The following is a 57671-nucleotide window of genomic DNA, read 5'->3' as shown; positions in this document are numbered from 1 at the left end:
GGTCAAAACCTGTCTCAATAACCTTTTCAAAGTCCTCCTTTTTAAGGAGGATTTAGGAGGATCTAATGCGTAAGTCCTATTGTAGAAATTCCTTATATCTAGTTAGAGAATCTTTGAGGTCGCTGCGAACTATCGAAGTGTACATCACAGCCAAAGGACGCTTTCGCTGTTGTCCCATCTCTGTAGTGAATTTAAGAGATGCTGGGGTCGTTTGCAGTCCTGACTCTCCGTTAGCTATAGCTGCATACACCCTTACCCCCATTTGAAATGCAACTACTTGAGAGGGGGTTCCATAACTCTTTTGCTTAGTACGGAATGTTTGTATATAAAAACTGGGCGTAGTACTGTTAGTGCTATTATACACAGGACAAGCCTCAGATGAAGCAGGACTAGTAGTAGTAAAACTAGTGCAGGGATAAGTAGAAGAAAGAAAAGTTGTAGGCGCTCCCACTGCTTCTACATTACCTGTTGCTTCAGATGAAGTAGAAGGTAGAGAGGGTAATACACTATCGGCGTAACCTCCCTTTTCGGCCAATATACGTACTTTATCAACTTGGCGTTGAGCCAATTGCATTGCTTGTTGAGCTTTTTGATTTTGAACGCGAGTAGCTACCACTAAAAAAATCGGAGGAGTAATTGCTACAACAACGATGGTAACTACAATCATCGCAATCAAGGATTCTATAATGGTAAATCCTGCTTCCGGGTGTCGTTTGACAACTGGTTTTTGTAACTCAAGATAAGTTTTGAGTCCTGTTGACAGATGTGAGCATATCTTCATTGGTAGCATATTATTCTCCTTCAACTGGAAACGTTAAGAACAAGAAGCGGTAGGATCAATGTAGGGCCCGCTTGCACTCTTCTTTGCACAGCGCAATTTCTGAATATATGGGTCGTTTACAGCTAGCTCCCGATAAACTTCACTACGGTTAGTACTAGGGACGGCAAAGCGTCGAGATACCGGGCCTCCTGTTTGAAATTGCAAAGCGACATCATAACCCCAGAGACGGCTGCTAGGTGGGCGGAAATACCATGCATATTCATTAGCCGCAGTAGGTGTATTACCTGGTTCCCAAGCTTCTTGGTCAAAGTTACCTGTAGCTTGATTGCTGAATCTTAATTGTATAAAAGCTCCTGACATGAAAAATTTTATGTCTCCTGGCTGCCAATTTTCAAACATTCGCGGGAACACATGGAAGCCTCCATAGGACTGCCCACCTCGTGATGGAATGATACCTTGAACGATAATTGAATTGACTCTGGTGTTATTAGCTAAAGCAACAGATTTTCTATTACCACCTATACCTCCATTAGGATCTTGATCTTGAAATCTGAGGTAGCTATCGGGATAGCTGCCGTCACCAGTAGCAATGAGTTCGTATGATTGCTGCTTATTAGATGGACAAGGTATGGTGTTATCAATACAGTACCTGGGCTTACCATTTGGGTCAATGTCAATTGGGGAAGTAGTATCGTAAGGATTAGTCCTAATCCAATTATTAGTTCCTGATGACTTATTAGCAGCAAGAACACTTGAATTCATTGGCAAGTTGGGACGGTTTTGGTTGAGGTAGGAAGTGTATGTAGCAGCACGATCGCAACCGTACTGATCTAAGTCTGAGGATGGCTGTGTAATTCCAGCATTGATAATTCCATCTTGTATACTACCGGCACAGAATTGATTGGACAAAATATTAACATCATCGCCCAGAACTTCTGTAGGTCGCCAAGTATCTGATGCTGGTGTGGCAAACCTTTCGTCTTTCCTAGTTCTGAGATAAAAATTAGACCAGTCTAACTTCAGCTTGCCCAGGTTGTCGTCAGCTGTGCTATCGGCAGGGTCGTTTTTGAACTCTTCTAATAATTTGCTGGCAGTATTAGTGCCATCGGCACTGTGGAGGTTGAAATCGCCTTGGATATAAACAGAGTTGTTGGAAACAAAGGACATACCAGCTGTGTTTGTCCCCCTATCTAACCTAGAACCATTTTTCAACCGGAACCCATAAGGACGACGATCTGGATCTGGGTAGTAGTCTACAGATTTGGTAGAAATGCCATTAGCAGTTGTGATAGTTGGATCGCTAAGACTACCAGGGATGGCATTCATAGCTGTTCCTGCGGGTCTAGCAATACCATCTTCCCTCACTGCATCTTCTCGGAAGGCGTAAAATATACCATTGGGAGGCGGTGCGTTAGGATCGCTGGCAGTATTATCATTAATCGGTAGCCATGTATCACCAACTGGAGCATTTGTAGTTCGCAGCAGGTTGAGGTCAACATCTAATACCCGCACGCTCATCATCTCCCGTCCGTTAAACAGGGCAGCATCTTTAAAGGCGACTTGGTAGTATACAGGTGTAGCATTTGCGGAATCAACATACTTAACTAGGTTATTTGAGCCTGTTGTGTTGTTATTGGGTAAGTGAGAACCACTAACACTACTGACACTTCGGGGAGTAACCCAAGTTGATGCTGCTGTCTTTGGAGTAGTTGCAATGGCTGATATATCATCTACGTCACTTTGTTCCTGGTAGCGGTTAGTGCCAGCTACTGCTGGATTAACTGCGGTGATATATGTGTTGTTACTGCGGTTTAAAACGTGCGATTCCTCGTTATGGCTCTCGCCTTCTGCTGGGAAGAGGTAGTACAAAATTGGGTACTTACGGTCATTAGGACACAGTTTAAAAAGAGCTTGTGAATTTTTTGCTGTCCCAGAAGGACCGCTACCGCTAGTATTAGGCGCATGAAACGTAGGATTGGTGCAATTGACATTAGAAGGACTGCGATCTAGTCTCATCTGTTCCTTGGCGGCAATTAGCCGTGCCAATCTCACAAATTCAACATATTTGGCTTTTTCTGCGGCACTAGCAGTTGCATCATTCTGTTTCGCTATTGATAAGGCTTCTAACGCTGCGATCGCCTTGTCAGGTTGATTGGCTGGAATACCATTTATGCTATCACCAGGCTGTCCCTTTAGAACGTCATCTAAATCATCCAACAGCTTAGTAGTTGAATCCGTAGTGTCCCAGTTTTGAACGTAATCATATTGGGTAGGAAAGTTCATATTGTAGGCTAACATCCCCAACATACAACTTGCCGTATTTATATAAGATTTATCTGCAATGCTTCTTGAACCACTGGAAACCGCGAGCGCCCGACGCAGATTAGAAAAATCCCCAAAAGTTGACGTCATTTGTGGATACGGGTGAACAACTGTTTGCCCACTAACTGCCTGCGATGATGCAGAATCCTGCCTGGGTGGGAAAGCGCCGTAAGGATCTCCGCCCAAATATGCCAGATTTTGTAGCGCTTTCTGTAGGGCAGGAGTATCAGCAGGAAAACTAAACTCCCAACCATTAGTACCTTTACCCGTGAAAAAGTCGGTAATTATTTTAGTTTGAGTAGTACCTGCTTCATCTTTAAAGTTTACTTGTTCAAAAGTTGAGCTTCGTTTCAGGGTTTCTGCTGTTCCTGGGTGAACCGTAGTTGCTAGACAAGCTAAAGGAGTCAATCCACTGCCACTTTTGTAGTGATAAACAGCAGTAGCTTGCACCGCAGCTAAATTATCTCTTTGAGTGCGGCGCTGGAGAAACTCATGTTCCCTACCCATACCAGTGGGTGTAACTGGGTTTGTAGGAAGTGGCGCTTCAGTCAATTCCAGCCTTTGTCCAACAATAACTCGTAAGCCCCCTGTGACTGCTCGTCGCTCCCAATAGCCATCTAAGCCCAAAGCCTCTGGATTTTTTGGGTCTGGGGGGGTATTTCTGGTGAGAGAATCGTAATTGGTACCAGCATTAGTGGAAGTAATCAGATCACCGACTTTATTACCTGATGGTATTTTGACTAGACTGCTGGCAATGGGCTTCCCGTCATAAGTAGGGTTTGGCCCATAAAGGTTATCAGCCCGATAAGTATCATCTAGATAAGGCGGATTTGTTTCTTCATTAAAAATTCTTTTACTTGTAAAGAAATTTCTTGTTTTCCAAGCAGTATCTCTATAAGTTGTGTTTGTTATGTCAGAACCCCTAGCTTTAAATTTATCTTCTGTCAATAAAGCCACTGGATCAAGGGCTATATCAACAGGTGTTTTGCCGCTTCCAGGAGTGACTGAATCTTTTGTGTCGTCGAATCCTTGATTTTGGGTTGGAGGATTTCCATTACCGTTAAATAAATCAAATGTTGATGAACCCCCGAATTGTTGGCCGTTGTTACCTTCAGCTTTGCTTAATCTACCTGCAACTATTTGACCTTGAAAGGTAGTAGCACCTGAAGTATCAGTATAACTACTGACTGTAACTTTAGAATCACTAGCTGAAGTATTGACACAAGAAGAGGGAGAACTAATTAAGTAGGATTGAAAAGGATTGCTATATGATCCAAAGAACATATTTCCATCACTGTGTATAGCTCCGTTCCAACGGAAGGTAGGATCTTGAGCTACTTCAAAGTCATAGCGGAAATAAGCTCCCCATTTATTACCTTTATCTACTTGTCTATCTTGTTGTAACTCTAGTGTAGTTACAGTTCTATTTGCTTGGTCAGCATTTGCTACAACAAAAGCGTTAACTTGAAAAGTCTTAGCTAAAGTTGCAGCGTTAATAGGTTCCCAATCTTTTTCATTGGCTGCCAATTGAACTGCACCACCGCATTTGTCTGCTGTAGATTTATTGGTATTGACAGGGCCATTGCGAACAACAAAGTAAGGTGCTTTTGCAGTATCAGCATTTGTTACCTCAGCATAAGTAGTAGTAGCATCTGCGCTTGTTGCTTGCTTCTTAAAAATAATTGAATAGGCAATAGTTTGATTGTTTTGTGTAAAATACCAGCCAATGCCAGGGTTGCTGTTAGAGTCCTGAAAATTGGCGAGGCGTGTCTCACCTGGAAGTGTATAAACGTCAGTGCCACTGGCGGGTGCTTGCAGAATACTCTGTATAGTGCTATCTGACGCTACCCCAGCAGGTAAACGAGTATCTTGTCTAAAAAGATACTCTAGCTTTGCCTTAGCTCGGTCTACTGCTGGTGTGGCTGCATTATAAATAACTTGTTGTTGGCGTTCGCTAATAACCTGACTGGTACGACTGAAAGTCCGAAAGATTATAGCTGTGACTACCAAAGTTACGATCAACAACAGCATGACAGTTGTTGGCAGCACAAACCCACCTTGGTGTCGCCGGAAATTCACACGTAAAACACGCACTAACCAGCGAATAGCTGATGTTTTTAAAGTTTTTTGTAATTTAATAACTTGCCGTAGAAAGCGGGTAAATGCTCTGATGTATTTGCGTTTATTCATAGCTGCATTATTAAAACCAAAGAGTTTAGCCAAAGACCCAATACATCTCGGTTAATAGAGTTAAACTCTTTTAGATCCCCCCAACCCCTCTTATTAACAAGGGATGGGAGGATCTAGTTTTAACTGAAAAGTTTTGGACAAAGACCTGTGCTTTTAGGATGAAATTTTCTTTCAGTAATAGCATTGGGCTTTACGCAATCTATACTGATGAACTAAGGTTACCCACTTACTCGGCAAAAACTATCAGCGTCAATTACAAAAACTAAACCATATCTATCTTGAAACCTATAGTTTTTCCCTGATGAAAAGGATTTGCCCTCATCCCCCAACCTATCCCCCATATCTGGGATTCGGGGAGCCAGAATTTCAAAGTCCTTCTCCCATGTCTCTTAGAGGGATTTAGGGTGAGGGCGAAAACTACGGTTTTCAACTTATACCAATTTTTTATGAAGCTGCATAGAACTCGATCCCCCCTAGCCCCCCTTAAAAAATGGGGAAAAAGAATCAAAGTCCCCCAATTTATCGGGGGATTTAGGGGGATCTAGATATGTGCAACTTCACATTAAATTGGTATTAGATGAGGTTTAAATGAGATTTTTACAAATTTTTAGGGCGCATTCATAATACGTCCTCAATTTCTCAAAAGGATATTTACATGAAGGCGCTTAGTGCGGAGGTAGGACTGGAAAACGAAATGTAAAGGCTTTAAAGATAATGATAATCAAAAAAACCAGGGTTTTTGCCCGATAAAGAAAACCCAGTTCTTAATTTTGGATAAAGTCGAGCGAAGGCAAGCGTTAGTTGTTGCAATTATATGGGTAATATAAATTTGAGGCTTAAGGCTTCATCTTTACTTGTTCCTCAAGCAGCCTGCTTTATAAAGGATTTCACTATCCAAAGCAGAAACTCACAAATAGGAAAAACTTCAGCCAACACGCCGACGCTTTGTTGTTAAAATGCTGTTGCTGTCAACCACATTTGCACGAGATTGCTGAACATGACCACATCCACTGATTTTACTGTAGCTATTTGTACCTACAATGGCGAAAAGCGTTTGCCTGAAGTTTTGGAACTGTTGCGAACCCAAGTTAACATCCAATATCTTCGCTGGGAAGTTGTTGTCATCGATAACAACAGCACAGACAACACCAGCAAGATTGTCCAAGAATATCAAGCAAATTGGTCAACTACTAATCCGCTCATTTATTGCTTTGAACCGCAACAAGGTGCAGCCTTCGCCCGAAAAAGAGCTATTCATGAAAGTCATGCTGAACTGATTGGCTTTCTTGATGACGACAACTTGCCAGCATTAGATTGGGTTACAGCAGCCTATGCTTTTGCACAAGAGTACCCAAAAGCTGGTGCTTATGCTAGTCAAATTCACCCGAATTTTGAGGTAAAACCGCCAGAAAATTTTCATCGAATCGCTCCATTTTTGGCAATTACAGAACGTGGCTCACAGCCTCTTTTGTATGAACCTCGCAAAAAATTACTACCCCCCTCAGCTGGACTTGTTGTACGTAAACAAGCTTGGCTGGAGAGCGTTCCTGTAGCTTGTGTCCTAACAGGGAGAATAACAGGCAATATGTTGACCAGTGAAGATTTGGAAGTATTATCATATATCCAAAAAGCAGGCTGGGAAATCTGGTATAACCCTACGATGCAGGTGAATCATAAAATACCTAGTTGGCGCTTACAAAGGGACTACTTAATTCCATTTTTTCGTGGAATTGGACTCAGCCGCCATGTCACCCGCATGATCAGTGTTAAGCCTTGGCTTATCCCGTTGGCAATAATTGCTTATATGACCAATGACATACGTAAAATTATTTTTCACCTGCTTAAATATCGCACCCAAGTTAAGACTGACCTAGTAGCGGCTTGTGAGATGCAACTAATATTAAGTAGTCTGTTCAGTCCTATTTACTTATGGAAAACCCGGTATTTAAACCAGAATTAAAAATGCCTTTAATCGACTTTACAGTAGTAATTCCAACCTATAATGGCGAGGTTCGTTTACCCTTACTTATAGAGAAACTGCTTCATCAGACAGGAGTAGAAAACCTCAATTGGGAAATTATTGTTGTTGATAATAATAGTACAGATGCGACAGCGAGGGTGATACACGAGTACCAACAAAGCTGGTGTCATCTGTTCCAATTGAAATATATTTTTGAAGCCCAACAAGGGGTAGCATTTGCAAGAGCAAAAGGCGTTTTGGAAGCAAGAGGGGAAATTGTAGGTTTTTTAGATGATGACAATTTGCCTGAACATAATTGGCTCATGGAAGCTTATAAATTTGCACAAGAGCATCCTCAAGCAGGAGCTTGGGCTAGCCAAATTCATGGTAATTTTGAAGTAGAACCGCCAGAATCTGTCAAACCAATTTTATTTTATCTTGCAATTACTGAAAGAGGTGAAAACCCTCATATATACGAACCTTACAAGAAAGGCTTTCCTCCTGCGGCTGGCTTGGTTGTACGCAGAAGTGTCTGGAGAGATAATGTTCCCATTCGCCTTTTTTTAGTCGGTAGAGTCGGTTCATCTATGTTAGGGAGTGAAGATGCTGAATCTTTACTATATATTCATCAAGCTGGTTGGGAAATTTGGTACAACCCAACAATGGTAATAGCTCACATTATCCCATCTTGGAGATTGGAACCAAACTACTTAATTTCTCTAATGTATGGGGTTGGTCTAGCTCGCTATTACTTGCGTATGAAGCTACTTAAAACTTGGCAAAGACCCTTTGCTTTTTTAATGTATTTTATCAACGATATACGCAAAGTAATATCGCATTTTATTTTATATCGAAAAGTTTTGAAAAGCGATATTGTTGCTGCTTGTGAAATGAAAAGACTAATTGCTACTATTATCAGTCCTTTCTATTTGTGTAAAATAGCTTTTCAAAAAAGTGAACATCCTTAAAATAATTATCCTTTTTAACTATTTTGTAAAATAATTAGTAATTTTAATTAAACTAACTTTTGTTTGATTAATCTCTTTATTTACCGACTTTTTATGCATATTATTGTTTTAGAAAATGAAGTAACTTCTCTGCGTGGTGGACAAGAATTGAGCCTATTTGATGTTTGCCTGGGTCTATATAAACGTGGACACACTATCACTTTAGTGTATGTAACAGAAGGCAACTTATTTAAGGAGTATCAGTTTTTTTGTAGGGAGTTAATAAAAGTTAATGGTTTTAGGATTGAAAGGAAAAAAATAATTGATTCATTATACAACTTTTTTATAGATACTAGAAAAATAAAAACCACTAAAGATAGCATAGTATACAGCAACCAATATCATAATAGTTTTTTTGCTTATACATTAGCAGTATGTAAGAATATACCCTTTGTTTGTCATCTTCGTCTACCGCCACCGCAAATCCAAAAACTTGGTTTCCAGTGGAGTATTGGGATGCAGGGTGCAAAACACTTAATTGCTGTTTCCAATCAAACTAAAATAGATTGGATAAAGCAAGGTTTTAAAGAAGATAAAATTGACGTTGTATACAACGGAATTAATATTGAAAAATTTCAACCATCAGCCCATGTATCCATTACTAAAAAGGAATGGGGTATTTCTGATGATGTAGAAGTTATCTCTTACATTGGAAGATTGGATAAGGAGAAGGGACTCGAAACGCTGATTAGAGGTTTTTCTTTATTTCTCAAAAACCACAAAAGTGCCAAGTTATTGATTGCTGGCAAACCATTATGTTATCCAGAGGAATATAAAAAGTCTCTAGAACATCTAACATTTGAACTGGGCATAGCAGAATCTGTTAAATTTCTGAGTCATCTAACTAATCCTATTCCTCTCTATCAAATAAGTGATGTGACAGTTTTAACCAGTTTACATTCTGAACCATTTGGCAGAACAATTATTGAATCAATGGCGTGTGGAATTCCTGTGGTAGCTAGTCGTACTGGTGGAATACCTGAAATCTTGACAGGAAAGTTTCAACCTATGCTCTGTGAACCAGGAAATGTAGAAAATTTAGCAGATACTTTGAATTTTGTGTTGAAATGGAAAAATTTAGATCCTCAATTAAGTGCGAAATGTCGGGAACATATAATACATAGTTTTAATGTAGACAAAATGGTTAATGGAATTGAAAAAATTCTCTTAAATTATCGAAAATAAAGGTTAATTAATATGCAAATAAGTGAACCTCAAGTTTCAGTCATTATCCCTACTTGTAATCGTAAACATTATTTAGAAAGAGCCATAAATAGTGTTTTGAATCAAACGTATACTGATTACGAGTTGATTGTAGTTGATGATGCCTCAACTGATGGAACTGCAACTTTTATTGCAGAAAAATATCCTGGTGTTTGCTGCGTTAGTTTAGCAAATAATTCTGGGGCTGGTGGGGCAAGGAATGAAGGAATTCGGCTTGCAAGAGGCAGCTTTATAGCTTTCTTGGATTCTGATGACGAATGGTTACCTAAGTATTTAGAAACCCAAATTAAATATATTGAGAGTAGTCCTGATAATGTAATAGTTTTCTGTGGGTGTATCCACCAAATGCAAGATGGGAAAATTCAAAAGTTTAGTTGTCAGCCTTGGCTACCATATCCCAATTTAACTTATCATCTATTGTCTGAAAATTTTATACTGACGGCATCAATTGTAGTGGTAAGTAAAAAAGCTTTAGATAAGACAGGTTATTTTAATGAAAATCTTAGAATTGGCGAGGATAAAGAGCTATTTTTACGATTATTTTGCTTAGGCAATGCCGTTCATGTTCCTTACTTTTTAGTAACTAAATATTCTCATTCTAATAATCTTACAGGAAATTATAAACTATGGGTGAAAGAGACATTTCATTTATTGGATATATTTTTTGCTCATGATTTGAGTCTGCCTTATAAGCATTTTGAAATCGAGACTAGAAGTCACAATGCTATGAGATTAGCAAGAATATTATGGCGTGAAAAGAAGAAATTTTTATTTGCAATACAAATGTTGCTGAAGGCTTTTATCATTTCCCCAAGGTATATAATTCAGCACTTGCGAAAAAAATTGGTTAAGACTACTGTATAGTTTTCTCTGCTGTATATTATCGACTTATGCAATTTTTATCGAAACAGAATTCAGGTGTCACGAGCTTTACGGTTTGTTTAATTCTCCCTTCACCGTTGTGACAATTCAGCGGTATCTGAAAAACCTCTCTCTAAATCTCTCTCCTAAAAGGAGAGAGACTTTGAATTTTCCCCCTTCCCGACACGGGAAGGGGGTTAGGGGGTTAGGTTTTCGTGGACTTTTCCACATAACCTGAATTGTCAGCTTCACCGTTGTGGAGAAGGGGAAAAGGGAAAGGTTACGCGCTGAAGTATTTTGCTAGTGGGTGGTAAGCAATAATCGCAGTGGTAGACTGTTCTGGATAAAGTTGTTCACTTTCATCCATATACAAGTTAATTCTGTCAGTCTGCAATAACTCCAGTTGCTTGTATTGGTCTTGGATATTCGGACAAGCGGGATAACCAAAACTATACCGTGAGCCACGATAGCGTTGTGCTAATATATCCCGAATATTGTCGGGTTCTTCAGCTGTAAAACCTAACTCTCGGCGGATTCTGGCGTGTGTCCATTCAGCCACAGCCTCTGCCACCTGTACTGCCATGCCGTGGAAATACAGATAATCGGTGTATTGATTGGCAGCAAACAGCTTTTGGGCAAACTCTGTGGCAATCTCCCCTACAGTCACCGCCTGCATTGGGAAGACATCAATAATTCCCGATTCCTTCGGTGCAAAGAAATCTGCTATGCACAGCCGCCTTAATGACTTCTGTCTAGGAAACTCAAAAGTTGTAACCTGCTGTGATTGGTTCCATACATGTAGAGAATTCCCCTCAGATTGACAAGGGAAATACCCGTAAATCACCTGGGGATGTAACAGATTTTCTTCAAGAATTCGCTGTTTCCAAGTTTCTAAAACTGGGTAAACTTTCTCAGCCAAGAAAGCCTGATATTCTTCCTTAGATTGTTCCTTTGGTTTACGGAATTGCCATTGTCCAGCAACTAAAGCTTGTAAATCTAAGTGCCAGAATATTTCCTCGATGGGAATATCACTAGGCTGCAATAACTGCGTTCCCCAAAAAGGCGGTGTGGGACGTTCAATATCTATCGCCACAGCATCAGAACGTCTCGTATCTACTACTTTGGGTTCAGCAGATGTTTCTTCAGCAGTTGTAACTTTTGGTTCTTTGTTACCATTTGTCGAAACTTCAGCCGTTTCAACTTCGTTCAAAAATCCTTGCAAATCTTCCCAGTTATTAGTTGCCTTTGCTGGCATTAATTTATCCATGAAGTGCAAGTCAGAAAAGGCATCTTTGCCATATACAACCTTACCTTTGTAAGTTTTTTGGCAATCTTCATACACAAATTTGGGAGTCAGCGCCGCACCACCTAAAATTACGGGGACACTAATTCCTTTTTCGTTGAATACCTCCAAGTTCTCTTTCATAAAGGCGGTGGATTTCACCAGCAAACCACTCATGGCAATACAATCAGCTTTGTGCTGTTCATAAGCGTTGATGATGTTTTCCACCGGCTGCTTAATTCCCAGGTTAATCACTTTGTAGCCGTTGTTGGATAAGATGATATCCACCAAGTTTTTACCAATGTCGTGGACATCGCCTTTGACTGTGGCAATGATAAAGGTTCCCTTGGCATTGTTACCTGATTCTGATTTTTCCATGAAGGGTTCTAGAAATGCCACCGCCGCTTTCATGGTTTCTGCTGATTGCAATACGAAGGGTAGCTGCATTTGCCCAGAACCGAATAATTCTCCGACAACTTTCATGCCATCTAGCAGAAAGGTGTTGATAATTTCCAAGGGAGGATGTTCTTCTAAGGCTTTTTTCAGATGTTCTTCTAAGCCAATGCGTTCGCCGTCGATGATGTGACGTTTTAGACGTTCTGGGATGGGGAGACTTTCATCTAAGGAGCGATCGCGCTTAGTTGTCACCCCAGCAAAGGCTGTGGTAAGCTCTCCCAATGGATCGTAAACGCAGACGTTACCATCAAATTTCCGCTCATCATAAATCAACTGCCGACAAATTTCTTGATGGCGTGGATCAATCTTCGATAACGGTAAAATTTTGTTAGCGCTGACAATGGCTGCATCCATTCCCGCCGTTGTCGCCTCGTGCAAAAACACTGAGTTCAACACCATCCGCGAGGCTGGATTCAAACCAAAGGAAATATTGGAAACACCCAAAATTACATGACATCCAGGCAATCCTTCACGAATGCGCCGGATGGATTCAATGGTGGCTTTACCATTTTCTCGGTCTTCTTCAATCCCGGTGGAAATGGGTAACGCTAGGGTATCAAAGAATATTTCTGTGGGTGGTATACCATATTCTACAGCTTGACGGTATGCACGCTGTGCGATCGCAAACTTTTTGTCTGCTGTCCGCGCCATTCCATCTTCATCTATAGTACCAATGACTACACCAGCACCGTATTTTTTCGCTAACTCCAGCACCTTCAAAAAGCGCGGTTCCCCATCTTCGTAGTTGGTAGAATTCAGCAAACACTTACCACCAGCAACCTTTAAACCCGCCTCCATCTTTTCCCATTCGGTGGAGTCAAGCATTAAAGGCAGTGTGACATTATTAACAATGCGCGAAACTAATTCGTGCATATCCCGTACACCGTCGCGTCCCACATAATCGACGTTGACATCGAGGATGTGTGCGCCTTCTTTGACTTGCGCCCTCGCCATTGAAACGAGTCCATCCCAATCTTCGGCATTTAGCAAATCGCGGCACTTCTTGGAACCACTGGCGTTGAGACGTTCACCAACAATCAAGAAGGAATTATCTTGATCGTAGGGCTGAGTGGTGTAAATTGATGCTGCTGCTGGTTCTAAGCTAGGATGTCTAACTTTTGGCTTCAAGTCTTTAGCAAGTTCTGCCAATTGTTGAATGTGTTCTGGACGCGTCCCACAGCAACCCCCAATCACTTGGACACCCAAATCTTCAACAAAATGCATCAATGACATCCGTAATTCCAACGGTGTCAGGCGGTAGTGCGCTTGACCGCCAACGTTCTCAGGTAAACCCGCGTTGGGGATACAGGAAACGATGAAAGGTGAATGTTCTGCCAGATACTTGATATGTGGTTTCATCAAGTCTGGGCCTGTGGCGCAATTTAGACCAAGAATGTCAATTGGGTAATGTTCCAGAATTGTCACCACAGCGCTGATTTCGGAACCAACCAACATTGTGCCCATGCTTTCCATTGTCACAGAAACCATCAACGGTCTGCGATCGCCTTTTTTGGCAAACACTTCTTCAATGGCATTCAGCGCCGCCTTAATTTGCAGCACATCTTGGCAAGTTTCCACCAGAAATAAATCGACACCACCATCCCACAGCGCCTCTGCTTGTTCAGCAAAAGTAGCTTTCATGGTGTCAAAGTCAATATGTCCCAAGGTAGGGAGTTTCGTTGTGGGGCCAATGGAACCTGCCACAAAGCGGGGTTTTTCTGGCGTGGAAAATTCCGCAGCCACACGTTTCGCCAATTCTGCGGCTGTCTTGCTGAGGTAGTAGGCTTGGTCTGCTAAGTCATATTCTGCCAGCACGAGGGAGGTACTGCCAAAGGTATCGGTTTCAATGACATCAGCACCAGCAGCGAGAAAGTCGCGGTGAACCTTAGCGACTGCTTCGGGTTTAGTGTGGACTAAGTATTCGTTACAACCTTCATACTGGGGGCCGCCGAAGTCTTCAGCAGTGAGGTTTTGGGTTTGTAAGTTGGTTCCCATCGCCCCGTCGAAAACGAGGACTGGGCTATCTGGACTACGCAGGCGTTCAAGGAAAGGATGAGTCATATTTTCCTAGAATAAATGAGGATATCAAGTGAGTCTTGTGATACTCGACTTACTTTATTATTTTCCAAGATTGTGATATTTTCGGCATCTTTTCATAAAGTCTGTTTTGAAAACATGCTCTAGTAGTCTGTCAAATTCATTTTTCCGGTTAGGGAGACGCGATAAATCGCCGTCTCTACAAGGAATCTATCCGTCAATTATTTCTTGACAGACTACTAGTACGAATGTTGTAGAGTCTAAACTGGTGAAATCTTTTGATTCCTTATGAAAAGAGAATCTCACTACTAGAAGCATGAAAGAATGAAAAACAGAACTAGTGAGGATCATGTATAATTCAGAAGCAACTTTGGAAAAAGCAAAAGTGCGTGTAGGTTTGGTGGGTACTGGGTATGCGGCAAAGTTTCGAGCTAAGGCATTGCTCCATAATGAGGGAATGCGATCGCAGTTAATTGCAGCTGTTGGTCATACCGTAGAAACAACAGAAACCTTTGCCAAAGAGTACCAGATTGAAGCGTTGAGTTCTTGGCAAGAGTTAGTAGAGCGTGAAGATATAGACCTAGTGGTGATTTCCACTATCAATCGAGATCATGGTGCGATCGCTCGTGCAGCACTTACGAACGGCAAACATGTGATTGTAGAGTATCCTCTATCGTTGGATGTAGTCGAAGCAGAAGAACTGATTGCCTTAGCCAAAGCACAAAAAAAACTCCTGCACGTTGAACACCTGGAACTTTTGGGTGGTTTGCATCAAGCTTTGAAGCAAAACTTAGCAAAAATTGGTGAAGTTTTTTATGTTCGCTACAGTACCATAAATCCCCAGAATCCTGCACCCCGCAAATGGACTTATAACCATGAGTTGTTCGGTTTTCCCTTAATTGGAGCGCTGTCTCGCCTACATCGTCTCACCGATTTATTTGGTACAGTATTTACTGTTAACTGTCACCAGCGATATTGGGAAATAGAACCGGAATACTACCAAACCTGTTTCTGCACTAGTGAACTGTGCTTTGATAGTGGACTTTTAGCGCAAGTAGTCTATGGTAAAGGCGAAACTGTTTGGCAATCAGAACGCAAGTTTGAAGTTCACGGGGAAAAGGGTGGTTTAATTTTTGATGGCGACACCGGAATATTCATCCAACCAGGGGAAACAACACCTATAGAGGTTGGCCCTCGCCGGGGTTTGTTCGCCAAAGATACGAGTATGGTTTTAGACCATCTTTTTGATGGCACTCCTTTGTATGTTACACCAGAGGAGAGCTTGTATACCCTGCATGTTGCTGATGCTGCACAAAGAGCTGCACAGACAGGGTTAACTATGTTTATAAAAAATACTTTAGATAAAAGTTAATGAAAACTGAAATAATTGTTATTTTATCCCAACGAGAAATAGAGAAAATGCGTCAAGCTGGGCGTTTAGCTGCTAAACTTCTCCAGCATCTAGAACCGTTCGTCAAGCCTGGGGTTAGCACTCTCGAACTCAATGATGAAGCCGAACGTTGGACGCAAGCTCATGGAGCAAAAAGCGCACCTCTTGGCTATAGAGGCTATCCTAAATCAATTTGCACTAGCGTAAATGAGGTAATTTGTCACGGCATTCCCAACGCCAAGCAAATCCTCAAGGAAGGTGACATCATTAATATTGATGTGACGCCGATTGTTGAAGGTTATCACGGCGACACATCTAAGACATTCTTTGTCGGCACTCCTTCGCCAACAGCGAGGAAGCTGGTAGAGGTGACAGAGGAGTGTTTACGCTTGGGTATTGCTGAAGTTAAACCTGGGGGACGCATTGGCGACATTGGTGCAGCCATTCAAGAGTATGCTGAAGCACAAGGCTTTTCTGTAGTGCGAGATTTCGTTGGACACGGCATCAGTCACATTTTCCACACTGCGCCGGATGTTCCCCACTATGGCACACGCGGTAAGGGTAAGCGCCTCAGACCAGGGATGGTTTTTACTATTGAGCCAATGATTAACGAAGGTACTTACGAAGTCGAGGTTCTGGGCGATAAATGGACTGCGGTAACGCGCGATCGCAAGCTTTCTGCTCAATGCGAGCATACCTTAGCTGTAACTGAAGACGGCGTTGAAATCCTCACCTTACCTGAAGGCGAGAATTACTAGACTGGTAGATTTTTCTACTACTTGATTAACATAATGGTTCAAACTCTTGCTGCGGAAAACGTCACACTTGAGCAACTAATTGCGTAAGTCCTAATAACGTGAAAAGTCAGCTGAACCTAGAAGGACAAATCTCGATGCTCTCAGCCACTATTAATACAAGTAATCTTAGCTCTGAGGCATTCATTGCTGGCTATCTGGATGATGTCCGCTACGAGTTAATCGACGGAGAACTAATTGACTTGGAACCTACTGGACTTCATGAACAGGTAGCTGGGTTAATTAATCGTAAGCTCAACGTAGCAATTGATCTGCTCAACTTGCCTTGGTTTATTCCCATGAAATGCCTGATTAAACCATTAGGTCAAAATTCAGCCTTTAGACCTGATGTTGTGATTCTTGATCAAACGGCTTTGGCGAATGAGCCATTATGGAAAACTGAGCCAGTGATTACACTAGGTAAGTCTGTTAAATTGGTCGTGGAGGTTGTCAGCACCAATTGGCAGAATGACTATGCTAGGAAAGTGGAAGACTACGAAGCTTTAGGTATTGGGGAGTATTGGATCGCAGATTATTTAGGGTTAGGAGGCAAACGCTACATTGGCTTATCCAAACAACCTGTAATCACAATTTATCAGTTAGTCGATGGAACTTATCAAGGACAACAATTTAGGGGAACAGAATGCCTCATATCCCAAACATTTCCAGACCTGAATTTGACGGCAGAACAGATATTTGTCGCGGGTCGCTAGAGTTAGGATTGGGGAAGAGGTAGCGCTCTCTGAGGATAAATATTTGAACTGCTTAATAATTATTTAATGGGGGTTATGTTGGAAAAGTGCAAAAACGATATAACATGACCTTGGCACTGTTTTGATGTCAACAATTATTGATATAGCGCTTCTCACTTAAGTGCAATACAGACCTAACCCCCGTTGATTGAATTTGGACAGTTGTTGATTGAATTCGGGCAACCACCAAGAATTTACATAAAGCGGTTCCCATTCAGATGCAGTACAACGTTACATCACGAGTAGGGGCACGGCATTGCCGTGCCCTTACGGGTGTACCTCACGTAAACGATAACTGCTATAAAGCCATTTAATATATTTGTAATCCTAATTAACATTTATTGCATGATAAGGTAAAACATCATATATGGAGGTAAGACTATGACCCAAGCGTTGCCCAAATTACTAACCTTCAATGAATTTATTGAATGGTATCCCAACGATGAAAAACGCTATGAATTGCACAAAGGAGTAATTGTTGAAATGCCACCCCCAACCGGTTCGCATGAAAAAGTTATTGCATTTTTGTCGCGGAAATTAACCGTGGAGTTTGATCGTCTTAATTTACCCTATGGAATCCCCAAAACTGCATTCATCCAAACTCCTTCTGCCGAATCGGCTTATTCGCCTGATGTGTTCCTGCTAAATCTTGATAATCTTGACAATGAACCGCTTTTTCAGAAACAGTCAACAGTAAGCCAAGCAGCATCGGTTCCAATAGTTATTGAAGTTGTTTCAACCAACTGGCGAGATGATTACTACAATAAACTTAGCGATTATGAAGAAATGGGCATTCCCGAATATTGGATTGCTGATTATGCTGCATTGGGTGCAAGAAAGTTCATCGGTAATCCCAAACAACCTACTATTTTTGTGTGCGAATTAGTTGATGGTGAATATCAAATGACAGCGTTTCAAGGTAACACCGCGATTTCATCACCTACTTTTCCCCAATTAAATTTAACTGCACAGCAGATTTTTAATGCGGCTAACTAATTTTTGATCTTCCCAACTTATTCGGAATACCTTCACAACCACCAGGAATAGTACCTCTAGTTTTTTCACCACCCCAAGCGCAACAGTAGTTACGTGCAGACTCAGACATGCGCTGTACATTGGTGAAATCGGCATTTTCCACTACAGCGCCAGTTTGTTCGCCGGTTTGATAATTTGGTGGTTGAGTACGACTACGGGGTGATGCTTTATCCACTACACCGTAGAATAGGCGAATCCCGTTGATGTCAGCACCACTGAGATTAGCACTATATAAAATAGTGCGGGAGAGGTTGGCTTTTACTAAATCACAACCACTCAGGTTAGCGCGGACAAGATTAGCTTCGCTCAGGTCAGTCCAACGCAAATCAGTACCAGAAAGGTCTGCGGCGGCTAGGGTTACGCCTAAATCGATGACACGCACACCTTCTAGGCGGTCTTCTGCATATCCGCCACTGCCGTCAAGAATGGCTCGACCTAATAGCCGATCGCGTTGTAAGGGTGACAGTAACTTGGAACGTGAGAGAAAGCGGAGAATTTTGGCTTTACCACTGCCATCTACACTACTTAAAATTGCCGCAGTGCGTCCTTCAGCGATCGCTCTCTCTTGAGGCCAATCTTCTAATAATCCTTCTTGATCTAATACTAAATCTGAAACGCCTTGGAAATAGGAATCAATTGTCTGTTGCTGGGTGATGATATTTTGTTGAACTGTTAGCAGGTTTTGCTGAATTGTCAAGTCTTTGGAAATAACATATTGTCGCCACGCCACGTAAACGGCGATGACGGCGATCAGAATTTGCCCCAAAGCACCAAACCAATCTGCTAGAGTTCCAGCAATGTCCCAGTTAATCTGGCGTCCCCAAAGCACTAAGCGATCGCCCACACCTGTAAACCGAATCAAGCCGATGATGGCTACTAGTAGTCCCAAAAAGGCCACAAACAGCGTGCGTTCTTGGGGTGAAAACCAGTTGTTTAAAACTTCTTGGAACCAAGGCAATAATATTGCTAGGGATAACAGCAAGGTTATCAGCGTTCCGATAATGCCGATGATCCAGTTATTGAGGATAACTCCAATAAAGGTGATGGCGATCGCTATGAGAGTAATCAGCAACGCCCTTGGCTTAACTGTGAATTGGTTGGTAATCGGTTGCTTGAAGTCAGAACGGGCAAGTTTTAGAGCATTTGTATGTTGCGGAGATTGCAAAGATGCGATCGCAGCTAGGGCTTGTTGTGTCGCTAGTACTTCTGAGCTTAGGTTTTTCTCAGTTGCACTACCGTCAAAGTCATCCGGCTGCAAATCGTTTTCGGGGTCTGGTTCTGGGGTTGGTAGATTAGAGGAATTGGATTCAATCGTCATGTTTTCTATTTTGCCCCAGTAGATTAAGAACAACATCTGTTTTATCAGAAATTGCACTAAACTAAAGACCTATATTCCATAAGACTGAGAACGCAAAGCTATATTTAGTACACCATTTCATGAAAAAAGCTTTATGCTTAAAACCTCATATCTAACCTACAATTAGCACTCATCGCAGATACCTCTAAATATTTCTGCTATTTTCCATTCCCATTAATTTTTATTTTTTGTATGATTTCGCTCTCTCCCATTCTCCAAGCTAGACTTTCCCAACCCCTGAAAATTGGCTCGTTTGAGGTAAAAAGTCGGGTTCTCCAGTCGCCTTTATCTGGGGTGACAGATATGGTATTTCGCCGTCTTGTGCGTCGCTATGCGCCAGATTCGATGATGTATACCGAAATGGTGAATGCTACCGGGTTGCATTATGTCAAGCAGTTACCCAAAATCATGGAGGTAGATCCCAATGAGCGCCCAATTAGTGTTCAATTATTTGATTGCCGTCCAGATTTCCTCGCAGAAGCAGCAATAAAGGCAGTTGCAGAAGGTGCTGATACTGTTGATATTAATATGGGTTGTCCGGTAAATAAAATCACTAAAAATGGTGGCGGTTCTTCGTTGTTGCGGCAACCAGAAGTAGCAGAAGCAATTGTGCGGGAAGTGGTAAAAGCTGTTGATGTGCCTGTGACAGTCAAAACCCGTATTGGCTGGAATGATAACGAAATTACTATTCTCGACTTTGCCAAACGGATGGAAGATGCCGGGGCAAAAATGATCACAGTCCACGGACGCACTCGCGCCCAAGGATACAATGGCAATGCCCGTTGGGAATGGATTACCCGTGTCAAAGAAGTACTTTCTATCCCAGTCATTGGGAACGGAGATATTTTTTCCGTTGAAGCGGCGGTGAAATGTTTAGAACAAACGGGCGCTGATGGTGTGATGTGTTCTCGTGGGACTTTGGGTTATCCGTTTTTGGTAGGAGAAATTGATCACTTCTTAAAAACTGGAGAGATGTTAGCATCACCAACTCCGATTCAGCGCTTGGAATGTGCAAGAGATCATTTACAAGCCTTGTGGGAATATAAAGGCGATCGCGGTGTCCGTCAAGCCCGTAAGCACATGACTTGGTATGCTAAAGGTTTCGTTGGTGCAGCCGAACTCCGAGGACAGCTAAGTTTAGTTGAAAAAGTAGATCAGGGTTTGGCAATGATTGACCAAGCAATTGAAAAATTGTCTAATGGTTATGAACTTGAAGAAGAGGCGCAAGATAATTTGGTAATGCTTTAAAAAATGAATATCACCACAATTTACTTGATTACACATTATATATTCAACTAGCCAAAGTGGAGGCTTAGAATGTTAGTTTCAAAATACAATGATGTTGTATCCGTACCGGAAATCCTCTCTTTAGAAGACTTCATGGCAAATCCTCCAGACGGGATGGAGTGGGTAGATGAGCAACTAGTAGAAAAAACAGGGATGACATTAAAACATAGTGAAATTGAAGGCAATCTTTACTTTTATTGGAGAAGTTATATCAACTCCAATCAACAAGGTGGGAAAGTTTATACTGAAGTACCTTGTCGTACATATAAAAAGGGTCGTCGTCCTGATGTGGCTTATTTGACACCTCAGTTGGTAGCTGAGTTTGGTGATGTTCCCACTTTGCCACAGAGTTTTCCGTTGATTGCTGAGATAGTTTCACCCACTGATTTAGCTGAAGAGTTATTTTTGAAAGCCCAGGAGTATTTACAGTCTGGTTGCGAGGAAATTTGGCTAGTATTTCCTGAAAGTCGATTAGTTTTTGTAATGACTGATAATCAGGTTTTGGGGTTTAAAGCTGGTGATGTGGTTAGTACTCAAAAAGTATTGTTAGGTTTTAGTGTAGCTGTAGACGAATTGTTAAGTTGAAAGAGACTTTTTTAAATCCTATGAATCAACCACTACTTCGTTTTGTTGCTAGCAAAAATTATAAAAATCTGTCTTTAGATCAAGTAGTTGAGCTAAAAAAACTCAATATATTTATAGGTTCAAACGGTTCAGGAAAAAGCAACTTTATCAGTTGTTTGAAATTTTTAAAAGATAGCTTAACTACAATTCCTGACGAAAGTCGCGGTGTTAGTAGTTTTGAAAATGCAGTTACTCAAATTGGTGCTAATCGAATTTTAGATGGCAGTGTAGCAAGCCCTGCTGTAGTAACACTTGCTTATTGTTTTTCACAATTTTCTCAAACTGGTACTCCCGGAAAAAACAATGGAATTCTTGATTTGAAGATTTATGTTGACAAAAACCAACCAAGAGTTAGTATTTCCGAAGAATGTTTATATAGCGGAGAAGATTTACATGAACCAGCTTCATCAAGACCTTTCTATTATTATAAGTTTCATGACAGGGAAGCGGGCAAAGGCGCTGTCTCAGTTTATGATAGTCCCGGACAAAATTCCAGCACTCATTTTGAACCTTTAGATAATATAGATACCAATTCTTTGGGGCTTTCTGCTATTCCTCGGCTGCTTGAATATAGCCAATATCCTCCCGAAAGCACACCTGTTTTCAGAATTAGAAGAGACCTTGTTGAATTTATTTCCAAATGGCAATTTTACAATGCCAACAATATGGATTTAAATCAAATTAGAACGGCAGAACCTAAAATAGGAGGAAGTGATATTTATCTATCTTCATCTGGAGATAATTTACCACTAGTTTTAGATAATTTGACTCAGCAAGATATCGACTTCGAGGAGAGCATAAACAAGGCAATGAAGTCGATTTTACCAAAAACTCGTCGTCTAAGACCTATACGTTCTGGTCGCTTGTCTCTGACTGTAGAATGGTATTTTCATGATATTAAGGAAGCTTTTTATCTAAATGAAATGTCAGATGGAACTGTCAGAATGCTTTGTTGGGCTACTATATTGCATTCTCCAGTTCTTCCTTCATTGCTAGTCATTGATGAGCCAGAATTAGGATTGCACATATCGTGGATGCCAATTTTAGCAGAGTGGATTAAAAAAGCTGCCGCGAAAACCCAATTAATTATCACCACACATAGTCCCGATCTTTTAGATCATTTCACGGATTGTTTAGAGAATGTTTTTTGTTTTGCTTCAGAAGATAAAACACATTTCTCCATCAAAACACTCTCCAAAGAAATGCTAAATCAAAAATTAGAAGAAGGATGGCAATTAGGTGATTTATATCGTGTTGGCGACCCCAGTATTGGAGGATGGCCGTGGTAGTATGGGTTTTTGCTGGTGGTGGGGAAGCTGAAGTTAGAGGATTAATCCCTTTTTTAGAACAAAATTTTTCTAATTGCAAATTTGAACGAAAAACACCAGCTCGTCAAAAACCTGGGCCTAAACCTGGTAGGGGAAATAGTTATGGCAGAACAGGTCAAAGCTTAATTGAGCAAATCATTAGGGAACTACCTATTGCCTTAAGATGTGAACCAAATAAATGTAATCTAATTTTAGTGTTTGACGATTTAGATTGCCGCACGCCAGAGCTTCAAGAAAATAAAATCTTAGATGCGATATCAACTATACCAGAATGTGCTGATTTTAATAAACTTGTTGTGTTTGCTGCTCCTGAACTGGAAGCTTGGATTATTGCAGATTGGAATAACTCAATAGCTAGACATCCAGATTTTCGAGGTAGACACGAGCGGATGCGTTACTGGCTTAGTCAAGAAAAAAATATTCCTTTTAATGAACCAGAATCATTTAGTGAATATGATGAAGATAGAGATTGTTGTCGAGAAAAGCTATCACAGGCACTAGTTGATTCAAGTGTTTTAGCTGAATTTGATAGCCTTTCAACACGTTATTCTAAAGGATTGCATACCCCGGCACTATTACAAGACATCCGACCAGATGAAGTTCAACGAAGATGTCCTTTATTTCGCAAACTCTATAACTCAATACGGTTCAGTTAAGGAAAATTGTAGGTTGGGTTGAGCGACAGCGAAACCCAACAAACCCGCCAAATGTTGGGTTTCGTTCCTCAACCCAACCTACGTGTATCAAGGTTTTTGGCTTTAACTGAACCGTATTGCTCTATAACTATCTTAAGAATTTTTGTAGTTATTCATAAAGTTGGTGCAATTTAGCACCAACTTTCACCTCCTCGCTTGCGGGGAGGTGTTAGGGGTGGGGTTTTCGAGGAACTATTGTTAATCTAAATTTACAAAAATCTAATTTACCAAATCAGGGAATACCTCTTGCACAGCAGTATGTACTAAGCGATGGTTCTGCACATTCACACCCTTAGCTAATGCTGGGTTAACTTCCAGTGCCATAATTCCAAAATTCGCCAACTGGACAACATAAGGTAATGTACTATTATTGAGTGCCTGGGTTGCTGTCCAAGGTACTGCACCTGGCATATTGGGAACGCCATAATGCACTACGCCCTCTTCAACGTATACCGGATTTGTGTGAGATGTCGGGTGTAAAGTTTCTATACAACCGCCTTGGTCAACGGCTACATCAACTATTACAGAACCAGGACGCATTTGTTTGACCAATTCGCGGGATACTAGTATTGGCGCTCTCCGTCCCAATACTAAAACTGCACCGATGAGCAAATCAGCTTCTTTAACGGCGGCTTCAATATGAGCAGAGTTGCTGTAAACCAATTCGACTCTAGAGCCAAATAGGGTTTCTAAGTAAGATAAGCGCTCGACACTCACATCTAAAATCTGGACGATCGCACCCATACCTACAGCAATTTTAGCTGCTTCTGTGCCGACAACGCCGCCACCTAAAATTACTACTTTGCCTGGTTTAACTCCAGGGACACCACCTAAAAGAACTCCTCTACCACCTTGCTGACGTTCTAGGAATCTCGCCCCAAATTGTACTGCTAGCCGACCGGCAATCACGCTCATGGGGGTGAGCAAGGGTAGTCTGTTAGCACCAGGTTGTTCTACAGTTTCGTAGGCGATCGCAGTTGTGCCACAATCAATTAAATGCTCTGTCAGTTTGCGATCGGCTGCTAAGTGTAAATAAGTAAATAATATCTGCCCTTTCTGCAAAAAATTATACTCTGATGTCAGAGGCTCTTTGACTTTTACAACTAATTCCCGATTCCAAGCCATTTCTGATGTGGGGACAATCTCGGCTCCAGCACTTCTGTAGTCGTCATCTGAGAATCCAGCACCATTACCTGCTTGCGTCTGGACAAAGATGCTATGATTATTTTCCCGCAGCACCCGCACACTAGAAGGACTTAAACCTACCCGAAATTCTTGATCTTTATTTTCCTTGGGAACGCCAATTTCCATATATCGCCTCTGATAATTTTTTTGTTTAACTGTAGCCTGTGAATTTCAAGCTGGCTACTGATCTATTACAGATAGCTGTATTAGAGATATTTAATCTGTGTCCTAAGTTTCTCAATTTAATCTGAGTAGCCCCAAACTCTTACCCTTGACTATTGCCCCAGTATTTATACAATATATAAAGAATAGTAACAATTTATTAAAAGAGCGATTGTATAGCTCCCTACAGGAAGCTTTTGCTGAATTTATCAAATCATCTTGACATTCAAGCACTGCAATCAGCTTTTAAGCTACCCTAACTTTTCACGTTATCTGGAAAAACCCAAGAAAAATCTAACCCCCTAACTCTTTTCCCGATGAGGGGAAAGTTCAAAGTCTCTCTCCTTAAAGGAAGAGAGAAATAGAAGTGAGGTTTTCCACCGTGAAAAATCAGATGCTGCGAAGTCTAAAATCAAGTCCCGTTTGCCGAAAAAAGGTTTCTTAAAAATGACACAAACACAACCAACGATTACACCTAAACTAGAAGAGCCTAAATTTGGCTTTAATGAATATGCTGAACGCTTGAATGGTCGAGCTGCAATGATTGGCTTCGCTTTGCTGCTGGTGATTGAATATACAACCAATCAAGGGGTGCTATCATGGCTAGGTCTGAAGTAGTGCCACCCACAAGCACAAGCTAGAAGTTGTAAGCTAGTAGTTAAAAGAGTTTCAACCAGCTGGAACAACCAGTTGGTTTTGACTTTAACAATTAATAGCCAAGTACTTCGCCCTAAATACTTTAATTAGACTTATTCGTAAATTCTTGACCTAGAATGTAAGTAAGAGAGGAATCGAAATATTTATTTTATTACTGATATAAATATTATAGACTTGCAACTAGTATATACAAGGCGATTAATGAGTCCAATTCCTCCCCTACTAAAGAAAATCATATATTAGTAGCTGCCTTGGATGAGAAAGGCAAATTCCGGGTGAGGTATTCTTGGTAAATATACACAAAAGGTGAACTGGAACCAACCAAGCTGTGATGAATGCTGTATTACCTCGTTTTTTGAAGTCAACCTACCGAAAAGAGCCACTAATCAGTATATTGATTACGATGGGCGCTATAGATGCCTTGATTGGCGGATTGAATGATAGCTGGTCGTTGTTCGCTTTTGGTTTGGGAACAACAGGGATAGCGCTAGGTTTTAAGTTGTGGCGTTTCCAGCAGCGTCGTCCTCTACCAGAGGAGCCTGTAGTGCAACATTATTTGCCCTCTCGTTCTTCTAGTGCGCCTTTACCAATGTTAAGCGTTTCTAAGAAAAAACCACCTCTTTAGGAAGTGCAGAGTTATTACTTAATAACTCTGCAAAATTGATTTCTGCAAGCCGCACACTCGTGACTTCAAGTCATGAGTTAGGCGATCCATATTTCTATATTTAGATGCTTGTGTATTATGGTAAAATCATTGTAGCAAAATATTAAAACATATAGGACTCATATCTGATTTCTGAACAAGATTTCAGATAAAACCCTGATAAAACGGGCTTTTCAGTCTCAGTATATTTTCAGAAATCAAATCGGAGTCCTATAAATGCAGAGAGCGTTTAAAGTTACACTTATTCCTAACCACAACCAACAAGTCTTAATTAACAAGACAATTGGTTGTGCAAGATATGTGTATAACCGCTTTTTGGCACTAAAACAAGAGTTATATGCCACGGAGCAGAAGACTTTAAACTACAATGCTTGCAGCCAGCAGCTAACTATACTCAAGAAAGAAATTGAGTGGTTAAAGGAAGTAGACAAATTTGCTCTGCAAAACTCACGCAAGAATTTAGAGACAGCATACAAAAACTTTTTTACTGACTTGAAGAAGTCTAAAAATAAAAAAGGTGTCGGCTTCCCCATGTTCAAAAAGAAGCATGGTTGTAAGCAGTCTTACAAAACGAATCTTACCAACGGTAATATTCAGGTAATCGAGAATCGTTTAAAACTTCCGAAGTTAGGATGGGTAAAGTTTCATAAATCTCAGGACATTACCGGGAAGCTTGTAAACGTTACCGTAACTCGCACCTTGTCAGGCAAATATATTGCTAGTATTTTGTGCGAAACAGAGATAGAGAAATATCCTACTGTTACACAGAATATTGCCTTGGATTTGGGAATTAAGTCCTATCTCGTTACTAGTGACGGTGAAGTTGTAGGTAACCCAAAATATTACAGAACTCAAACTCGTAAGTTACGCTCATGCCATAAAAAACTATCTCGCAGTGTAAAAGGCAGCAGTAATCGAGTCAAAGCGAAAATCAAGCTGGCTCGTGCTTGCGTTAGAATTACGAATCTCAGAGATGACTTTCTGCACAAACTGTCAACTCGGTTAATTAAAGAAAATTTTCCGGCAGAGATCGTTGAAGCAGGAATCACGCCACTTCTAGTGGTGTGAGGTTCAATGGAGTAATTGTATCTATAAAAGTGAGGAAAAAGTGTGAGTAGTGAGGGAAGAGGTGGGGGTAATTTTCTACGCCCGTATATTATCCTGGCATTTATGGCAGTTGTTGCCCTTCCAGTGACTACGTGGCAAGGGTTTTATATTCATGAAGCTCATGCTGCCATTGAGGTAACACCAAACTCCCAAACTACCAACAGCTTTAATGCCCAACTACTTTACACACTCAAAGGGCATAATGGAAGTGTTAAATCTCTCGCTTTCAGTCCAGATAGCAAAGTTCTGGTGAGTGGAGGCGCAGAAAATGAGGGTGTAATTCGCCTGTGGAACCCAGCAAACGGGAAAAAGTTAGGGAATATTAACAAAGCACACCAAACAGCCGTAGAATCTGTAGTGATTTCACCAGATGGGCAAACCCTGGCTAGCTGTAGTGATGACAATACGATTAACCTCTGGAACCTGAAAAATTTTAAATTTAGCCGATCTTTCGTCGGACATACCAGTAATGTATTATCTTTAGTGGTGTCTCCTGATAGTAAAGTTCTTATCAGTGGAGCTTTAGATGGGATTCGGATATGGGATTTGGTACAGCAGCGCCCGCTTGGTACTCTAGTACGTTTTGATAATTTGATTTATACCCTAGCCCTTAGTCCTCATGGGCAAATATTAGCTAGTGGTGACAATAAGGGTGTAATCAAGCTGTGGAATTTGAGTACTGGTAAATTAATCAGTGAATTTGTAGCTCATGATAATGTTGTTAGCAGTGCGGTCTTTACACCAGATGGACAAACGTTAGTTACTGCTAGCCGCGATCGCACAGTCAAACTGTGGAATATTAATACTGGAGAATTAGTCCGCACCCTTACAGGACATAATAACTGGGTGAATGCGATCGCCATTAATCCCGATGGGCAAACCCTTGCTAGTGCTGGTAAAGATGGGATTAAATTGTGGAATTTAACTACAGGTGAGTTAATAAATACACTGAGTGGACATACAGACTGGGTGAGTGCGATCGCTTTTAGTCCTGATGGTAAAACTCTTGCTAGTGGTGGATTTGATCAACAAATCAAGATTTGGGGAACTCCACTAAAACGTAATTGACAGCGATCGGACAAAATAATCGTGAACTAGTAGACTATATCCCCGACTTCCTAAAAGTTGTCGGGGATATACTTGTCTGAGATTTTGACTCGCTATCGCTCAACTTTCCACGTCATGTAGAAAGTCAGGCGATCGCTAATGCCAAAAATGCCCCCAATCAAATACCTATGTTTGCTAAACTTTAATCTTGCATTTTTAGAGTTTTTATAGTAAAAAATCAACCCGAGCTTAGATAAAATTTTGCCAAAACTAGCTAAAATCAATGCTGTTAGCAACCAAGAACGATGTCTACGATGGTCACTGAGCGTGCCGAAGTGCGGGCTACGCCTACCCCAATCGTTGAATAACTGTCAGGGTTCTCTAGTGAATCCTTGATGAAAATACAGCTAATATCTGATCTAGCAAATTACTGTAAGTGGTAATTTCAAATCATCTATGCAGCTACTTGCTTTCTAGATCGGAACAATTTCTGAACTTAGACAATCTTAGAAATGGTTATCGTCAGTAAATGCACTCAGGTAAATATCACTATATTGGCTGAAGCAAAGGTTTATAGCGGTTAAACGCCACTTGAAACGAAAGACAACTTGCTACTTAAATAATGTTTAATTTTCCCGAACTGCTTTTGATCCCCATTTCGATACAATGACTAGGCAGAACCCTAAAACTAAAAACCGCTTTTGACTGCGACGCCCATGAATCAACTGAACAATGGTTTTACGATATTTCTAAGTCTGCTAGTCGAGGCGATGCCTTTTTTGCTTCTTGGGGTTTTATTCTCCAGTTTGCTGCTGTTTTTTGTTGATGAGCGCAAATTAGTCGAAAAAATGCCCAAAAATCCTCTGCTGGGTGCTTTAGTTGGCAGCATGATTGGCTTTTTATTTCCGGTGTGTGAGTGCGGGAATGTACCGGTAGCGCGGCGGTTCCTAATTCAGGGAGTACCCACACCAGTCGCAATTGGTTTTTTGCTAGCAGCACCAACAATTAACCCAATTGTAATTTGGTCAACTTGGACAGCATTTCGAGATCAGCCAGAAATAGTAGTCTTACGAGTCGTATTTTCTTTAGCAATTGCGACAATTATCGGTTTTGTTTTCAGTTTTCAAAAGGACTTAAATCCCATACTCCAACCTGCGATCGCTCGGTATATGAAGTTTAATCCGCCCGCGCAGCCACAAACTAAACGCCGTGGTAAACGTTACGAAGTACAACAGCAAGAAACGATACCGAATCTGTTACAATCGGGGACTTATATCTTAGGAGGAAAAGCAGGTATACCTCTGCGGATAGATCCAAATTTAGTACCGCCTACGTTAATGTCTAACTCCGATAAACCGCTTGCAGCTAAACTGCGCCTAGTTGTGGATAATAGCATCCAAGAATTACGAGAATTAGGCGGAGTGATGATTTTAGGAAGTGCGATCGCTGCTGCTATTCAAGTGCTAGCTCCCCGTGAATTAATTCTCAGTTTGGGTGCTGGGCCGATTACTTCAATTGTGGTCATGCTGATATTAGCAGTAGTGGTGTCAATTTGTTCTACAGTCGATTCTTTCTTTGCACTATCTTTTGCCTCAACCTTTAGCAGTGGTTCATTGTTGGCATTTCTGGTGTTTGGCCCAATGATTGACATCAAAAGTGTTGGTTTGATGTTATCTATTTTTAAGCCCAAAACTATCTTTTACTTATTTGCTATAGCAGCACAATTGACATTTGTATTCACCCTTTTTCTGAATTCGCACGTCTTTTAAAAAACTATTTGTCATTCTATTTGTCATTAGTCATCTGTCCTTTGTTTAATGACCAATGACCAATGATTAATGACCAATGACCAATGACCAATGACCAATGACTAATGACTAACAAAAATTCCAAATCAAAAATTCCAAATCTGTTACTCCCTTGGCTCGATCCTCTAGCAATTACAGCTTGGGGCATTTTAATGTTGAGATATTGGCTAACTAACAAGCTGAACCTGTTAATTCACCCAAATTACATTTGGTTTGTGGTTGTAACTGGTATCAGCTTCATCATTATTGGTTTCTTTAAGATGCAGGAACTTTGGCAAAGACGTCGCCGTGATGTTACGCCAAATACCCAGCATATTAGTTTATTTCCCCCTGGTTGGGGCAGTGTTTTGTTGTTAACGACAGCGATTCTAGGTTTTATTATTACACCGCAAGTTTTTGCTAGTGACAAAGCACTCCAAAGGGGTGTGACGGCTGATTTATTGGGAAGCACGCGTGTCAAACCCCAAGCCTTTCGAGTTACTGTTCGTCCAGAGGAGCGATCGCTTGTAGACTGGGTACGCACTGTCAATGTCTATCCAGAGCCAGATGCATATACGGGACAAAAAGTAAAGGTAGAGGGATTTGTTATCCACCCGCCAGATATAGGAAAAGAATATTTGTTCTTAGCGCGATTTGTCTTAACTTGCTGTGCAGCAGATGCTTACCCTGTAGGATTACCCGTCAAACTCCCAAACAATCAAGAAGCTTATTCCCCTGATACCTGGCTGGAAGTAGAAGGACAAATGGTAACAGAAAATTTGGCAGGTAAACGCCAACTTACCATTGCCGCTACCTCTCTGAAAAAGATTCCTCAACCCCAAAATCCTTATAGTTATTAGTCATTTGTTGATGACAAATGACTAATGACAAATGACTAATGACAAATGACTAATGACGAAATCTAAAGCATTTATCCAACCACTAGATCGGATAGCGATCGCACTAATGCTACTGCTGAGTTTGCTGATTGGGTTAATTATATTGCAAGGTGATGTGGTGACTGCTCGTGTCCGGGACTTTACCTGGCAAAATCAACAAATTGGGGCAGAAGATAATTCTTTCACCCTCACCTTCAGCCGCCCAATGGAAGTAAAAAGCGTCGAGGATAACTTGAAAATCGAGCCACCCCTAGCAGGTAAATTCAGTTGGGCTGGGCGGCGGATGGTTTATACACTGGTAACACCAGCACCTTATGGCACAAATTATAAAGTGCAGTTACAGGGAGCTAAAGATAAGTTTGCCGAGCAAGAAGGCAAAAATCGGGTGATACAGCCCTTTGTTGGTAGCTTTCGTACACGCGATCGCGTCATCCTTTACATCGGAACCGATAAAGAAGAACAGGGACGGTTAGTTCTTTACAACTTAACCCAAGAGCAAAAAAGGGTGCTTACCCCCAAAGACCTGATAGTAATAGATTTTGAGTCATTTCCTAATGGGGAGAAAATTTTATTTTCTGCTCGCGCCGCAAACAACCAAGACTTACTTTCAGCCCAACTGTATACAGTGACAACAGGCGTTTCTAGTAAATCTGGACAAAAAACAGAACCAGAAGCCAAAGTTGACTTAGTTTTAGATAGTAAAGATTATCAAAACCTGAAATTTGACTTATCACCTGATGGGCAAACTATTGTCATCCAACGGGGAAACAAAACTAATCCCGGTGACTTTGGACTATGGTTTATGCCAGCAACCAGTGACGGTTCAGCAGAAAAACCCACCCCTAAACGCCTAAAAAGCCAGCCAGGGGGAGACTTTATGGTGACGCCAGATAGTAAAGCCGTAGCAGTTGCCCAAGGACAGGGAGCAGCAATTTTACCACTGCAAGGTGATGCTAGTAAACCTTTAGATTTTTTGCCGCAGTTTGGTTTGGTACAAGCTTTCTCTAAAGATGGCTCTCAAGCAGCGATGGTAAAGTTTAATACAGATTACACGCGAGATTTGTTTTTAGTGACAAACCAAGGTGTGCAGAAACAACTATTAAAAACAACAGGCTCAATTCTCAGTTGCCAATTTGACATCGCCTCACCCACCCTCTATTGCTTGCTGACACAGCTAGTATCCAAGGAACAATACATAGAACAGCCTTATGTAGTGGCAATTGACCTGAAAACCGGGCAACAGAAACCACTGCTAGTACTGCCTCCCGCTCAACGGAATGTGCAAATGAGTTTATCTGCTGACGGTTTGGGCTTGTTATTTGATCAAGTAGTACCGCAGCCAAACCCTCCAGCATCATTACCTACAAACACTTTGAAAACTGATGATGGAGATGTTATTGCTACTAGTAGTCTGTGGTTAATGCCTTTGTTGCCCATCGCTGATGCTGCGACTGTTGAAATTAGACCAGAACAACTACCCTTAACTGGATTTCGACCCCGGTGGCTACCTTGAAATAGAGGCAAGGGAGCAGGGAACAAGGGAGATAAAACAGAATGGTTAAGAATTTTGAGTAGGGGAATGCTACTCCCTTATCCTAGTACCGCAAGGCGGAATTCAAAATTCACGCATTCAAAATTCAAAATTAAGACAGAGTAAGCGTTCCGTTGATTTTGAATGGTCTGTTTATTTACGCCGCGCTGTACTAGTGCCATGAGGATTTCGCAACTTTGGAAATAGCATCAACCGCAAAATCGATATCAGCCCGCGAAACATCTAAATGAGTAACTGCCCGAATAGAATGACCAACGGCTCCCATTTTCACACCACCCTGCTGTAACAGAGTGAGAAACATGGCTTTGTCGAGTCCTAATCTTGAAACATCAAAGAAAACAATGTTTGTCTCAGGTTTTGGATCTTGAACTGTAATTCCTTCGATTTCACTCAGTCGTTGAGCCAGATAAGTTGCGTTGTCGTGGTCTTCTTGTAGACGTTCAACATGATGGTCAAGCGCATAGAGACAACCTGCTGCAACAATGCCAGCTTGACGCATTGCGCCACCAAAAATGTGTTTATATCGACGTGCTTCTGCGATGAACTCCCGTGTACCTGCAAGAACAGCACCGATTGGTGCGCCTAGTCCTTTAGTAAAGTCAATCCAGACAGAATCAACACAGCCAGCAAAATACTTGGCTGGAGTTTGAGATGCAACAACTGCATTTAAAAGTCGTGCCCCGTCCATGTGGGTAGCTAAACCTTTTTGACGAGAGAACTCGCAAACCTCACGTAGTTCATTTAGCTGCCAAACCGAACCCCCTCCAAAATTATGGGTTTGCTCTACACACAATAAGCGGGGAATTGCAGAGTAAAGGTAAGGAGCAGTTGCGACTCTTTCAAGTGATTGAGCCAGAGCATTGACTGTAAAAATTCCTCGATCGCTGGCAATCGGTTCCATCAGCACACCAGAAGTCATCGCTGCACCCCCCGATTCAGCTCGAATAATATGTGCCATCTGTTCTACTAGCACCACATCAGCAGGGCGAGTATGGGTCTTGATTGCCACAAAGTTACAAATGGTTCCACAGGCAAAGAAAAGAGCGGCTTCTTTGCCTAGTAAATCTGCAACCCGTTCTAATAGTTGGTTAACGGTCGGATCTTCTCCTTTTTGCTCATCTCCAACTTCAGCCGTGGCGATCGCCTGTCGCATCGCCTGTGTCGGCTTTGTTTCAGTATCGCTTGTTAGCAAAATCATCAGCACTCCTAGAGCAGGTATATGGGAACTCCAAAAAATAAATTATTCCACTTAAAGTCGTTGACTGTTGACTGTTGACTGTTGACTGTTGACTGATAAATCAGGGATGCTCATTTAGTCAAGTTGGCTTCATCATAAAAGTTGTGTTCCACTGATGTGAAAACCGCTATCAATAAATACAAGATTGCCTTTACAATACTCAAATGAAAAGGCAAACCTGATGAGCGTGGTTATTTGGTTCTAATCGCATCCAGAACTTTGGCTGACTTTTCTCCAACAAAAGTATTATTCAACATCGTATGGGAATCATCAGTTGGGCCTACATCAGAATCTGGATGATAGATAATGATTCTTAAGGAATCGTCAATTGCACTGAAGCTATGTAACTTGTTTTCTGGAAGACAGAAGACCGTTCCCGGCTCCATTTTGAACGTTCCTTCGTCCACCTGACAAGTTCCACTACCCGCAGCGACAAGCCCGATCCGCAATGAGGGATGGGTATGGGGAGTTTGCGATACACCTGGAGGAACGTAGAGGAAATTCAAGCAAGGTTCTCCACGTTTTAAAGGATTAATCAGAACTGTTGAAGAGCAGCCATCAATATAATTCAATCGCCCTAACGGTTCAATAGGCCCCCCAATTGTGAAAAGTCCAGTGTAGTTGAGTCGCGTTGCGACTAACACTTGGGCTGTACCATCTAAAGAAAAGTTCCCTGGAACTGCGGCAAAGCAGTTTTTTCGCAATAAGAACTCTCCATTATTGCTGTTGAGGGTAACTTCGCCCTCTGACACAAATAGAAAGTGCGTGTCTTTTTCACTCTCATTAACTTTGATAGAATTGATAACCCAATAAGCACTTGATGGATGGACTGCCATTGTGTAGTCAAGTTTTGTCGCTTCTAGGAATCGCTGACAGTAGAACTTCTGGCAATCTTCCATAGGAATGCTAAATAGTTCGGACTCAAGACAAATATTTTGGGCTTGTTTTTGTAATAGCGTTTCGGTTAAGTGTCGCATAATTTATATGTGTTATTTATGTCGCTATACGTAGTGGAAAACTCGGTTATTCCAATTATTATTTAATAGATGAATTAAAAACTGTATCCGTTTAATTACTTAAGTATTTTTTGCTGTTAGTTTATTAATATACAATGTAATTTATAATATAAGTAGTAAAGTATACTTTAAACAATTTTCTTGTAGTCATTAAACAACCTTGACATATTGAAGGTAAATGGTTAGGAAAAGCCTCTTGCTAAATATTGCTAAATAAGCTTGAAATTGCTTGCTAGGACTGTATTTACTCAGAAAAACCCCCTATCAAGTTGAGATTATTCTTTAAAAGAATTTTATTATATTACTTAAGTAAATTACTACCTCTTCAACAGAACTTTATAAGTATTTACACTAAAATATTATGGGTTCCTGATATTTTAGTTCTAGCAGAAGCTCTTAGTTGTTTGCTGACATGAAATAGCGATCGCCCAAAATAACAAAATAATACTTCAGTACTTTACATATTGACCATCATGTGAATTATGAGTTTGGTAAGCTAAAAGTCTTACTCTGCCTCTTTCACAGGCTTTACCTCCCGTTAAACCAGGAGGCTTTACCTCCTACAAGAGATTACAAAGCTCTGCCTTTTAACTAGAGGTAAGTCACAGTTGATTGTCTCTGCCAATACGTAAGTACTACAAAAATAGTATTGAACAGTAGATACTTGTACTGACATCTATCTTAAGTAATAAAAAACTCAGCGTAAAAACGTATTCAGGGATACATTTTTTATTTAGATATTAAGGGGGATGAGATTATAGACAATAATTTATGTGGTGAGGCAGTTTTTTTATGTAGAAAAACTTCCTCAGCCAATACAGTTTAGTTTGTAAGCATCGGTTTTCTCTTCTCTGCCGCCTATCCCCAAAGACAGCTTGAATTCCCCTTCCGTCTTTTCTTGACGGGTAAGAGCATCGTAGTGTTATAACGGCATCAGTCTAGATACAAAATGGGGAACACCAATTGATAATTAATTGCTGGTGCTTGGAGAGAGTTAAACTTAGCTTCTAGAGCAAACCCTGATTAGACACAGTTAATAAGCAATGCTAATGCCAGCACTGCTGAATATTTTTAAGCAGGTGAGTCAAGAGTGATGAATGAAGCTAACACCTCAAACAAGGGGGTTGTGATGGAATCCCTAAATTCTGCTAATTCGCCACAATCGGAGCAGGCGAGTTGTCCGTTTTACTCAGTTGTGCCTAATGACAATGTGGCAGTCAGCAAACTGCCACTCCTCATGCCCGCTGAAGATACACAATTTTCAAAAGATACCACCCAGCAAGACTGGGTTGCAGAACCTGAAAGCGGCAAACAAGCACTTATTGACTCAGAATTTCAGAACCTGCTGGCATTGAACGAAGAATTGCGTGCGGCTAACAATAACTTGTATGAACAAGTGGAGCAGCTAAAAGATAATCTAGCTGAGTCAGAAAAGGTTTTGCAGTGGCAGAAAACGCGTTCTAGCGTTAGTGAGTCAATGCTCAACCAACACGCAAAAGAACTGGCTGCGGCTCAAGAACAAATAAAATCCCTATTTCAAAAATTAGAAACTGCTGTACAAACTGTTCAACGCCAGGAAATTCTCACCGAAAGTTATAAAGCACAGCTACAAATCAGCCAACAACGCCTTGCCCAGTTAGAGCGAGAATGTACGTTGCTACACACTAATAGCAGCGAACAGTCTCAGCAGTTATTGCAATCAGAAACTGTTTGTCGGGAGTTACGTACTAGACTGATGCGACAACAACGCCAAACGCTGCAATTTAAAGCGGCTTTGGAAAAATGTTTAGATACATCGGTTCCTAACTATGACTCGCTAGAAGATACTGCAAAACATCCCAAAGACATAACTAGTAGCCAGGGAAGATTCTCTAGAAAAGCTCGATCTTTATTTCCTAATGCCCAGCCAATTCAACCTTGGTCAGCAGAACCAGAATCCCTGACTGATGATCTAGATAATTCTTGGGGCGAACCGTCAGCACCAATTCCATTCCAAACAAATGAACCGACTCCGACGCCATCATCTTCTTGGAACTGGTCAGTTAAGCAAGATTCGTCAACACCAGCAGAATCGGCCCCTCCTCCAAAAATCGATGATTCCCCAGAGACACCAGAAGCTGTTTCAAATTCAGGGTCATCAAATTTAGATCAGCAATTAGATAGTCTCATCCAAATGTTTTTTATCTCCCAGCCAGCATCTGCATCACCACCACCTGTGCCAAAAACCAATGTGGATAGTAATCAGGCTGATGCACCTATTTGGGAGACTTTAACAACAATCCTAGAAGACGATGAGGAATTAGCAAATCCACAAAAGAACCAGTTGGAAGCAGAAATTAATCCTTTTACAACTACTTCCACTTCTTGGACAATAGATTCTGTAGTCTCACCAGCCAATAACTTACCAGTTTCTTCTACTTCACCTCACACTGAGACGCCGCCTGAAGGAACTGAAGACTACTGGTCAGAATCACAATTGACACACTTGGAATTGTCGGCAACTGATTTGCCTCCAGAGTCATTAGGTGATAACACCAATGATACATCACCTTCACCAGTGGTTTATCCCCAGCGTCCACCCAAGGGGCGTAAGTCATTGGCATCTGTGGAACTACCAAATTTTCGCCCCAAGAGTCAATAGTTAGTTGTCATTTGTCTAAATACTAATGACCAATGACTAATGACTAATGACTAATTCTTACTTCTGACTTCGGAATTATGGCTTCTGGGTTGGCTTTTACTACTTGAGCACGCGATCGCGGTTTGCCTGTGGCGATCGCATAATTAATCGCCAACAGCCACAGCCACAAGCCAGGATTCCGGGGTTCTAGCCAAAAACCTACCCGGTTCAAGAAGCGACCGAACCACGGACTCAGCAAAGCACTAATCAGGGCATGACGACCGAAGTTGAAATAACTACCAAGCCATCGCCCTAAATCTCTAGGGCCAGCAAGTTCCCAAATCCATAAAAGTAAGGCGGGATTTTTCCTAGCAGCTTTAAGTGCTAGCCGATTAAAGGTTAACCAATCACACCTATCTTTAATAAAGTTATCTGCTACTTCTTGGGGTTCGTCTGCTAATAGTCCAAAGAAGGTGTTGAGCATGGAGTTAATGCGCTGGGGTGGTAAAAATTTCCCAGTGGGTACCATCATGCCTTTGGAAAATAACCAAGTGACGGAAACGTTGCTTTGGTAAGCACGAATTTGGTTCAAGTGGCGAAAACTCAACAAGTCATGTTTGAGAGCAGTATCCAACAGGGTTGTTAAACGCTCTAAGTTGCGAACTAGCGAACCAAAACCGGTGAAGACGAGGGGAGACTGGAGTGATGCAGCATCACCGATCGCAATCAATCGATCAAAGGCAACTGTGCGATCGCTACTTCCCACACTAAAATGCCCTGGTATATACCCAAATGTCGGCTTTTTCCACACCAATTTGTCCATATCGCACCTGCGATACTCTGGCAAAATCGTGAAAAAGTCCTCGTACATCTCTAGCAAGGAACCGGGATTTTCAGCATTCACCTCATGGTAATGAAATAAATAAATCGTCAGTTCCTCACCTGCCCCAGGAAACAGTTCCCAAATCAACTGCCTTCCCCGCGAAATATCCCCATGACTGTAAAGCACGTCCCCATACTGGGAATCCCATACTTCCGGCTCAAATCCGCTCTCAATTGCCGCTCCCACCGTGGGACAGACACTATCAAAAGCACGACCACCATTTAATTGCCAAGCGATGGGCGATGCAGTTCCCATTGCATCTATTAGCAATCTTCCACTTACTTGCTTCTCAACCTGACTGGGTAAGTGCTTGACTTTGACAATAACTTGTGATATATCAATATCTGCACGGATAAACTCTGTTTCATCCCAGATATCACCGCCTGCCGCTTGCAGTTTTTGCCCACACATTTGGAGCCATTTTTCGGAATCTAAACCTAAATTTAGGACTGTGGGTGTGTGGAGGACGGGCGATCGCAGTTTGGCTGGATTATTAGCATCAAAAAACTTATTGAATCCGTCTTTGTATTCCCTAGCAATGATGGTTTCTAACTCAGCGGGGGTGACTAAACCCAGGTTAACTAAGCTTTGAATCTCATCGCGGGAAATATTCCATTCTCGGTTCATCCGCCCAAAGGGCATTCGTTCCAGCAGCAGGACTTTATATCCGAGTTTTGCCATCAATGCTGCATGAATTGCGCCTAGTGCGCCACCGATGTAGATGATGTCGTAGTGGGGATTAGGGATTGGGGATTGGGTATTGGGATTACCTTTTCCCCAGTCCCCAGTCCCTAGTCCCCTGTCCCCTCGACTGGAAAACACCACCTGACGCGGCTGTTGAGGATTCCGTACTCCTTCGCGCCATCGCTGTTCCCACCAGTAGGCACGCGTTAGATCGTATTCACCGTTGGGCATTTTCTGAAAATACTTGACGGTGAGGGGGTAAGCAGAGCCTAATGCTGCAAATATTGATTGCTTAGATAAATCAATCGCTGGCGGTTCTGGGTAATGATGCGGAAAACGGCTTCTAATTTCTTTGGTTAGGCGTTGCAAAATCTGCCCCTCTTTGGGAAAGGGTTGTTCTGCCCAACGAAACACTTTCAGATAAGTAGTTCGTTGCACCGACCAGACAAATACCGAAAGTTCCGCAGGCAAGTTTTCCGAAAGAGCCACCCCAGCAGTTGTAGTAGCACTGGAGATTTTAAGGCGAAAGCCTTCCGAAGTAAGCACTTTTTCTCCATTTCCGGGTTCAAAATCTGTTTGTAACCAGCTACGAACAGTTGCTATATCCGAAGTTGGAACTTCTAAATAAAGGATTTCTCTCATCGTTTCCTGACATCTCCGATCAATCTACTCACTAAGACAGATTTTATGAAGGCACAAAGTAAGGTAAACTCCGCCCTATTACTTTCGTAAAGATTCAGTGAAGAAATTTTAAGAATTTGTCAAATTTATTGTTCATTTTGTATTTCTGTAAACCCACGCCATGAATTATCCCATTCCAGACAGTCCCCAGGAAATTTTTGCTCTGCGACAACAGCCGATTGATGAAGAACTAGTTGCCAGTGCGATCGCTGGAGTAATTAAAATTGTCCGCGCTCAGGGTCAATCTTTGGAAGAATTAACCGCTCAGTTGCTAGCAGATGATTCACTGTTGGATCAGCAACAACGTCGCTGGTTGAGCCAATTAGTTGCCCAATCCTGGGAAAAGTTCTCCTAAAACCGTGCATAAAATGAAGTTTTTTTCACAGCAACAGCATTAGATTTTTAGGTCTGCACCTAAATGTTGGCGATGCCTGCGGTGGTCACTGAGCTTTGTCGAAGTGCGGGCTGCGCCTACGCATTTTAGGTATAGGAGTAACATGTTTGGAATTGGCAATTGGGTTGCTATTTTTGCATTTACGGCACAGAAGCCACTAACTTAACCATATCAGCGTTTTACGTTGCTAATGAATTTTACAACGTTCTTAAAGCGAAAGACCTCTGGTGCAAACCAAGGGTCTTTTTTTGGATCAATCCTCATGCTCTTTGAGCGCGGAATAAATGTTTTTAACACACAATTGAGTTGAGCGATCGCACTTTCGCTCTAAGGGAACTCCAAAAAATAAATTATTCCACATTCAAGTCGTTGACTGTTGACTGTTGACTGTTGACTGAAAACTCGTGAACCGTCAACGGTCAACAGTGAACAATAGCAAAAGTCGTTGACTGTTGACTGTTGACTGTTGACTGAAAACTCGTGAACCGTCAACGGTCAACAGTGAACAATAGCAAAAGTCGTTGACTGTTGACTGTTGACTGTTGACTGAAAACTCGTGAACCGTCAACGGTCAACAGTGAACAATAGCAATGGAATATTTTTTTACTTGGAAGTCCCTAAAGGTGAGAATCATTATTTGTCCCCCTGTGGACTGCCTTGTTGCATGGTGTGGTAATATACCTGCATCTAATATCAATCTAAAAGGATGTTGTTATGTCTGGTAATTGGTCTTGGCATAGAGTCTTAAAAACTTTTGGTGGCTTGGCTGTTGGCATTGCAAGTATTAGTACACTGAACAATTTAACTAATGGCCATGTAGCTTTAGCAACATTAAATTCTTCTCAACTTCAGAACACTAATCAATTAACTATTGGCGAAAGCAAAACTAGATACTCAAATATCTTACTTGCTCAAAATGCAAGTTCTGTTACTCGAACAATTAATGGTGTAGTAGTTACAGCATACGCATTTTACCGTTACTATAACGGAGCAAATCCTGACCACTTCTATACGGTTAATTTTGATGAGTTAGGATATGGTAACGGCGGATACATCCTTGAAGGAATTGCTGGTTATATTCCCAAAATATCTTACCCTGGAACTGTTCCTCTATATCGATATTACAGTGGCGCAGGTTCAGACCACTTCTACACTACTAATTTTAATGAATTAGGTTATGGAAGCATTGGGTACGTGTATGAAGGTATTGCAGGTTATGTATATTCTGAACCGACCACAGGTACTATTCCTCTATATCGATATTACAGTGGCGCAGGTTCAGACCACTTCTACACTACTAATTTTAGTGAACTGGGTGGTGGCAGAATTGGGTATGTATTTGAAGGTATTGCAGGTTACGTAATTCCTAACTAAGTACAGAATTTCACAAGTTCCTAGCGTTATCGAGTTTTGCCAAGCTTTAGCAGTAGGTCGCTTAATTCGTTATGAATTTATGAAATGGTGTACTTAGGGGCTTCGAGATAAAAATATCCAATTATTTCTTGTGGGATGGGCATCTCGCCTCACCTTTGAATTGGGCTGGCTCAAGAGCAACACCCCACAAGATTGGATCAAAAAGTGTAAAATCTACCTAGACTAGACCTCTTGCATAAATCAAACAATTTGAACCCCACCCCGCCAAAGCTACGCTTTGTCTCCCCTCCCCAAAGCATCGGGGAGGGGTTGGGGGTGGGGTATTAGGCAATACGCTTGGGTTAAGGCTAAAAAATAAAACTGGTGTAGGTTGGGTTGAGGAACGAAACCCAACATCATCAAGGCTTTGTTGGGTAACACTAAAGTTCAACCCAACCTACGATTCTTCTTAACCCAAGCGTATTGGGGTATTAGGGACTTTTGCAAGAGGTCTACTACAAGGCGAATTTTGTCAACTAGAGGCTTTCACCGCCGCTTCCGCTTGAGAGTGCAATAACAAACCATATTCCAAGCCTTCCACCACAGCTTGATAGGAAGCCTCCAAAATATTAGTAGAAACTCCTACCGTCGTCCAGCGTTGACGACCATTGCCCGACTCTACCAAGACACGGGTTTTCGCCGCAGTACCCGTATGTCCGTTGAGAATCCGCACCTTGTAATCTGTCAAATCAAAGGTTGCTATTTGGGGATAAAAATTCACCAAAGCCTTGCGTAAAGCCGCATCCAACGCAGCCACGGGGCCGTTACCTTCCGCCGCCTCCAGAATATTTTTGCCGTCAACAGCGAGTTTAACCGTAGCTAGGGCATTGCTAGTTTCTTTCCCCTCAATCAAGTCACAGTGGACTTGAAAACCTTTGACTTCAAAAAACTTCTGGCGACCTCCCAAAGCTTCGTGCATCAGTAGCGCAAAACTGGCCTCTGCTGCTTCAAATTGAAATCCTTCACTCTCCAAATCTTTGAGGCGCTGGAGAATTTGCTTGGCTTCTGCCTTTTGGTGATCGAGGTCAATGCCAAAACTGCGGGCTTTGGCTAAAACATTGCTAAGTCCAGACTGTTCAGAAATCACAATGCGGCGATGATTCCCCACTTGTTCCGGCTGAATGTGTTCGTAAGTCAGGGGATTACGTTCCACGGCTGATACATGAATACCGCCCTTGTGGGCAAAAGCCGAAAGTCCCACAAAGGGAGCGTGTTCATCTGGCGCGAGGTTGACCACCTCACTAACAAAACGACTAGCTTCTGTAAGTTGTGTTAGCTGGTCTTCTGTGATACAACTGTAACCCAGCTTCAATTGTAAATTGGGAATTAACGAACAGAGGTTAGCATTCCCGCAACGTTCACCGTAACCATTAATTGTCCCCTGTACCATCTTCGCCCCTGCCATCACGGCGGCTATTGCGTTAGCAACCGCCATTTCCGAATCGTTATGAGTATGAATTCCAATTTGGGGGATTGGGGATTGGGGATTAGGGATTGGGGATTGGGAAGAGTCTTTACTAGTCCCTAGTCCCCAGTCCCCAGTCCCCAGTTCCCCAGTCCCCAGTTCCCCAGTTGCCCTTACCACATCTTGAACAATTTGGCTAATTTCATGGGGTAAAGTGCCACCATTAGTATCACAAAGGACTAGCCATTCAGCACCAGATGCGATCGCAGCCTCTAATGTCTGTAAAGCATAACTTGGATTGTGCTTGTAACCATCAAACCAATGTTCGGCATCGTAGATAATGCGACGCCCTTGAGAACGGAGATACTCAATTGTGTCGCGGATCATCGCCAAATTTTCTTCTAATGTCGTCTTGAGGCTAGTTGTGACATGTAAATCCCAAGACTTGCCAAAAATCGTTACCCAGCGAGTTCCCGCAGCCAAAATATCCTGTAGCATCGGTTCGGTTGCGGCAGTAGAATTGGGGCGGCGAGTCGAACAAAAAGCCACAATTTCAGCTTGTTTTAGCGGATCTTCTTGGAGTTGCCAGAAAAATTGTACATCCTTGGGATTAGCACCAGGCCAACCGCCTTCAATAAAGGGAATTCCCAGTTGATCGAGTCTACGAGCAATGCGTAACTTATCTTCTATCGAAACTGATAGCCCCTCGCGCTGAGTGCCATCTCGTAATGTAGTGTCATAGAGCCAAAGTTGAGGTGAAGAATTTGTGGTCATAAAACTGGGACCGACGAGACAACTTTCGAGGCAATGTGTCAATATACAACAAAACGCCAGTTTGGCAATTAAAAAATGCCTAAGGTACTAGCTCAAGGTAAAACAATTGAGTGCGTAAGCAAAAGCAATCTCCGAACAATTTTGCTGCAAAATGGTATTGACCTCTACAATGACGGTGCTAAGGTAATAAACTGTCGGGGCATTGGCAGTTGTGGAACCTGCGCGGTTAAGGTAGAGGGTGAAGTATCAGCAGCGAATTGGCGTGATCGAGCACGGCGTTCGCTTCCTCCCCATTCTCCTACAACAGACTTGCGTTTAGCTTGTCAAACTCAGGTTTTAGGCGATGTGAAAGTGACAAAGTTTGATGGATTTTGGGGACAAGGTTCTCGAATAGTGTGGACACCAAAAGGTTAAAAAGGAGTAAGACAAGATGGGTAGATGGACACCCTTAATTTTAATGGCTGGAGGTTTAGCCATTCTGCTTGGTACATTACTAGGCATCAACTTTCCGATGGGCGTACAAACCGCTAACGCTCCCAGTGACAAAAAATCACAAGTCCTTCCAGCTAATATCAATGTTAATAGCAGTGCTGGCAGCAAGAATGAAGAAACTGCAACTGAAGGAAGTGAAACAACTGAAACAACTGAAACAAACCAAAACAGACGCAGTATTGTAGCTCCAAGACCTGACAACAGGAGTAACGTTGCCCAGAATCCTTCTGATGATTCAACATCACCTGCTGACACTACAACAGACGGCAGCACAGATTCTTCACAAACAAATACACCATCCAGCGATACAAATCAAGGCAACGAACCAATTCGCGCCTTGTGGTAACGATAGATCCGTCTATAGTTACGAGTTATAAGTTATAAGTTATGAGTTAATTAGTTATGTACTAATGACTAATGACTAATGACTAATGACTAATGACTAGTGAGACTGTAATTATTGGTGGCGGCGTTATTGGTTTAGCGATCGCCATTGAGCTAAAACTGCGCGGGGCAAGTGTCACCGTGCTTTGTCGTGACTTTCAGGCTGCTGCTACCCACGCTGCTGCTGGGATGTTAGCACCAGATGCAGAAAAAATCCCTAATGGGGCAATGCGTTCATTGTGTTGGCGATCGCGTGCTTTATATCCCGACTGGACGCGCAAACTAGAAGAATTAACCGGCTTAAATACTGGCTACCGTCCCTGCGGTATCCTCGCACCCGTCTTTGAGGAGGCAGAGGGGCAGGGGGGCAGGGGAGCAGGGGGGCAGGGAGCAGGGGGAGATGAGGGAGATAGGGAAGTAAATTCTTCCTCATCCCCCTCATCCCCGGCTTACTGGTTAAACAAAGAGGCAATTCATCAATATCAGCCAGGATTGGGAGCAGAGGTAGTTGGTGGCTGGTGGTATCCTGAAGATGCACAAGTTGATAATAAAGCTCTCGCTCACGTATTGTGGACGGCGGCTGAGTCTGTTGGTGTTGAACTCAAAGACGGGATTACAGTAGAAGCATTTTTACAGCAGCAAGGGCAAGTGGTTGGCGTGCAAACCAATGCTGGAATAATTCGCGCCGCGCACTATGTTTTAGCTTCAGGTGCTTGGTCAAATGAGTTATTACCAATACCCGTGCGTCCCAGAAAAGGGCAAATGCTAAGTGTACGGATACCAGAATTTGCGCCGGAATTGCCATTGAAGCGGGTTTTGTTTGGGCAGGATACTTACATCGTACCAAGACGCGATCGCCTTGTTATTGGCGCAACCAGCGAAGACGTTGGCTTCACCCCCAACAACACCCCAGACGGCATTCAAACACTATTACAAGCTGCCATCCGCCTGTATCCCCAACTCAAGCATTATCCCATCCAAGAATTCTGGTGGGGATTTCGCCCAGCCACCCCCGATGAGTTGCCTATTCTTGGCACTAGCCACTGTCAAAATTTAACCTTTGCTACAGGCCATTACCGTAACGGAATTCTCCTTGCACCCGTAACAGCCGCCTTGATTGCCGATTTCATCTTAGAACAAAAGTCTGACTCTCTACTTTCAGATTTCCACTATTCGCGCTTCCAGTCCCAGCCATCTACCTCTACCCCAATGCTGACTCACTCTGCCAATTTTTCTAATGGGAATCGTCCTGCCATATCCCCCCATTCCCCACTCCCCACTACTTCGGCTTCGCTCAGTACAAGTCCCCACTCCCCACTAATTATTGCTGGCAAAACCTTCCAATCCCGTTTGATGACTGGAACTGGTAAGTATCGCAGCATTGAAGAAATGCAGCAAAGCGTCGCCGCCAGTGATTGCCAGATTGTCACCGTGGCAGTTCGACGGGTACAAACCAAGGCCCCCGGACATGAAGGTTTAGCTGAAGCCTTAGATTGGACAAAAATCTGGATGCTGCCTAATACCGCAGGTTGCCAAACTGCTGAAGAGGCGATTCGGGTGGCGCGTTTAGGGCGAGAAATGGCGAAATTGTTGGGGCAGGAAGATAATAACTTTATAAAGTTAGAAGTAATACCTGACCTTAAGTATTTACTCCCAGATCCAATTGGGACATTGCAAGCCGCAGAACAATTAGTTAAAGAAGGCTTTGCAGTATTGCCTTATATTAACGCTGACCCTATGTTAGCCAAGCGTTTAGAAGAAGTAGGCTGTGCTACGGTAATGCCTTTAGCATCGCCGATTGGTTCTGGACAAGGGCTAAAAACAACCGCCAACATCCAAATCATCATCGAAAATGCGGGTGTGCCAGTGGTGGTAGATGCCGGTATTGGTTCACCCTCAGAAGCAGCCCAAGCAATGGAATTGGGAGCAGATGCTTTGTTGATTAATAGTGCGATCGCACTTTCTCCAAACCCGGCAGCAATGGCTCGTGCCATGAATTTAGCAACAGTTGCCGGTCGTCTAGCATACCTTGCTGGCAGAATGCCTATCAAAGACTACGCCAGTCCAAGTTCACCTCTGACTGGAACAATTACTAGTTAGGGAATGGGGCATGGGGCATGGGGCATGGGGCATGGGGCATGGGGCATGGAGCAGATACTGTTGGCGAATTGGTAGGGATTCTAACCCATCAGCCCCAATCCATCTTAATTTCTTTAATTTCAGTGCGTTTCAACGCACTTTAGCTATGAGCAATCAATTTATTGCAGGGCGGGAAAGCAACGCAAAACCATGATTTTAGGGATGGCGGGTTTAACAAGAAAGTAAATTGACCAACAGTATCTGGGGCATGGGGAATGGGGCATAGGGCAATACGCTTGGGTTAAGCATTTCTTCCTTCTCTTTGCGTCCTTGGCGTCCTTGGCGGTTCGTTAAAAAATTGACTTTGACAAACGGTTTTAGCCTTAACTGAACTGTATTGGGGCATAGGGAATAGACAGACAAGGGGAATAATCAATGCCCAATGCCCAATGCCCAATGTAACGATTTGTCTAGCAGTTTGAGGGCGGATCTAGCATTTATGTAACATTAAATGAACAATAAATATAAAGGAATTAATTCATGCCCTATACAAACGAAGAAGGCGGCCTTCTGAATAATTTTGCGCGGGAACCAAAGATTTATCAAGCAGAACCTCCCTCGGAAGGGCAAAAGCGAACTTATCTTTTACTAGGAATAGTCGCTACAGTTTTGGTTGGCGGCTTGATTCTAGTTGCCTTCTTTGTTTCTAAGAGCAGCTGATCGTAAAATATTTTAATAAAACTTCATTTTCTTGATAGTTTTTCAGGTTCCGATATTAAAAGGAGCCTGCTTTTTTATTTTTTGTTAAAATTAAATTAGAGACTAGAGTATAATTATATACTAATTTTATTTTATTAAACCTGAAAAGCTGAATTTATCCACAGCAGCACAACGTTAGCTGAAAAATCATTTCTATGATGAGATTAGCCCACTTGGATGCGCCCATAAAGGTGATAGATATGTACTGTGTTTTGGCTCTTTAGCCGCCATGAGCGTGAATGATACTGCACAAAATGATAATTCTAGTTGGAATCGGCAAGTATACCACCGCCTGAAACTTGCCTTAAGTCTTGGCTTACGACGACAAATTTTTTTAGCAGTATGTGATGATTTACACTTGAGAAATAAAATAGCGACCCGTTTGCATTCGACATTGGCTTATCCTATTGGACAAGTACTATCTCAGCCATCAAATACGCAGGAAAATAGCACTGTAGCTTATCCGCGATTAGTTACGTTGCGTTTGAATTTAAACGATCCCAATCCCATACTTCAAATAAATCAATGGTTGGCAAACTATCCACCGCCAATTGTTGGGGCATTAAAAGATACTCCTGGAAGACCTTTTCCAGTACCAGCATTTCAAATTGTCGGCGTGGAGCATCTCACCAAGCAACCAGTCGCTACACAACGGTTATTTTTGCACCATCTCCGCTTAAGCGAGCAATATTTCTCTGTACAAGAATCTAGCCGATTCTTTGAATCTAACTTGCTGTTGTGGATACCGCGTCCTTGGTTATCTGCTATCAAGCAATCAGCGCCACAGTTTTGGCGTTGTCGGACTGGCGTATTTGTATTTGCCGGAGAACCCACACCAGCGACTCAGAATTCGGGTTATCCAGAACGTTTTTCTAATCCCAAAAGCTTGGATTTAGGCTATATTGAGCAGTCGATAGTAGATGAATCAGTTACCCAGGCAGAACTCAGAACCGCAGCCACCGAGTTAAAGTTGAAGAATCATTCCGATTTTCCGGCAGAAACACAAGGGAATGGCGGACATAAAACCCAGGAATCGCCCTCAACAGCAGATTTATTGAAGGCTGCGCCACAACAGCAGGAATCTACTAATAGGTCTGGGAGTGGGAGCAATAATCAATCGCTGTCGTCTTTATCTCATATTAGTAGCGAGTTAACGGAGCTAGTAATAGCAACAATAAATACAAATATTGCTCAAAATACAGACGATTACTTGCAACCGCAGCAGATTTTGTTGGAGATTGAAGAATTACACCAAAAGGAAGTTTCAGGGGAGATACTTGCAGAAGCTTATCATCGCTTGGGCACTTTATACCGCCTTCGCATTGAGCAAGGATATTCAACCCTAGAAAATCTGATGGTGGCAATTATTGCCTATCAGGAGGCAATTAGCTACAACGAAGCCTCACCACAACTCCCAGATATCTTGAATGATTTGGGTACACTCTACTGGATGCTATACCGGACACCGCCCAATTCTGAGGAGGGACAAACTTATATAGAGCAGGCAATAGAATTTTATCAGTTGGCGTTAAAGATGATTTCGCCCCAGACACATCTAGAAACTTACGCTCGTGTGCAAAATAATTTGGGGACGGCTTATGGTGATTTAGCTCGTTTTTCTCACCCATCTGAAAATTGGCAGCAAGCAATTTTAGCTTACAACGAAGCACTTAGCTACCGTACAGCCGATATGGATTCATTAAAATATGCGGCTTGCCAGAACAATTTGGGTACTGCTTACTGGCATCTAGGGCAATACAACCAACCGATTGTGCATTTAAAGAAAGCGATCGCAGCTTACAACGAAGCACTTGTACACTACAACCCCGAACAGGAACCGCTCAAGTATGGCATGATTCAAAACAACATCGGCACCGCCTGTTGGAATCTAGCACAATACGAACAACCTGCCCAAAATCTCCAGCTAGCTATAGATGTCTACAGCGAAGCTCTCAAGTATCGCACTCCAGCTAATGTTCCCAGTGCCTGCGCCGCTACACAAAATAATCTGGGTACTGCCTACTGGCATCTAGCAAACCTATCTCAAACGACTAAAGAGGCACGACAAAAGTATCTGCAACTATGTATCAGCGCTTACGAAGAGGCTATAGCCTTGGCTCACTCACTTAGCGGTACTCCTTTAAGTTTTGATTTGCTTGCCTCTTATAATAACCTGGGACTAGCACATTATCAGCTAGTAATAGATAAGTCGTTTAATGGTGATAAAGCAACACGTTCTCAACACCTAGAAGTAGCATTAGACAACCATTTGCAAGCCTTAAACGGATTAAGTAAACAGCCAGAGGCTTATCAAACAACCTTTAATTATATAGTGAAAACTATTCGTGCTTTTCATAATGAATTAGGCATACAGGGACAAAATCTGGCTTTATCTAAAGTTCCTAGTCAGTTGTTGCCAGAGATTTTGTCAAAGCTATAAAGCATATACCGAAAACCCTTGAAAAAAAAGGCAGGGGAGCAGGGAGTAAGGGGATAAAAAGTATTGGGATTCTACCATCAACAACAGGAGAACGGCGCAGTAAGTAGAGCGGCGCGAACACTACAAACTAGTTTCAATATTTTTTACATTACTTAATCTAGTTTGATTTATTCTCACCGACTTACTTAAATCATCTTGAATTCGACCAACGAATCAGATTCGTCCCAATAGCGCGGGGAGTGTTTGTTAAAAAGAGTAACTTTATATTGACTTGACAACTAATTAGAGAACCAAGTAAGGTAACAATGTCTACGACGGGCTACGCCTACGCAATTACCGTCTTACTAACTACAAAGTGGTAAAATATTGTAACTTTATATAAAATTAACTTAATAATATAAATCCTTAAATAAGATTTTATAATAAAAAATCTAATAAAATATTGGTGTGTCTTCCGTAAATTTACTAAGGTACACTGGAGACATAGTTTAAAAAGCTCCAGAATGAGATTTGGATACTTAAGTTATGAAACTAAGTTTGGTTTTTGCGACTGCTATATCTAGTTTTGTTGTGGGTGCGACCACAACACTTGGTTTCTCTGACCAAGCAGATGCTCTAACTTTTTCTGGTATCTCTACTGGTACATGGGGAGAACCTAGTCCAGGAAGCACCGATACCAATCCCAATCCCATATACACAGGTGTGGGAAACAACATATTTACTTGGGGTGATGCTAATGTGTGTCCACCAAGTTCAAATCCTCCTAGTGGGTGTAGAATAACAGGCTCAAATAAACTTACCTTGACTGGAAATTCGTTTTCAACTGACATTAACTCAGTATTCAAAATAGCTGATTTAACTTACTTTAATGGAACGGTAGTTAAAGGTACAAGCGTTGAAGATGTACCTTTAAATCTCAATGTATCCTTCAGCGCTCCCGTTGGAATCAGTCAAGTTTTTGACTTCAAGTTGCATCTAGTAAATACACCTAATGAAGCAACAAATTCTGAAGAAGAGAATGCAGACCTTGTATTTATAGACGAAAACTTGAGTAATCCCACTTTTACCTTTGAAGGCAATAAATACACGCTTGAACTAACAGGTTTTAATCCAGACATTCCCCAGATAAGTATTGAGGCTCTTGAAGGAGGCACAACTAAAACAGCTATTTATGCCAAAATCAAAACCATCCCAGAACCTGCAACAGTAGCGGGTATATTGCTGGTAGGGATGTACCTGATATCTAGTAAAAAATTGCTGGAGAAGAAACACTAAGAACTTTAGCTCTTAAAACATCTGCTCTTTTAACCCCCCCCAGACAACTGGCTCCTGTATTTTATGCAATTGAGAACCGCCATATACTCATATTCCATATTTGATAAATTTTAACCCAGCACAAGAATTGCTGCGATCGCATCAAAATTTATTCTCAATAACCTTTACTACTTGACAAAATAGCTCTTGCAAGACGTGCAAGGGGCGAGTCATATCAGGTTCGGTTAAACAGTTTAAACAGTTATAATAGTAGATATGTGGACGTAAACAATGAAACAACTTTGGAAACAATTAGACCAATTTTGCGTCATATTGAGAGGATCTCACCATTTATTTAGTGGCGCACATTAGCAAGATACAAATTCTAAGGAGCAATATCTTCCATAGGCGTAGCTGTAACACAAACTCCACATTATATAAGCACCTTAATATTTCCGAATGCGCCTATAAACAGGTTTTATAAATTTCAGAAACAAACTCAGTGAACCCACGTCATTAGATACATAACATACACAAAGTACCCACTTATGACTCGCATACATCAATGGAAATCGGGAACTGCTGCGCTCATGGCAATGGCCGTTACCGCAAGCGTCACCGCCCCACTGTTAACTTTAGCTCCTGCTAATGCACAATACAGAATTGGGCCAGACAGAACTGGACAATATGGAAACGGAAACGTTACCATTCCTTCTGGGGTTGCTTTACCTGTTACCTACGATAAAGAGACAATTACTATTGCTCCTGGGGAAACTAAATCTCTAACCTTGAGAATAGCCAATGACATCATCGACAGAAATAGAAATGTCTTGATTCCCGCCGGCACTAAAGTAAATGGACGACTAGAAGCTGTTGACCTAGATAGTTATTCAAGAGATACAGATGATAATCAAGGAAAAGGCGTGCGGTTTGTAGCTCAAGAATTAGAATTTTCTAATGGTCAGCGTCAGTCGATTAATGCAAGTTCTCGGACATATACCACAACTCAAAGAGTTTCACAGGGGCCCAGCACAGGTCAGGTTTTAACTGATGCAGCTATCGGTGCGGGTGCTGGTCTTTTAGGTTCACTAGTTACTGGTAACCGCAGAATTGACGATTTAAAACCTGTTATCGGTGGGGCTGCAGGTGCCGGAGCAAGTGTACTGTTGCGGAAAAAACAAGTAAATGCCTTTGTTCTTAGACCCGCACAAGACTTGAGGCTCACACTGAATTCTAATTTGAATTTAGTACCAGTATCTCGCTACTAGATTTAACTCAATTCAAGTCGTGACTTTAATCACCCCAAATAGGCGATCGCAACTTTAAATATACTGTGCGATCGCCTTAACTTTTAACAATAAAAATGATATTTAACAGCAACAATTCTACCTCTATATCGTCTTAATGAATATCAATTTATATAATTGCGCTATGTGGAGAGCTAAGAAAATCAGCTCTCTTTCCTTATATATCCAAAAGAGTATTCAAAATTACGTAATATCCTGATATTTTTATTAAATAGTAGAGTGGCAATAAAGGAGCTTTTTCTTGTGGAAATTCAAGGTTTCGGTATAAGTGCATGTCTTGGAATTCCCGTAGTATTAAGTCTTTTAACTCAGGGAGAAAGGATAAAAGAATCTTTAGTTAAAAATGTCCACCAAGTATCCACTAACAAAGAAATCAGCCTATCCAACCGCGAACTAATTAGCGCGAATTCAAAACCGAAAACATACTATGTTAGTGGTAGTGGAAACAACGGAAATAACGGACTCTCTACTTCATCCGCCTTTAGAACAATTCAAAAGGCGGCAGACTTGACTAATCCTGGGGACACTGTACTCATTATGAATGGAGTGTACAAGAATGCAAGTCCAAATGGGAACGTATTATCTATTACTCGCTCTGGAAAAGTAAATGCATGGATTAGGTATAAAGCATATTCTGGGCATTTACCAAAAATTCAGCACAATGGATGGAATGGTATCCTGATTTCAAATGGAGCTTCATATATCGAGATCAACGGGCTGGAGATCATAGGGAACAATGCCAATATCACCCTTGATTATGCGATGAGTCAGAAGAATAACAGACGAAACCCACTGACGAGTGGAAACTGTATCAGCGTAAATGCAGGAAAAAATGGTCGTAGTCACCATCTACGTATTGTCAACAACAAGGTACACGATTGTGGAGGAGGAGGCATTGGAACGTCGCAATCCGACTATGTGACAATAGATAATAACGTGGTGTTCAATAATGCCTGGTATAGCGTTTATGGTAACAGTGGCATTTCAATGTTGAACAATTGGAATTCTGACAATAACCGGGGATACAAGATGTTCGTGACTAACAACAAAAGCTACAACAATCGCATGTACATCCCTTGGATCGCAGTCGGAAAGATCACAGATGGGAATGGCATCATTATCGATAGTTCAACAAATAAACAGAAGAACTTAAAATTAAGTGCATATACAGGACGTACTTTAGTTAAAAACAATCTTACATTTAATAATGGTGGTTCCGGCATTCATACATTTATAAGTGAGCATATTGATATTGTCAATAACACTGCTGTTTTAAATAATCAGAGTCCAGAAATTAAAGATGGGCAAATATTTGCTAATAATTCATCGAATGTCAGAATATTAAGGAATATTCTCTATGCTTTCCCCGGTAAGGTTGTTAACAGCAATTTTAGAAATAAAAACGTTACTTATGACTATAATATCTACCTCAATAGTTCTAAAATTGCTGTTAAGGGCCCTAACGATGTTGTTGCAGATTCAGAGTTTTTAAGTAAGCATCCCACTATAGAAAGAATATTTAGCAATTGGAAATCAAAGCTAGATAAACAAAATCCGCCAACGCGGACTAATGTAGAGTCTAAGTCGGCAAGTTTAGTTTGTGAGCCAATGACTTATACTTTGCAAAGCAAACCCATCCAAGTGGGATGCTCCTCGACATCTTTGGCTCAAACTACTGCTTCACCTTCGGCTCAAACTACTGCTTTTTCTGATGTTTCATCTAACTATTGGGCAGCACAATTTATTCAACAATTGTCAGGGCGAGGTGTAATTGCCGGATTTCCTGATGGTAGTTTCCGCCCTGAAGAAGCGGTGACACGCGCTCAATTTGCCGCTATGGTCAACAAAGCTTTCCAAAAACCAGCGCAACGGCAGGCAATCAATTTTGCTGATGTGCCCAGCAACTATTGGGCATCCAGCGCTATTCAACAAGCCTATACCATTGGTTTCTTATCTGGTTATCCTGGAAATCGTTTTGAGCCAAACCAGGCTATTCCCCGCCAGCAGGTTTTGGTTTCCCTCGCCAACGGTCTGGGATATAGTTCTGGTGGCAATAACGAAAGTACTCTGAGGTATTTCAACGATGCTTCTAAAATCGCTAGCTACGCCCGTAGCCCCATCGCAGCAGCAACTGAAAAACAAATTGTAGTGAACTATCCGAATGTGAAGTCCCTGAATCCAACCGCAACTGCTACTCGCGCCCAGGTAGCAGCTTTTATCTACCAAGCACTGGTTAGTTCTAATCAAGCCCCAGCAATTAACTCGCCTTATGTCGTGTCAAACCCCAGTAATTAATTGCCTTATGTGGTAACTAAATTCAAGTTGTGACTTTAATCATCCCTGATAGGCGATCGCCACTTTAACTATAGTGTGCGATCGCCTTCATTTTTAACCCTAAAAAATCTCTTTTCTGGCAACTATTCTATCCCTGTATCGTCTCACTAAGTATTCATATTTTTTAAAATACTTATTTAATAGCGTTAATTGGTAAAAGACTGATTACACTATTACCTCTTCCTAGCTCTGTTGACAGAGATTTTCTAATTTTGAGTATCTAATTTTATTGTATGTCGGAAGTAATGGTTTTTACAAAAAGCAGAAATAATTGGGAACCTAATACTTCAGCAAAGGTCTAATTAATTAACACTAAAAAAACTAATTGTGGCAGGATTAAAGATTAATGTTTACTTTAAATCGTTTGCAATCTGGAACAGCAGCACTCATGGCTTTAAGCGTCACAGTCGGTACTGTAGCGCCTTTCATTACAGCTTCACCATCTTTTGCTCAAACTACTTTTTCTGATGTTTCATCTAACTATTGGGCAGCACAATTTATTCAACAATTGTCAGGGCGAGGTGTAATTGCCGGATTTCCTGATGGTAGTTTCCGCCCTGAAGAAGCGGTGACACGCGCTCAATTTGCCGCTATGGTCAACAAAGCTTTCCAAAAACCAGCGCAACGGCAGGCAATCAATTTTGCTGATGTGCCCAGCAACTATTGGGCATCCAGCGCTATTCAACAAGCCTATACCATTGGTTTCTTATCTGGTTATCCTGGAAATCGTTTTGAGCCTAACCAAGCTATTCCCCGCCAGCAGGTTTTAGTTGCCCTCGCCAATGGTCTGGAATATAATCCTAGCGGTAATACCGAAAGTACTTTGCAATACTTCAACGATGCTTCTAACATCGCTAGCTATGCCCGTAGCCCCATCGCAGCAGCAACAGAGAAGCAAATTGTGGTAAATTATCCTAATGTGAAATTCCTGAATCCAACTGCAACCGCCACTCGCGCCCAGGTAGCAGCTTTTATCTACCAAGCGTTGGTTAGTTCTAATCAAGCCTCAGCGATTAACTCGCCTTATGTCGTGGCTGTCGGTTCTACTACCCCCACACCTGTATCAGTCACAATTCCTCAAGGGACTGCTATTCCTGTCAAGTATGACAAGGCAGAAAAAATTCTGGTTACAAAGGATGAAACAGCACCTTTAACATTGACAGTCTCCCAAAACGTGGTTACGCAAGAAGGTGCTGTAGTGATTCCGGCTGGTAGTCAGGTGATTGGTCAACTCAAACCAGCTACAGGTGGTTCTCAATTCGTTGCCGAGAAACTGGTTTTGACCAATGGTCAAGAGTATCAGCTTAACGCTACTTCAGACGTGATTACCAAAACTGAAACCGTCAACAAAGGTACTAGTACTGGTTCAATTATCAAGAATACTGTATTGGGCGCAGGTGCAGCAACTGCGGTATCTGCCGTCACAGGCGATCGCGCCATTGCCACAGAAGAAGTCTTGGGTGGCGCTGGTATCGGTGCGTTGGTTGGTCTGTTCTTCGGCAGAAATAGTGTTGACTTAATCGCCATTGACCCGGATACCGATTTACAAATGACAATCAATCAAAATCTGTTGGTTTCAGTAAGATAGTCATTGGTCATTGGTCATTAGTCATTAGTCTTTACAATTGGACTTTGGACAAATGACAAAGGACAAATCCTAAACTTCCGGTAACCAAATAATAAATGTAGTCCCTGGCGCATCGGGTGAAGTTAGCTTAGAGTTGATTGCAGGGCTAAAAACCTCTATTTTGCCCTGCATTTGCTCTATTAATTGTTTAGCGATCGCTATCCCCAAACCTGTACCGGGGATTTCTGTTTGCGCTTGTACACCTCGATAATGCCGTTCTCCAAGATGCTCTAAATCTTGGGGCGGAATCCCAGGCCCGTTGTCACTAATGACAATTCCCTGAAAATTAGCCTTTTCTTGTCCCGCCTGAATCAAAATTTTGCCCCCAGTGGGAGTATATTTCAAAGCATTATCAATAATATTAGTTAACACCTCTCGTAATGCCTTGACATTTGCACGTACTAGGGGTGAATTCTGTTGAATTTCAGTTATTAGTTTTAGCTTTCGCTCTTGTGCGATCGCTTTGGCTGATATTAATAATGGTTCTAATATATCTGCTAATGAGCAGTCAACTGCCTTGTCTCCCGTTCCCGGCAATAATAACGGCGGTTTAGCGTCTTTTTGGATAGTTGCTTCCACAAATACTTCTTTGGGGAGATGTAGCGGTGCTAAATCCGCCCCCGTTAAGTCAATTACTTGATCAAATTGTTGCAGCAATTCTTGGAGGCGATCGCTTTCCCGCACAATACTATTTGCCACATTTCGGTTGGTGTCTGCTGGTCTAAGCCTTTTCAATAGCAGTTTACCAAAAGTTCGCAACGCCGTTAAAGGGTTACGAAACTGATGCAACAGATTATCCAGCAAATCTCGCTGTTTTTCTTGGAGAATTTGTTGCTCACGCAACTGCTGCTCAAACCATGCTCGCCGTTGATCTAAAATACAAGCGATCGCCAATGTTTGGGCTATCCGTTGAATCTGACTTTCCTCGTGTTCATTCCATCCGCGATCTTTCCTACCCGTCACTAGTAACCCCATCATCACACCCTCATAAACCAGAGGTAAAACAATTTGGTTGCCACTAAATAGGTATTCCTCTTTTAGATGGGGCCTTGACGCATCTGGTATCTCAGACTCCGGTGACGACGTTGGAGATTCTGATCCTGCTGTCAATAACCTTCTCTGATGATTGGGTAGTATAAACACATTTTCAACTTGAAGCTGCTTGTGTACTGTCGCTTCAGCATTCTCCTCTCCTGGTGATAATAATGCTGTTTCCGGGTAAATTACCACAGGAATAAGTTTTGCATCGCCTGAAGGAGTTTCTACCAATTCTTGTGTTAGGTACACAATACTTATTGTTGCTCCCAGCCCTTGGGTTAGTAGCGCTATTTGCTCTCGACATAGAGCAATAAAATCGGAACTGGCAGACATTAACATTTTTTAGCTTTTGCTCAATATTACAGATTTTGAGGCATCATGATTAAGAGAGGATACTTAGTTTTTACC

Annotated in this window: 41 protein-coding genes and 1 pseudogene; 31 read left to right on the top strand and 11 right to left on the bottom strand. The window is 41.9% G+C overall.

Going from position 1 to position 57671, the window contains the following annotated elements:
• Positions 1 to 76: 76 nt before the first annotated feature.
• Complete coding sequence (locus D1367_RS13590; RefSeq protein WP_181985176.1) at positions 77 to 781, bottom strand: prepilin-type N-terminal cleavage/methylation domain-containing protein; 705 nt, start codon at positions 779 to 781, stop codon at positions 77 to 79.
• Between the two features lie 33 nt (positions 782 to 814).
• Positions 815 to 5293, bottom strand: a complete 4479-nt coding sequence (hpsA, locus tag D1367_RS13585; protein ID WP_118166921.1) for a hormogonium polysaccharide biosynthesis protein HpsA — start codon at positions 5291 to 5293, stop codon at positions 815 to 817.
• A gap of 997 nt (positions 5294 to 6290) precedes the next feature.
• Between hpsA and hpsE (D1367_RS13580) the strand changes: the two genes are divergently transcribed.
• From hpsE (D1367_RS13580) to D1367_RS13565, 4 genes are all read left to right on the top strand, one after another.
• A complete protein-coding gene (gene hpsE / locus D1367_RS13580; RefSeq protein ID WP_118166920.1) occupies positions 6291 to 7253 on the top strand; it encodes a hormogonium polysaccharide biosynthesis glycosyltransferase HpsE in 963 nt (320 codons plus the stop codon).
• Complete coding sequence (gene hpsE / locus D1367_RS13575) at positions 7223 to 8221, top strand: hormogonium polysaccharide biosynthesis glycosyltransferase HpsE (protein ID WP_228674897.1); 999 nt, start codon at positions 7223 to 7225, stop codon at positions 8219 to 8221. Before hpsE (D1367_RS13580) ends, hpsE (D1367_RS13575) begins: the two co-directional genes overlap by 31 nt.
• Positions 8222 to 8314: 93 nt before the next feature.
• Positions 8315 to 9445 carry a glycosyltransferase family 4 protein gene (locus D1367_RS13570; RefSeq protein ID WP_118166919.1) on the top strand — a complete coding sequence of 377 codons (1131 nt, stop codon included), beginning with the start codon at positions 8315 to 8317 and terminating at the stop codon, positions 9443 to 9445.
• Between the two features lie 12 nt (positions 9446 to 9457).
• Positions 9458 to 10348 (top strand): glycosyltransferase family 2 protein, encoded by an 891-nt coding sequence (locus D1367_RS13565; RefSeq protein WP_118166918.1) that lies wholly within the window; start codon positions 9458 to 9460, stop codon positions 10346 to 10348.
• A 277-nt stretch (positions 10349 to 10625) separates the two neighbouring features.
• On the opposite strand, the gene metH is transcribed toward D1367_RS13565, so the two are convergent.
• Complete coding sequence (metH, locus tag D1367_RS13560; protein WP_118166917.1) at positions 10626 to 14144, bottom strand: methionine synthase; 3519 nt, start codon at positions 14142 to 14144, stop codon at positions 10626 to 10628.
• Positions 14145 to 14469: 325 nt separating this feature from the next.
• Between metH and D1367_RS13555 the strand changes: the two genes are divergently transcribed.
• From D1367_RS13555 to D1367_RS13540, 4 genes are all read left to right on the top strand, one after another.
• Entirely contained in the window at positions 14470 to 15492 is a 1023-nt protein-coding gene (locus D1367_RS13555; RefSeq protein ID WP_118166916.1) for a Gfo/Idh/MocA family protein, read from the top strand.
• Positions 15492 to 16268, top strand: coding sequence for a type I methionyl aminopeptidase (gene map / locus D1367_RS13550; protein WP_118166915.1), 777 nt, complete (start codon positions 15492 to 15494; stop codon positions 16266 to 16268). The genes D1367_RS13555 and map overlap by 1 nt, the downstream gene beginning before the upstream one ends.
• 134 nt (positions 16269 to 16402) lie before the next feature.
• Complete coding sequence (locus tag D1367_RS13545) at positions 16403 to 17017, top strand: Uma2 family endonuclease (protein ID WP_181985175.1); 615 nt, start codon at positions 16403 to 16405, stop codon at positions 17015 to 17017.
• A 420-nt stretch (positions 17018 to 17437) separates the two neighbouring features.
• Positions 17438 to 18052, top strand: a complete 615-nt coding sequence (locus D1367_RS13540; protein ID WP_118166914.1) for a Uma2 family endonuclease — start codon at positions 17438 to 17440, stop codon at positions 18050 to 18052.
• On the opposite strand, the gene D1367_RS13535 is transcribed toward D1367_RS13540, so the two are convergent.
• The gene (locus D1367_RS13535) at positions 18045 to 19409 is read right to left on the bottom strand and encodes a pentapeptide repeat-containing protein (protein ID WP_118166913.1); all 1365 of its coding nucleotides are present in this window, start codon (positions 19407 to 19409) and stop codon (positions 18045 to 18047) included. The two genes, D1367_RS13540 and D1367_RS13535, sit on opposite strands and share 8 nt — an antisense overlap.
• A 231-nt stretch (positions 19410 to 19640) precedes the next feature.
• On the opposite strand from D1367_RS13535, the gene dusB reads away from it, so the two are divergent.
• The 4 genes from dusB to D1367_RS13515 all read left to right on the top strand — a co-directional run bounded on the left by dusB (position 19641) and on the right by D1367_RS13515 (position 23343).
• The gene (gene dusB / locus D1367_RS13530; protein WP_118166912.1) at positions 19641 to 20696 is read left to right on the top strand and encodes a tRNA dihydrouridine synthase DusB; all 1056 of its coding nucleotides are present in this window, start codon (positions 19641 to 19643) and stop codon (positions 20694 to 20696) included.
• A 69-nt stretch (positions 20697 to 20765) separates the two neighbouring features.
• Complete coding sequence (locus D1367_RS13525) at positions 20766 to 21320, top strand: Uma2 family endonuclease (RefSeq protein WP_118166911.1); 555 nt, start codon at positions 20766 to 20768, stop codon at positions 21318 to 21320.
• Positions 21321 to 21340: 20 nt separating this feature from the next.
• Positions 21341 to 22648, top strand: coding sequence for an AAA family ATPase (locus tag D1367_RS13520; RefSeq protein WP_118166910.1), 1308 nt, complete (start codon positions 21341 to 21343; stop codon positions 22646 to 22648).
• On the top strand, positions 22642 to 23343 hold the full coding sequence (locus D1367_RS13515) for a DUF4276 family protein (RefSeq protein WP_228674898.1): 702 nt from the start codon (positions 22642 to 22644) through the stop codon (positions 23341 to 23343). The genes D1367_RS13520 and D1367_RS13515 overlap by 7 nt, the downstream gene beginning before the upstream one ends.
• A gap of 258 nt (positions 23344 to 23601) precedes the next feature.
• On the opposite strand, the gene ald is transcribed toward D1367_RS13515, so the two are convergent.
• Positions 23602 to 24693 carry an alanine dehydrogenase gene (gene ald / locus D1367_RS13510; RefSeq protein ID WP_118166908.1) on the bottom strand — a complete coding sequence of 364 codons (1092 nt, stop codon included), beginning with the start codon at positions 24691 to 24693 and terminating at the stop codon, positions 23602 to 23604.
• 483 nt (positions 24694 to 25176) lie between these two features.
• Between ald and D1367_RS30820 the strand changes: the two genes are divergently transcribed.
• The 7 genes from D1367_RS30820 (at position 25177) to D1367_RS13480 (ending at position 32403) form a co-directional block, all read left to right on the top strand.
• Positions 25177 to 25347: a hypothetical protein gene (locus tag D1367_RS30820; RefSeq protein WP_181985174.1), complete on the top strand. Its 171-nt coding sequence runs from the start codon at positions 25177 to 25179 to the stop codon at positions 25345 to 25347.
• 370 nt (positions 25348 to 25717) lie between these two features.
• A complete protein-coding gene (locus tag D1367_RS13505; RefSeq protein WP_118166907.1) occupies positions 25718 to 26011 on the top strand; it encodes a hypothetical protein in 294 nt (97 codons plus the stop codon).
• 255 nt (positions 26012 to 26266) lie between these two features.
• A complete protein-coding gene (locus tag D1367_RS13500) occupies positions 26267 to 27118 on the top strand; it encodes a transposase (protein WP_228674899.1) in 852 nt (283 codons plus the stop codon).
• 102 nt (positions 27119 to 27220) lie between these two features.
• Positions 27221 to 28225 (top strand): WD40 repeat domain-containing protein, encoded by a 1005-nt coding sequence (locus tag D1367_RS13495; protein ID WP_118166906.1) that lies wholly within the window; start codon positions 27221 to 27223, stop codon positions 28223 to 28225.
• A gap of 695 nt (positions 28226 to 28920) precedes the next feature.
• Positions 28921 to 29973 (top strand): permease, encoded by a 1053-nt coding sequence (locus D1367_RS13490; protein ID WP_118166905.1) that lies wholly within the window; start codon positions 28921 to 28923, stop codon positions 29971 to 29973.
• Between the two features lie 104 nt (positions 29974 to 30077).
• Positions 30078 to 30851: a TIGR03943 family putative permease subunit gene (locus D1367_RS13485; protein ID WP_118166904.1), complete on the top strand. Its 774-nt coding sequence runs from the start codon at positions 30078 to 30080 to the stop codon at positions 30849 to 30851.
• Positions 30852 to 30903: 52 nt separating this feature from the next.
• Entirely contained in the window at positions 30904 to 32403 is a 1500-nt protein-coding gene (locus D1367_RS13480) for an Ig-like domain-containing domain (protein WP_118166903.1), read from the top strand.
• 190 nt (positions 32404 to 32593) lie between these two features.
• On the opposite strand, the gene D1367_RS13475 is transcribed toward D1367_RS13480, so the two are convergent.
• Both D1367_RS13475 and D1367_RS13470 read right to left on the bottom strand, forming a co-directional pair.
• Positions 32594 to 33640, bottom strand: a complete 1047-nt coding sequence (locus D1367_RS13475; protein WP_118166902.1) for a threonine aldolase family protein — start codon at positions 33638 to 33640, stop codon at positions 32594 to 32596.
• A 230-nt stretch (positions 33641 to 33870) separates the two neighbouring features.
• The gene (locus D1367_RS13470; RefSeq protein WP_118166901.1) at positions 33871 to 34656 is read right to left on the bottom strand and encodes a cupin domain-containing protein; all 786 of its coding nucleotides are present in this window, start codon (positions 34654 to 34656) and stop codon (positions 33871 to 33873) included.
• 1132 nt (positions 34657 to 35788) lie between these two features.
• On the opposite strand from D1367_RS13470, the gene D1367_RS13465 reads away from it, so the two are divergent.
• Positions 35789 to 37336 (top strand): hypothetical protein, encoded by a 1548-nt coding sequence (locus tag D1367_RS13465; RefSeq protein ID WP_118166900.1) that lies wholly within the window; start codon positions 35789 to 35791, stop codon positions 37334 to 37336.
• Positions 37337 to 37379: 43 nt separating this feature from the next.
• Here D1367_RS13465 and D1367_RS13460 read toward each other — a convergent pair whose 3' ends face one another.
• Positions 37380 to 39524: an NAD(P)/FAD-dependent oxidoreductase gene (locus D1367_RS13460; protein ID WP_118166899.1), complete on the bottom strand. Its 2145-nt coding sequence runs from the start codon at positions 39522 to 39524 to the stop codon at positions 37380 to 37382.
• Positions 39525 to 39684: 160 nt separating this feature from the next.
• Between D1367_RS13460 and D1367_RS13455 the strand changes: the two genes are divergently transcribed.
• The gene (locus D1367_RS13455; protein ID WP_118166898.1) at positions 39685 to 39918 is read left to right on the top strand and encodes a hypothetical protein; all 234 of its coding nucleotides are present in this window, start codon (positions 39685 to 39687) and stop codon (positions 39916 to 39918) included.
• Between the two features lie 451 nt (positions 39919 to 40369).
• Here D1367_RS13455 and D1367_RS30815 read toward each other — a convergent pair whose 3' ends face one another.
• Positions 40370 to 40525 carry a hypothetical protein gene (locus tag D1367_RS30815; RefSeq protein ID WP_181985173.1) on the bottom strand — a complete coding sequence of 52 codons (156 nt, stop codon included), beginning with the start codon at positions 40523 to 40525 and terminating at the stop codon, positions 40370 to 40372.
• A gap of 146 nt (positions 40526 to 40671) precedes the next feature.
• Between D1367_RS30815 and D1367_RS13450 the strand changes: the two genes are divergently transcribed.
• Positions 40672 to 41331 carry a hypothetical protein gene (locus D1367_RS13450; RefSeq protein WP_118166897.1) on the top strand — a complete coding sequence of 220 codons (660 nt, stop codon included), beginning with the start codon at positions 40672 to 40674 and terminating at the stop codon, positions 41329 to 41331.
• A 511-nt stretch (positions 41332 to 41842) separates the two neighbouring features.
• Here D1367_RS13450 and cimA read toward each other — a convergent pair.
• Positions 41843 to 43549 (bottom strand): citramalate synthase, encoded by a 1707-nt coding sequence (gene cimA / locus D1367_RS13445; RefSeq protein WP_118166896.1) that lies wholly within the window; start codon positions 43547 to 43549, stop codon positions 41843 to 41845.
• 75 nt (positions 43550 to 43624) lie between these two features.
• Between cimA and D1367_RS13440 the strand changes: the two genes are divergently transcribed.
• The 9 genes and pseudogenes from D1367_RS13440 to D1367_RS13395 all read left to right on the top strand — a co-directional run bounded on the left by D1367_RS13440 (position 43625) and on the right by D1367_RS13395 (position 56186).
• A complete protein-coding gene (locus D1367_RS13440; RefSeq protein ID WP_118166895.1) occupies positions 43625 to 43963 on the top strand; it encodes a 2Fe-2S iron-sulfur cluster-binding protein in 339 nt (112 codons plus the stop codon).
• Positions 43964 to 43979: 16 nt separating this feature from the next.
• Positions 43980 to 44387: a hypothetical protein gene (locus D1367_RS13435; RefSeq protein WP_118166894.1), complete on the top strand. Its 408-nt coding sequence runs from the start codon at positions 43980 to 43982 to the stop codon at positions 44385 to 44387.
• A gap of 92 nt (positions 44388 to 44479) precedes the next feature.
• The gene (gene thiO, locus D1367_RS13430; protein WP_118166893.1) at positions 44480 to 46525 is read left to right on the top strand and encodes a glycine oxidase ThiO; all 2046 of its coding nucleotides are present in this window, start codon (positions 44480 to 44482) and stop codon (positions 46523 to 46525) included.
• Between the two features lie 519 nt (positions 46526 to 47044).
• Complete coding sequence (gene psb34, locus D1367_RS13425; protein WP_118166892.1) at positions 47045 to 47224, top strand: photosystem II assembly protein Psb34; 180 nt, start codon at positions 47045 to 47047, stop codon at positions 47222 to 47224.
• Between the two features lie 268 nt (positions 47225 to 47492).
• A complete protein-coding gene (locus tag D1367_RS13420) occupies positions 47493 to 49703 on the top strand; it encodes a tetratricopeptide repeat protein (protein WP_118166891.1) in 2211 nt (736 codons plus the stop codon).
• Positions 49704 to 50228: 525 nt separating this feature from the next.
• Positions 50229 to 50978, top strand: a complete 750-nt coding sequence (locus D1367_RS13415) for a choice-of-anchor K domain-containing protein (protein WP_118166890.1) — start codon at positions 50229 to 50231, stop codon at positions 50976 to 50978.
• A gap of 527 nt (positions 50979 to 51505) precedes the next feature.
• Positions 51506 to 52225, top strand: a complete 720-nt coding sequence (locus D1367_RS13410) for a conjugal transfer protein TrbI (RefSeq protein WP_118166889.1) — start codon at positions 51506 to 51508, stop codon at positions 52223 to 52225.
• A 1701-nt stretch (positions 52226 to 53926) separates the two neighbouring features.
• Positions 53927 to 54544: pseudogene (locus D1367_RS13400) on the top strand (S-layer homology domain-containing protein); the annotation flags it as partial.
• Positions 54545 to 54944: 400 nt separating this feature from the next.
• Positions 54945 to 56186, top strand: a complete 1242-nt coding sequence (locus D1367_RS13395; protein ID WP_118166888.1) for an S-layer homology domain-containing protein — start codon at positions 54945 to 54947, stop codon at positions 56184 to 56186.
• Between the two features lie 69 nt (positions 56187 to 56255).
• On the opposite strand, the gene D1367_RS13390 is transcribed toward D1367_RS13395, so the two are convergent.
• Entirely contained in the window at positions 56256 to 57602 is a 1347-nt protein-coding gene (locus D1367_RS13390; RefSeq protein WP_118166887.1) for a GAF domain-containing sensor histidine kinase, read from the bottom strand.
• Positions 57603 to 57671 lie beyond the last annotated feature (69 nt).

Source organism: Nostoc sphaeroides (assembly GCF_003443655.1).
In the GTDB taxonomy this organism is placed as follows: Bacteria; Cyanobacteriota; Cyanobacteriia; order Cyanobacteriales; family Nostocaceae; genus Nostoc; species Nostoc sphaeroides.
Note: the sequence above shows the minus strand (reverse complement) of the source record. Positions and strands in the feature narration are given on the sequence as shown.

Coding starts and splice junctions, on each gene's coding strand:
- D1367_RS13435 (WP_118166894.1), top strand. CDS start 43,980: ATGGGTAGATGGACACCCTTAATTTTAATGGCTGGAGGTTTAGCCATT.
- map (WP_118166915.1), top strand. CDS start 15,492: ATGAAAACTGAAATAATTGTTATTTTATCCCAACGAGAAATAGAGAAA.
- D1367_RS13485 (WP_118166904.1), top strand. CDS start 30,078: ATGACTAACAAAAATTCCAAATCAAAAATTCCAAATCTGTTACTCCCT.
- hpsA (WP_118166921.1), bottom strand. CDS start 5,293: ATGAATAAACGCAAATACATCAGAGCATTTACCCGCTTTCTACGGCAA.
- D1367_RS13395 (WP_118166888.1), top strand. CDS start 54,945: ATGTTTACTTTAAATCGTTTGCAATCTGGAACAGCAGCACTCATGGCT.
- D1367_RS13475 (WP_118166902.1), bottom strand. CDS start 33,640: ATGATTTTGCTAACAAGCGATACTGAAACAAAGCCGACACAGGCGATG.
- thiO (WP_118166893.1), top strand. CDS start 44,480: ATGACTAGTGAGACTGTAATTATTGGTGGCGGCGTTATTGGTTTAGCG.
- D1367_RS13390 (WP_118166887.1), bottom strand. CDS start 57,602: ATGTTAATGTCTGCCAGTTCCGATTTTATTGCTCTATGTCGAGAGCAA.
- D1367_RS13565 (WP_118166918.1), top strand. CDS start 9,458: ATGCAAATAAGTGAACCTCAAGTTTCAGTCATTATCCCTACTTGTAAT.
- D1367_RS13535 (WP_118166913.1), bottom strand. CDS start 19,409: ATGACGATTGAATCCAATTCCTCTAATCTACCAACCCCAGAACCAGAC.
- D1367_RS13505 (WP_118166907.1), top strand. CDS start 25,718: ATGAATGCTGTATTACCTCGTTTTTTGAAGTCAACCTACCGAAAAGAG.
- dusB (WP_118166912.1), top strand. CDS start 19,641: ATGATTTCGCTCTCTCCCATTCTCCAAGCTAGACTTTCCCAACCCCTG.
- hpsE (WP_228674897.1), top strand. CDS start 7,223: ATGGAAAACCCGGTATTTAAACCAGAATTAAAAATGCCTTTAATCGAC.
- D1367_RS13545 (WP_181985175.1), top strand. CDS start 16,403: ATGCTCTCAGCCACTATTAATACAAGTAATCTTAGCTCTGAGGCATTC.
- D1367_RS13460 (WP_118166899.1), bottom strand. CDS start 39,524: ATGAGAGAAATCCTTTATTTAGAAGTTCCAACTTCGGATATAGCAACT.
- D1367_RS13415 (WP_118166890.1), top strand. CDS start 50,229: ATGAAACTAAGTTTGGTTTTTGCGACTGCTATATCTAGTTTTGTTGTG.
- metH (WP_118166917.1), bottom strand. CDS start 14,144: ATGACTCATCCTTTCCTTGAACGCCTGCGTAGTCCAGATAGCCCAGTC.
- D1367_RS13450 (WP_118166897.1), top strand. CDS start 40,672: ATGTCTGGTAATTGGTCTTGGCATAGAGTCTTAAAAACTTTTGGTGGC.
- D1367_RS13495 (WP_118166906.1), top strand. CDS start 27,221: ATGGCAGTTGTTGCCCTTCCAGTGACTACGTGGCAAGGGTTTTATATT.
- D1367_RS13570 (WP_118166919.1), top strand. CDS start 8,315: ATGCATATTATTGTTTTAGAAAATGAAGTAACTTCTCTGCGTGGTGGA.
- D1367_RS13525 (WP_118166911.1), top strand. CDS start 20,766: ATGTTAGTTTCAAAATACAATGATGTTGTATCCGTACCGGAAATCCTC.
- D1367_RS13470 (WP_118166901.1), bottom strand. CDS start 34,656: ATGCGACACTTAACCGAAACGCTATTACAAAAACAAGCCCAAAATATT.
- D1367_RS13465 (WP_118166900.1), top strand. CDS start 35,789: ATGAATGAAGCTAACACCTCAAACAAGGGGGTTGTGATGGAATCCCTA.
- psb34 (WP_118166892.1), top strand. CDS start 47,045: ATGCCCTATACAAACGAAGAAGGCGGCCTTCTGAATAATTTTGCGCGG.
- D1367_RS13455 (WP_118166898.1), top strand. CDS start 39,685: ATGAATTATCCCATTCCAGACAGTCCCCAGGAAATTTTTGCTCTGCGA.
- D1367_RS13410 (WP_118166889.1), top strand. CDS start 51,506: ATGACTCGCATACATCAATGGAAATCGGGAACTGCTGCGCTCATGGCA.
- D1367_RS13590 (WP_181985176.1), bottom strand. CDS start 781: ATGAAGATATGCTCACATCTGTCAACAGGACTCAAAACTTATCTTGAG.
- D1367_RS13420 (WP_118166891.1), top strand. CDS start 47,493: ATGAGCGTGAATGATACTGCACAAAATGATAATTCTAGTTGGAATCGG.
- D1367_RS13520 (WP_118166910.1), top strand. CDS start 21,341: ATGAATCAACCACTACTTCGTTTTGTTGCTAGCAAAAATTATAAAAAT.
- D1367_RS13490 (WP_118166905.1), top strand. CDS start 28,921: ATGAATCAACTGAACAATGGTTTTACGATATTTCTAAGTCTGCTAGTC.
- D1367_RS13500 (WP_228674899.1), top strand. CDS start 26,267: ATGCAGAGAGCGTTTAAAGTTACACTTATTCCTAACCACAACCAACAA.
- cimA (WP_118166896.1), bottom strand. CDS start 43,549: ATGACCACAAATTCTTCACCTCAACTTTGGCTCTATGACACTACATTA.
- D1367_RS13440 (WP_118166895.1), top strand. CDS start 43,625: ATGCCTAAGGTACTAGCTCAAGGTAAAACAATTGAGTGCGTAAGCAAA.
- D1367_RS13480 (WP_118166903.1), top strand. CDS start 30,904: ATGACGAAATCTAAAGCATTTATCCAACCACTAGATCGGATAGCGATC.
- hpsE (WP_118166920.1), top strand. CDS start 6,291: ATGACCACATCCACTGATTTTACTGTAGCTATTTGTACCTACAATGGC.
- D1367_RS13540 (WP_118166914.1), top strand. CDS start 17,438: ATGACCCAAGCGTTGCCCAAATTACTAACCTTCAATGAATTTATTGAA.
- D1367_RS13555 (WP_118166916.1), top strand. CDS start 14,470: ATGTATAATTCAGAAGCAACTTTGGAAAAAGCAAAAGTGCGTGTAGGT.
- D1367_RS30820 (WP_181985174.1), top strand. CDS start 25,177: ATGACACAAACACAACCAACGATTACACCTAAACTAGAAGAGCCTAAA.
- ald (WP_118166908.1), bottom strand. CDS start 24,693: ATGGAAATTGGCGTTCCCAAGGAAAATAAAGATCAAGAATTTCGGGTA.